53 protein-coding genes and 2 pseudogenes (1 of these 55 running past the window's edge) are annotated in these 56,431 nt (G+C 69.8%); 30 read left to right on the top strand and 25 right to left on the bottom strand.

What is annotated here, in order from left to right; translation table 11 throughout:
* Nucleotides 1–545: pseudogene (locus AC3ENQ_RS12700) on the bottom strand (hypothetical protein); the annotation flags it as partial.
* Nucleotides 533–1,060, bottom strand: a complete 528-nt coding sequence (locus tag AC3ENQ_RS12695) for a hypothetical protein (protein ID WP_431805106.1) — start codon at nucleotides 1,058–1,060, stop codon at nucleotides 533–535. The gene AC3ENQ_RS12695 and the pseudogene AC3ENQ_RS12700, both read right to left, overlap by 13 nt.
* On the opposite strand from AC3ENQ_RS12695, the pseudogene AC3ENQ_RS12690 reads away from it, so the two are divergent.
* From AC3ENQ_RS12690 to uvrB, 5 genes and pseudogenes are all read left to right on the top strand, one after another.
* Nucleotides 1,059–1,583: pseudogene (locus AC3ENQ_RS12690) on the top strand (YchJ family protein). The gene AC3ENQ_RS12695 and the pseudogene AC3ENQ_RS12690 overlap by 2 nt on opposite strands.
* 41 nt (nucleotides 1,584–1,624) lie before the next feature.
* Nucleotides 1,625–2,647, top strand: coding sequence for a cation diffusion facilitator family transporter (locus tag AC3ENQ_RS12685; protein ID WP_431805105.1), 1,023 nt, complete (start codon nucleotides 1,625–1,627; stop codon nucleotides 2,645–2,647).
* Nucleotides 2,648–2,830: 183 nt separating this feature from the next.
* Nucleotides 2,831–4,279 (top strand): 30S ribosomal protein S1, encoded by a 1,449-nt coding sequence (gene rpsA / locus AC3ENQ_RS12680; protein WP_431805104.1) that lies wholly within the window; start codon nucleotides 2,831–2,833, stop codon nucleotides 4,277–4,279.
* A 72-nt stretch (nucleotides 4,280–4,351) separates the two neighbouring features.
* Nucleotides 4,352–4,945, top strand: coding sequence for a dephospho-CoA kinase (gene coaE, locus AC3ENQ_RS12675; protein WP_431805103.1), 594 nt, complete (start codon nucleotides 4,352–4,354; stop codon nucleotides 4,943–4,945).
* Between the two features lie 273 nt (nucleotides 4,946–5,218).
* Entirely contained in the window at nucleotides 5,219–7,300 is a 2,082-nt protein-coding gene (gene uvrB, locus AC3ENQ_RS12670) for an excinuclease ABC subunit UvrB (protein WP_431805102.1), read from the top strand.
* A gap of 45 nt (nucleotides 7,301–7,345) precedes the next feature.
* On the opposite strand, the gene AC3ENQ_RS12665 is transcribed toward uvrB, so the two are convergent.
* The gene (locus tag AC3ENQ_RS12665; RefSeq protein ID WP_431805101.1) at nucleotides 7,346–7,582 is read right to left on the bottom strand and encodes a hypothetical protein; all 237 of its coding nucleotides are present in this window, start codon (nucleotides 7,580–7,582) and stop codon (nucleotides 7,346–7,348) included.
* Nucleotides 7,583–7,692: 110 nt separating this feature from the next.
* Between AC3ENQ_RS12665 and AC3ENQ_RS12660 the strand changes: the two genes are divergently transcribed.
* The 5 genes from AC3ENQ_RS12660 to whiA all read left to right on the top strand — a co-directional run bounded on the left by AC3ENQ_RS12660 (nucleotide 7,693) and on the right by whiA (nucleotide 15,027).
* Nucleotides 7,693–8,112, top strand: coding sequence for a MarR family winged helix-turn-helix transcriptional regulator (locus AC3ENQ_RS12660; RefSeq protein ID WP_431805114.1), 420 nt, complete (start codon nucleotides 7,693–7,695; stop codon nucleotides 8,110–8,112).
* 93 nt (nucleotides 8,113–8,205) lie between these two features.
* On the top strand, nucleotides 8,206–11,088 hold the full coding sequence (uvrA, locus tag AC3ENQ_RS12655; protein WP_431805100.1) for an excinuclease ABC subunit UvrA: 2,883 nt from the start codon (nucleotides 8,206–8,208) through the stop codon (nucleotides 11,086–11,088).
* Between the two features lies 1 nt (nucleotide 11,089).
* Nucleotides 11,090–13,030 carry an excinuclease ABC subunit UvrC gene (gene uvrC, locus AC3ENQ_RS12650; protein WP_431805099.1) on the top strand — a complete coding sequence of 647 codons (1,941 nt, stop codon included), beginning with the start codon at nucleotides 11,090–11,092 and terminating at the stop codon, nucleotides 13,028–13,030.
* Between the two features lie 51 nt (nucleotides 13,031–13,081).
* Nucleotides 13,082–13,957 (top strand): RNase adapter RapZ, encoded by an 876-nt coding sequence (gene rapZ / locus AC3ENQ_RS12645; protein WP_431805098.1) that lies wholly within the window; start codon nucleotides 13,082–13,084, stop codon nucleotides 13,955–13,957.
* A gap of 92 nt (nucleotides 13,958–14,049) precedes the next feature.
* Entirely contained in the window at nucleotides 14,050–15,027 is a 978-nt protein-coding gene (whiA, locus tag AC3ENQ_RS12640; RefSeq protein WP_431805097.1) for a DNA-binding protein WhiA, read from the top strand.
* A gap of 194 nt (nucleotides 15,028–15,221) precedes the next feature.
* On the opposite strand, the gene AC3ENQ_RS12635 is transcribed toward whiA, so the two are convergent.
* Nucleotides 15,222–16,220 carry a hypothetical protein gene (locus AC3ENQ_RS12635; RefSeq protein WP_431805096.1) on the bottom strand — a complete coding sequence of 333 codons (999 nt, stop codon included), beginning with the start codon at nucleotides 16,218–16,220 and terminating at the stop codon, nucleotides 15,222–15,224.
* Nucleotides 16,221–16,610: 390 nt separating this feature from the next.
* Between AC3ENQ_RS12635 and AC3ENQ_RS12630 the strand changes: the two genes are divergently transcribed.
* From AC3ENQ_RS12630 to AC3ENQ_RS12605, 6 genes are all read left to right on the top strand, one after another.
* Entirely contained in the window at nucleotides 16,611–17,237 is a 627-nt protein-coding gene (locus AC3ENQ_RS12630) for a superoxide dismutase (RefSeq protein WP_431805095.1), read from the top strand.
* Nucleotides 17,238–17,376: 139 nt separating this feature from the next.
* A complete protein-coding gene (gene gap / locus AC3ENQ_RS12625; protein ID WP_431805094.1) occupies nucleotides 17,377–18,381 on the top strand; it encodes a type I glyceraldehyde-3-phosphate dehydrogenase in 1,005 nt (334 codons plus the stop codon).
* A 10-nt stretch (nucleotides 18,382–18,391) separates the two neighbouring features.
* Nucleotides 18,392–19,609, top strand: a complete 1,218-nt coding sequence (locus AC3ENQ_RS12620; RefSeq protein WP_431805093.1) for a phosphoglycerate kinase — start codon at nucleotides 18,392–18,394, stop codon at nucleotides 19,607–19,609.
* Complete coding sequence (gene tpiA / locus AC3ENQ_RS12615; protein WP_431805092.1) at nucleotides 19,609–20,391, top strand: triose-phosphate isomerase; 783 nt, start codon at nucleotides 19,609–19,611, stop codon at nucleotides 20,389–20,391. The genes AC3ENQ_RS12620 and tpiA overlap by 1 nt, the downstream gene beginning before the upstream one ends.
* Nucleotides 20,392–20,573: 182 nt before the next feature.
* Entirely contained in the window at nucleotides 20,574–20,822 is a 249-nt protein-coding gene (secG, locus tag AC3ENQ_RS12610) for a preprotein translocase subunit SecG (protein WP_431805091.1), read from the top strand.
* Complete coding sequence (locus tag AC3ENQ_RS12605) at nucleotides 20,822–21,178, top strand: RNA polymerase-binding protein RbpA (RefSeq protein WP_431805090.1); 357 nt, start codon at nucleotides 20,822–20,824, stop codon at nucleotides 21,176–21,178. Before secG ends, AC3ENQ_RS12605 begins: the two co-directional genes overlap by 1 nt.
* A gap of 32 nt (nucleotides 21,179–21,210) precedes the next feature.
* On the opposite strand, the gene pgl is transcribed toward AC3ENQ_RS12605, so the two are convergent.
* Genes pgl through tkt form a run of 6 tightly spaced genes read right to left on the bottom strand, consistent with a single transcriptional unit; the run spans nucleotide 21,211 to nucleotide 29,371 of the window.
* Nucleotides 21,211–21,990, bottom strand: a complete 780-nt coding sequence (pgl, locus tag AC3ENQ_RS12600; protein WP_431805089.1) for a 6-phosphogluconolactonase — start codon at nucleotides 21,988–21,990, stop codon at nucleotides 21,211–21,213.
* Between the two features lie 8 nt (nucleotides 21,991–21,998).
* Nucleotides 21,999–22,958: a glucose-6-phosphate dehydrogenase assembly protein OpcA gene (locus AC3ENQ_RS12595; protein ID WP_431805088.1), complete on the bottom strand. Its 960-nt coding sequence runs from the start codon at nucleotides 22,956–22,958 to the stop codon at nucleotides 21,999–22,001.
* Nucleotides 22,955–24,505 (bottom strand): glucose-6-phosphate dehydrogenase, encoded by a 1,551-nt coding sequence (zwf, locus tag AC3ENQ_RS12590; protein ID WP_431805087.1) that lies wholly within the window; start codon nucleotides 24,503–24,505, stop codon nucleotides 22,955–22,957. The genes AC3ENQ_RS12595 and zwf overlap by 4 nt, the downstream gene beginning before the upstream one ends.
* A 14-nt stretch (nucleotides 24,506–24,519) precedes the next feature.
* The gene (locus tag AC3ENQ_RS12585) at nucleotides 24,520–26,151 is read right to left on the bottom strand and encodes a glucose-6-phosphate isomerase (RefSeq protein WP_431805086.1); all 1,632 of its coding nucleotides are present in this window, start codon (nucleotides 26,149–26,151) and stop codon (nucleotides 24,520–24,522) included.
* Nucleotides 26,148–27,272, bottom strand: a complete 1,125-nt coding sequence (gene tal, locus AC3ENQ_RS12580) for a transaldolase (RefSeq protein WP_431805085.1) — start codon at nucleotides 27,270–27,272, stop codon at nucleotides 26,148–26,150. Before tal ends, AC3ENQ_RS12585 begins: the two co-directional genes overlap by 4 nt.
* A complete protein-coding gene (gene tkt / locus AC3ENQ_RS12575; RefSeq protein WP_431805084.1) occupies nucleotides 27,269–29,371 on the bottom strand; it encodes a transketolase in 2,103 nt (700 codons plus the stop codon). The genes tal and tkt overlap by 4 nt, the downstream gene beginning before the upstream one ends.
* A gap of 305 nt (nucleotides 29,372–29,676) precedes the next feature.
* Between tkt and AC3ENQ_RS12570 the strand changes: the two genes are divergently transcribed.
* The 3 genes from AC3ENQ_RS12570 to AC3ENQ_RS12560 all read left to right on the top strand — a co-directional run bounded on the left by AC3ENQ_RS12570 (nucleotide 29,677) and on the right by AC3ENQ_RS12560 (nucleotide 33,523).
* On the top strand, nucleotides 29,677–30,636 hold the full coding sequence (locus AC3ENQ_RS12570) for a heme o synthase (protein WP_431805083.1): 960 nt from the start codon (nucleotides 29,677–29,679) through the stop codon (nucleotides 30,634–30,636).
* Nucleotides 30,637–30,931: 295 nt separating this feature from the next.
* Nucleotides 30,932–31,810, top strand: a complete 879-nt coding sequence (locus AC3ENQ_RS12565; RefSeq protein WP_431805082.1) for an endonuclease domain-containing protein — start codon at nucleotides 30,932–30,934, stop codon at nucleotides 31,808–31,810.
* A gap of 273 nt (nucleotides 31,811–32,083) precedes the next feature.
* Complete coding sequence (locus AC3ENQ_RS12560) at nucleotides 32,084–33,523, top strand: glycoside hydrolase family 18 protein (protein ID WP_431805081.1); 1,440 nt, start codon at nucleotides 32,084–32,086, stop codon at nucleotides 33,521–33,523.
* 7 nt (nucleotides 33,524–33,530) lie between these two features.
* On the opposite strand, the gene AC3ENQ_RS12555 is transcribed toward AC3ENQ_RS12560, so the two are convergent.
* Nucleotides 33,531–34,010 (bottom strand): dinucleotide-utilizing enzyme, encoded by a 480-nt coding sequence (locus AC3ENQ_RS12555; RefSeq protein WP_431805080.1) that lies wholly within the window; start codon nucleotides 34,008–34,010, stop codon nucleotides 33,531–33,533.
* A gap of 132 nt (nucleotides 34,011–34,142) precedes the next feature.
* On the bottom strand, nucleotides 34,143–35,117 hold the full coding sequence (locus AC3ENQ_RS12550) for a COX15/CtaA family protein (protein WP_431805079.1): 975 nt from the start codon (nucleotides 35,115–35,117) through the stop codon (nucleotides 34,143–34,145).
* Nucleotides 35,118–35,413: 296 nt separating this feature from the next.
* Between AC3ENQ_RS12550 and sufB the strand changes: the two genes are divergently transcribed.
* From sufB to AC3ENQ_RS12515, 7 genes are read left to right on the top strand one after another with little or no spacing between them, the layout of a single operon-like run.
* Nucleotides 35,414–36,832, top strand: coding sequence for a Fe-S cluster assembly protein SufB (gene sufB, locus AC3ENQ_RS12545; protein WP_431805078.1), 1,419 nt, complete (start codon nucleotides 35,414–35,416; stop codon nucleotides 36,830–36,832).
* Complete coding sequence (gene sufD, locus AC3ENQ_RS12540; RefSeq protein WP_431805077.1) at nucleotides 36,832–38,103, top strand: Fe-S cluster assembly protein SufD; 1,272 nt, start codon at nucleotides 36,832–36,834, stop codon at nucleotides 38,101–38,103. Before sufB ends, sufD begins: the two co-directional genes overlap by 1 nt.
* Nucleotides 38,100–38,429, top strand: coding sequence for a non-heme iron oxygenase ferredoxin subunit (locus tag AC3ENQ_RS12535; RefSeq protein WP_431805076.1), 330 nt, complete (start codon nucleotides 38,100–38,102; stop codon nucleotides 38,427–38,429). The genes sufD and AC3ENQ_RS12535 overlap by 4 nt, the downstream gene beginning before the upstream one ends.
* Before the next feature lie 13 nt (nucleotides 38,430–38,442).
* Nucleotides 38,443–39,213 (top strand): Fe-S cluster assembly ATPase SufC, encoded by a 771-nt coding sequence (sufC, locus tag AC3ENQ_RS12530; RefSeq protein WP_431805075.1) that lies wholly within the window; start codon nucleotides 38,443–38,445, stop codon nucleotides 39,211–39,213.
* 9 nt (nucleotides 39,214–39,222) lie between these two features.
* Nucleotides 39,223–39,552, top strand: coding sequence for a metal-sulfur cluster assembly factor (locus AC3ENQ_RS12525; protein WP_431805074.1), 330 nt, complete (start codon nucleotides 39,223–39,225; stop codon nucleotides 39,550–39,552).
* Nucleotides 39,553–39,596: 44 nt separating this feature from the next.
* On the top strand, nucleotides 39,597–40,757 hold the full coding sequence (locus tag AC3ENQ_RS12520; RefSeq protein WP_431805073.1) for a MalY/PatB family protein: 1,161 nt from the start codon (nucleotides 39,597–39,599) through the stop codon (nucleotides 40,755–40,757).
* Nucleotides 40,754–42,193 carry an MFS transporter gene (locus tag AC3ENQ_RS12515; protein WP_431805072.1) on the top strand — a complete coding sequence of 480 codons (1,440 nt, stop codon included), beginning with the start codon at nucleotides 40,754–40,756 and terminating at the stop codon, nucleotides 42,191–42,193. The genes AC3ENQ_RS12520 and AC3ENQ_RS12515 overlap by 4 nt, the downstream gene beginning before the upstream one ends.
* Here the strand turns inward: AC3ENQ_RS12515 and AC3ENQ_RS12510 are convergent.
* From AC3ENQ_RS12510 to AC3ENQ_RS12485, 6 genes are all read right to left on the bottom strand, one after another.
* Nucleotides 42,163–43,080, bottom strand: coding sequence for a siderophore-interacting protein (locus tag AC3ENQ_RS12510; protein ID WP_431805071.1), 918 nt, complete (start codon nucleotides 43,078–43,080; stop codon nucleotides 42,163–42,165). The genes AC3ENQ_RS12515 and AC3ENQ_RS12510 overlap by 31 nt on opposite strands.
* On the bottom strand, nucleotides 43,077–43,940 hold the full coding sequence (locus tag AC3ENQ_RS12505; protein ID WP_431805070.1) for an ABC transporter ATP-binding protein: 864 nt from the start codon (nucleotides 43,938–43,940) through the stop codon (nucleotides 43,077–43,079). The genes AC3ENQ_RS12510 and AC3ENQ_RS12505 overlap by 4 nt, the downstream gene beginning before the upstream one ends.
* The gene (locus tag AC3ENQ_RS12500; RefSeq protein WP_431805068.1) at nucleotides 43,937–45,025 is read right to left on the bottom strand and encodes a FecCD family ABC transporter permease; all 1,089 of its coding nucleotides are present in this window, start codon (nucleotides 45,023–45,025) and stop codon (nucleotides 43,937–43,939) included. Before AC3ENQ_RS12500 ends, AC3ENQ_RS12505 begins: the two co-directional genes overlap by 4 nt.
* Nucleotides 45,025–46,092, bottom strand: a complete 1,068-nt coding sequence (locus AC3ENQ_RS12495) for a FecCD family ABC transporter permease (protein WP_431805066.1) — start codon at nucleotides 46,090–46,092, stop codon at nucleotides 45,025–45,027. Before AC3ENQ_RS12495 ends, AC3ENQ_RS12500 begins: the two co-directional genes overlap by 1 nt.
* Nucleotides 46,089–47,114 (bottom strand): iron-siderophore ABC transporter substrate-binding protein, encoded by a 1,026-nt coding sequence (locus AC3ENQ_RS12490; protein WP_431805064.1) that lies wholly within the window; start codon nucleotides 47,112–47,114, stop codon nucleotides 46,089–46,091. Before AC3ENQ_RS12490 ends, AC3ENQ_RS12495 begins: the two co-directional genes overlap by 4 nt.
* A gap of 154 nt (nucleotides 47,115–47,268) precedes the next feature.
* Nucleotides 47,269–47,901, bottom strand: a complete 633-nt coding sequence (locus AC3ENQ_RS12485) for a biotin transporter BioY (protein WP_431805061.1) — start codon at nucleotides 47,899–47,901, stop codon at nucleotides 47,269–47,271.
* Between the two features lie 277 nt (nucleotides 47,902–48,178).
* On the opposite strand from AC3ENQ_RS12485, the gene AC3ENQ_RS12480 reads away from it, so the two are divergent.
* Together AC3ENQ_RS12480 and AC3ENQ_RS12475 are read left to right on the top strand one after the other, a co-directional pair.
* Entirely contained in the window at nucleotides 48,179–49,777 is a 1,599-nt protein-coding gene (locus AC3ENQ_RS12480) for an ABC-F family ATP-binding cassette domain-containing protein (protein WP_431805060.1), read from the top strand.
* A gap of 19 nt (nucleotides 49,778–49,796) precedes the next feature.
* Nucleotides 49,797–50,174 (top strand): HAD family hydrolase, encoded by a 378-nt coding sequence (locus AC3ENQ_RS12475; RefSeq protein ID WP_431805058.1) that lies wholly within the window; start codon nucleotides 49,797–49,799, stop codon nucleotides 50,172–50,174.
* A gap of 181 nt (nucleotides 50,175–50,355) precedes the next feature.
* Here AC3ENQ_RS12475 and AC3ENQ_RS12470 read toward each other — a convergent pair whose 3' ends face one another.
* The 4 genes from AC3ENQ_RS12470 to AC3ENQ_RS12455 form a co-directional block, all read right to left on the bottom strand.
* Nucleotides 50,356–51,309, bottom strand: coding sequence for an SURF1 family cytochrome oxidase biogenesis protein (locus AC3ENQ_RS12470; RefSeq protein WP_431805056.1), 954 nt, complete (start codon nucleotides 51,307–51,309; stop codon nucleotides 50,356–50,358).
* A complete protein-coding gene (locus AC3ENQ_RS12465; RefSeq protein WP_431805113.1) occupies nucleotides 51,306–51,515 on the bottom strand; it encodes a hypothetical protein in 210 nt (69 codons plus the stop codon). The genes AC3ENQ_RS12470 and AC3ENQ_RS12465 overlap by 4 nt, the downstream gene beginning before the upstream one ends.
* Before the next feature lie 8 nt (nucleotides 51,516–51,523).
* Nucleotides 51,524–51,976 (bottom strand): DUF3099 domain-containing protein, encoded by a 453-nt coding sequence (locus AC3ENQ_RS12460; RefSeq protein ID WP_431805054.1) that lies wholly within the window; start codon nucleotides 51,974–51,976, stop codon nucleotides 51,524–51,526.
* Between the two features lie 65 nt (nucleotides 51,977–52,041).
* Nucleotides 52,042–52,611: a DUF4190 domain-containing protein gene (locus tag AC3ENQ_RS12455; protein WP_431805052.1), complete on the bottom strand. Its 570-nt coding sequence runs from the start codon at nucleotides 52,609–52,611 to the stop codon at nucleotides 52,042–52,044.
* Nucleotides 52,612–52,696: 85 nt separating this feature from the next.
* Here AC3ENQ_RS12455 and AC3ENQ_RS12450 point away from each other — a divergent pair, with 85 nt between their 5' ends.
* Complete coding sequence (locus AC3ENQ_RS12450; RefSeq protein ID WP_431805050.1) at nucleotides 52,697–53,407, top strand: beta-ketoacyl-ACP reductase; 711 nt, start codon at nucleotides 52,697–52,699, stop codon at nucleotides 53,405–53,407.
* Between the two features lie 12 nt (nucleotides 53,408–53,419).
* Here AC3ENQ_RS12450 and AC3ENQ_RS12445 read toward each other — a convergent pair whose 3' ends face one another.
* The 3 genes from AC3ENQ_RS12445 to glgC form a co-directional block, all read right to left on the bottom strand.
* Complete coding sequence (locus AC3ENQ_RS12445) at nucleotides 53,420–54,115, bottom strand: alpha/beta fold hydrolase (RefSeq protein ID WP_431805048.1); 696 nt, start codon at nucleotides 54,113–54,115, stop codon at nucleotides 53,420–53,422.
* An 89-nt stretch (nucleotides 54,116–54,204) separates the two neighbouring features.
* Nucleotides 54,205–54,840, bottom strand: coding sequence for a phosphoserine phosphatase SerB (serB, locus tag AC3ENQ_RS12440; protein WP_431805046.1), 636 nt, complete (start codon nucleotides 54,838–54,840; stop codon nucleotides 54,205–54,207).
* Between the two features lie 55 nt (nucleotides 54,841–54,895).
* The gene (gene glgC, locus AC3ENQ_RS12435) at nucleotides 54,896–56,140 is read right to left on the bottom strand and encodes a glucose-1-phosphate adenylyltransferase (RefSeq protein ID WP_431805044.1); all 1,245 of its coding nucleotides are present in this window, start codon (nucleotides 56,138–56,140) and stop codon (nucleotides 54,896–54,898) included.
* A 47-nt stretch (nucleotides 56,141–56,187) separates the two neighbouring features.
* On the opposite strand from glgC, the gene glgA reads away from it, so the two are divergent.
* Nucleotides 56,188–56,431 carry the beginning of a glycogen synthase gene (gene glgA, locus AC3ENQ_RS12430; RefSeq protein WP_431805042.1) on the top strand. The gene runs 950 nt beyond the window's last position, so only the first 244 of its 1,194 coding nucleotides appear in the window; the start codon lies at nucleotides 56,188–56,190; the stop codon falls past the right edge of the window.

Raw genomic sequence — 56,431 nt, 5'->3', positions numbered from 1 at the left:
CGGTGGAAGATCACCGCGGTGGGGGTGAAGCGGACGGTGAGGGGGGAGCCGAGGAGGGTGCCGTCCTGCTGGTGCGTTGCGGCGTCGACGACGAAGTTCACGGGCATCCCGACGATCCCGACCCCGTCCGGTTCGTCGACGAGCGGGAGGGATGCGGGGGCGAAGGATGCGACGTCGGACAGGGTCGGGGTGATGGTCGCCGGGGTGGGGTCGGTGGGCGGTGCGACGAACTCTTCGCAGAGGTTCGGGTCGTTCGCGGGGCACTCGACCGGGACCGGGTCTCCCGGGCGCGGGACGTAGGGGACGTACGGGTCTGTGATGAGGCCGCCCTGGCCTGAATCAACGAATCCATCTTCCCGGTTCGTATCGCCTCCACCGCCGGGGCGCGTCGCGCTGATCTCGACGGCGGCGCCGTCGTTCGCGACCGCCGGGCAGTCGGTAGACCACCCCAGCCCATCGGCGCAAGGAGGTTTCGTTGCGGGGAGCCCCACCGTGGGCGACAGGCCGAGAACGATCAACGCGGCCGAGACGACTAACGTTTGCATTCTGGGTCGCCGTCTCGGCCAGAGAAGGAGCTGATGGACCAGCTCCCATCATCGTTGTCGACGATTGCAGCCAACGCTTGTTCCTGGGGCCGGTCCTGAACTTGCGAAGCCCCGGTGCTGTCCACCAGCGTTACGCTCCCTACATCCACGCAGATGGATAGTCTGACGCTGTCTTGCCCCAGTCGCTCAGGGACGATTTGCTTCACGACGCTTTGCCCGTCCACGACCCATTCGTCAGCGTGCATCTGAGTGAAGCTCGTCTTTGCCGCATCGAGAGCCTCACCGGACAACGTTGCATACACCGGTTCAAAAGTCGCCGGCTCGCTGAGGTCGACCTGATTCGCGGCATCAACATAAGCCCGATAGGTCGCCTCCGCCGCCTCGAACGCCTCCTCCTCGGACGCGAACCCCGTCGGCGTCGGTGTGGGTGCAGGCTCGGGGGAGCAAGCGGTGGTCAGCGCCGCGGCGAGGAGCAGCGCTCCACCCGTCATCGCCCATCGGTGCTGTCGTCGCATGGTCCATACCGTAGCCAGAGGCATCCGACATCGACCGGGGTTATCCACAGACGCCTACGCTGGTCCCATGTCCTTCGGAGCCGCCGCGCAACGCGGCCGCGCGCTTCCGGCCGACGCCCCGTGCCCGTGCGGCGGCGGAGCCTTCGGGGAATGCTGCGGGCCGCTCCTCGCGGGTGAGCCGGCGGCGACCGCAGAACAGCTCATGCGGTCGCGCTTCACTGCGTTCTCGCTCGGCGACGCGGCGCACCTCCGGGCGACGTGGCATCCGGCGACCGCGCCCGACGACCTCGACCTCGCCGGCTCATCCCTGCGTTGAGATCGGCTGGAGATCATCGACACGCAGAACGGGGGCGTGGGCGACCGACGCGGTGTCGTGGAGTTCGACGCCCACTGGACCGACACCGCTACCCGCGAGAGAGGCTCGCTCCACGAGAGGAGCCGCTTCCGCCACGCGGGCGGGCGCTGGTTCTACCTCGACGGCGACATCCTCGACGGGGCCATCCTCGACCACGGAGATCGCTGACACTGCGGCATCCCGGGCCTGCGCGGGCGTAGCTTGAGCATATGTCGCCCCTCCGTCCCGATCGGTCCACCGCCGTCGCCTCCGCCTCCGAGACCGAAGACACCGAGGACGCCGCCCCGGAGTCGATGCTCACGGTGCTCATCGCGCTCGGCGCGAACCTGCTGATCGCGATCGCCAAGACGGTCGCGGCACTCCTCACCGGCGCGGCATCGATGGTGGCCGAGGCGGCGCACTCGTGGGCGGATGCCGGGAACGAGGTGTTCCTCTACATCGCAGCGCGCCGCAGCGTGAAGCCCGCCGACCCGACGCATCCCGTCGGCTACGGCCGCGAGGCCTACGTGTGGTCGCTGTTCGCCGCGTTCGGACTGTTCGCGGTCGGTGCCGGGGTGTCGATCATGCACGGCATCCAGGAGCTGATCGATCCCGAGCCGGCGGAGCGCTTCGAGATCTCCTACATCGTGCTCGCGGTCGCGTTCGTGCTCGAGGGAATATCGTTCCTGCAGGCGCTCCGACAGTCGCGACGCCAGGCCGCCGAATCGCACCGCGACGTCCTGGACCACGTGATGCGCACGTCCGACCCGACGCTACGCGCGGTGTTCTTCGAGGATGCCGCGGCGCTGATCGGTCTCGTCATCGCTTTCCTCGGCATCCTGCTGCATCAGGTCACCGGCTCGTCGGTGCCGGACGCGATCGGATCGATCCTCGTCGGCGTGCTGCTCGGCATCGTCGCGATCGTGCTCATCCGGCAGAACCGTCGGTTCCTCGTCGGGGTGTCGATCGACCCCGTGCTGCGCGCCGCCGTGCTCCAGAGACTCCTCGACCACCCGTCCGTGGCGCAGGTCACCTACCTCCACATCGAGTACTCGGGCCCTGGCAAGGTGATGATCGTCGCCGCCGTCGATCTCATGGGCGACTTCGCGGAGCACGAGGTCGCGGCGACGCTCAACGCCGTCGAGGACGAGATCGGCGCGAGCAAGAACGTCGCCTGGGTGGTGCTCACGCTGTCGCGGCCGGGGGCGCCGGCGCTCGACCCCGCGCACCCCGCGGACCCGCTCGTCGGCTGATCCTCCGCGCGGCAGAGGCCCGGCGGACTCTGATATCATGAAATGTCATGCGTGTGGCCGCTTCGGCCTGCGTGCACGACATCGAACGAACAATCCACCGCTGCAGCCCCGTGCATCCGTTCGCCTCGCGCGTTCGGACGGGACTCGGCCCGACACCCCGACCACCCAAGGACAACCCACTATATGACTACCGCAACGACCGCCCCGGCCACCAAGCAGGTCGCCATCAACGACATCGGATCTGCTGAAGACTTCCTGGCCGCGGTCGAGAAGACCCTCAAGTTCTTCAACGACGGAGACCTCATCGAAGGCACCGTCGTGAAGATCGACCGCGACGAGGTCCTCCTCGACGTCGGATACAAGACCGAGGGCGTCATCCCCTCGCGCGAGCTCTCCATCAAGCACGACGTCGACCCGAACGAGGTCGTCCAGGTCGGCGACGAGGTCGAAGCCCTCGTTCTCCAGAAGGAGGACAAGGAAGGCCGCCTCATCCTCTCCAAGAAGCGCGCGCAGTACGAGCGCGCGTGGGGCGACGTGGAGAAGATCAAGGAGAACGACGGCGTCGTGACCGGTCAGGTCATCGAGGTCGTCAAGGGTGGTCTCATCGTCGACATCGGCCTCCGCGGCTTCCTGCCCGCGTCGCTGATCGAGCTGCGCCGCGTCCGCGACCTCACGCCGTACCTCGGCCAGGAGATCGAGGCGAAGATCCTCGAGCTCGACAAGAACCGCAACAACGTCGTGCTCTCGCGCCGCGCCCTGCTCGAGCAGACGCAGTCCGAGTCGCGCACCACTTTCCTCAACAACCTGCACAAGGGTCAGGTCCGCAAGGGCGTCGTCTCCTCGATCGTCAACTTCGGTGCGTTCGTCGACCTCGGCGGCGTGGACGGCCTCGTGCACGTCTCCGAGCTCAGCTGGAAGCACATCGAGCACGCCTCCGAGGTCGTCGAGGTGGGCCAGGAGGTCACCGTCGAGATCCTCGAGGTCGACCTCGACCGCGAGCGCGTCTCGCTGTCGCTCAAGGCGACGCAGGAGGACCCGTGGCAGGTCTTCGCCCGCACCCACGCGATCGGTCAGGTCGCGCCGGGCAAGGTCACCAAGCTCGTTCCGTTCGGTGCGTTCGTGCGCGTCGCGGACGGCATCGAGGGCCTCGTGCACATCTCGGAGCTCTCCGGCAAGCACGTCGAACTCGCCGAGCAGGTCGTGTCGGTGGGCGAAGAGGTCTTCGTCAAGATCATCGACATCGACCTCGAGCGTCGCCGCATCTCGCTGTCGCTCAAGCAGGCCAACGAGTCGGTCGACCCCAACGGCACCGAGTTCGACCCGGCGCTGTACGGCATGACGACCGAGTACGACGAGAACGGCGAGTACAAGTACCCCGAGGGCTTCGACGCCGAGTCGGGTGCCTGGCTCGAGGGCTTCGACGCTCAGCGCGAGAAGTGGGAGCAGGAGTACGCCGCCGCCCAGGCTCGCTGGGAGGCACACAAGGTCGCCGTCGCGAAGGCGCTCGAGGCCGAGGCTGCCGCCCCGGTCGAGACCGGCGCGTCGTCGTTCTCCTCGGACAGCGCGTCGAGCGGCACCCTCGCCGACGACGAGGCGCTGGCCGCGCTCCGCGAGAAGCTGTCGGGTCGCTGATCCGCTGATCCATCTGAACGGGGTCGGAGCCTTCGGGTTCCGGCCCCGTTCGGCGTCGGTAGGCTCGCATCCATGCCTCTCGTCGCGCTCACCGGCGGCATCGCCTCCGGAAAGTCCACCATCGCCCGTCGCCTCGCCGATCACGGTGCGGTCATCGTCGACGCCGACGCGATCGTCCGCGACGTGCAGCAGCCGGGCTCGCCCGTCCTCGACGCCATCGCCGCCGAGTTCGGCGCCGATCTGCTCGGCGACACCGGCTCGCTCGATCGCGCCGCGCTCGGAGCGATCGTCTTCGGCGACGACGCCGCGCTGGCGCGGCTGAACGCAATCGTGCATCCCGCCGTCCGCGAAGAGTCCGCGCGCCGGTTCGCCGAGGCGCTCGCGGCGGATGCCGACGCCGTCGTCGTCTACGACGTCCCGCTCCTCGTCGAGGCGCGTGTCGACGACCCGTGGGACCTCATCGTCGTCGCGGACGCCCCGACATCCGAACGCGCCGCGCGGCTGGTGGCGCTCCGCGGGCTGACCGAAGCGGATGCCGCCGCGCGCATCGCCTCACAGGTGAGCGACGAGCAGCGCCGCGCGATCGCCGACGTCGTCATCGACACCTCGGGCACGCTGGACGAGACCCTCGCCCAGGCGGACGCGCTCTGGGAACGCCTGCGCTGACACGGAGGTGTCACCGCGCCGCAACGGTGCGTTCACGCAGCCTCGGTAGCCTGTCGGCATGACCTGAGCGCCATCCGGAGATCGGAGACGACCATGCCCCACCTTCCTGACGCAGCGCAGCGGTCCGACCCCGAGTTCGAATGGGACGACTTCGCCATGGGCGATTTCGAGTCCGGCGACGACGACGAGATCTGAGCGTCCTCGGCATCCCGCCCGAGTGCGCCGACGGTGAACACCCGACCCCGTGTCGGTGGCCCCGCCTACTCTGGAGGGATGCAGACCACGCGATCCGTCCGACCCTTCGAGGTCGTCAGCGAGTACGCCCCGAGCGGCGACCAGCCGCAGGCGATCGCCGACCTCGCCGCGCGCATCAACGCGGGTGAGACCGACGTCGTGCTCCTGGGCGCGACGGGAACCGGAAAGTCGGCGACGACGGCCTGGCTCATCGAGCAGGTGCAGCGGCCGACGCTCGTGATGGCGCACAACAAGACGCTGGCCGCACAGCTCGCGAACGAGTTCCGCGAGCTCATGCCGAACAACGCGATCGAGTACTTCGTCAGCTATTACGACTACTACCAGCCCGAGGCGTACGTCCCGCAGACGGACACCTTCATCGAGAAGGACTCCTCGATCAACGCCGAGGTCGAGCGGCTGCGCCACTCGACGACGAACTCGCTTCTCAGCCGCCGAGACGTCGTCGTGGTGAGCACCGTGTCGTGCATCTACGGCCTCGGCGCGCCGGAGGAGTATCTGCGGGCGATGGTCGCGCTGCAAGTGGGGGAGCGGTACGACCGCGACGCCCTCATCCGCAAGTTCATCGCGATGCAGTACAACCGCAACGACGTCGACTTCTCGCGCGGCAACTTCCGTGTCCGCGGCGACACGATCGAGATCATCCCGGTGTACGAGGAGTACGCCGTGCGCATCGAGCTGTTCGGCGACGAGATCGAGGCGCTCTACATGCTGCACCCGCTGACGGGCGACATCGTGCAGCGCCTCGACAGCGTGCCGATCTTCCCGGCATCCCACTATGTCGCCGGCACCGACACGGTGCATCGCGCGATCGGCACGATCGAACACGAACTCGGCGAGCGGCTGAAGGAGCTCGAGGGCCAGGGCAAGCTCCTCGAGGCGCAGCGCCTCCGCATGCGCACGACATTCGACCTCGAGATGCTGCAGCAGCTCGGCTTCTGCTCGGGCATCGAGAACTACTCGCGTCACCTCGACGGTCGCCAGCCCGGTGAGCCGCCGCACACGCTCCTCGACTTCTTCCCCGACGACTTCCTCCTCGTCATCGACGAGTCGCACGTGACCGTTCCGCAGATCGGCGCGATGTACGAAGGGGATGCCTCCCGCAAGCGCACCCTCGTCGACCACGGGTTCAGGCTGCCGAGCGCGATGGACAACCGCCCGCTGCGCTTCGACGAATTCAAAGAGCGCGTCGGGCAGACCGTGTACCTCTCGGCGACTCCCGGACGCTACGAGATGGGGATCGCCGACGGCGTGGTGGAGCAGATCATCCGCCCGACCGGCCTCGTCGACCCGGAGATCATCGTGAAGCCCTCGAAGGGGCAAATCGACGACCTCCTCGAGGAGATCCGCGTGCGCGTCGACCGCGACGAGCGTGTGCTCGTGACGACTCTCACCAAGAAGATGGCCGAGGAGCTGACCGACTTCCTCGGGGAGCACGGCGTCCGCGTGCGCTATCTGCACTCCGACGTCGACACGCTCCGCCGGGTGGAGCTGCTCACCGAGCTCCGTCAGGGCGTCTACGACGTGCTCGTCGGCATCAACCTCCTGCGCGAGGGCCTCGACTTGCCCGAGGTCTCGCTCGTCGCGATCCTCGATGCCGACAAGGAGGGGTTCCTCCGCAGCGGCACCTCCCTCATCCAGACGATCGGCCGCGCGGCCCGCAACGTCTCGGGTGAGGTGCACATGTACGCCGACAACATGACCGACTCGATGCGCTCGGCGATCGAAGAGACCGACCGGCGCCGCGAGAAGCAGATCGCGTACAACACGGAGCACGGTATCGATCCGCAGCCGCTCCGCAAGAAGATCGCCGACATCACCGACGCGCTCGCGCGTGAGGCCTCCGACACGCAGGCCATGCTGAGCGGCAAGGCGACGGCCAAGAACAAGTCCGGCAAGGGCAAGTCGCCGACGCCGCAGCTGCGGCGTGAGGGACTGGCCGCCGAGGGCGCGAACCAGATCGAGGCGACGATCGAAGACCTCACCGCGCAGATGCTCGCCGCGGCGTCCGAGCTCAAGTTCGAGCTCGCGGGGCGCCTGCGCGACGAGGTGCAGGACCTCAAGAAGGAGCTGCGCGCGATGGAGCGGGCCGGGCACGCCTGATCACCCGACCCGCCTCCCGGCGGCCGGTTTACGGCCGCCCGCTGCTCACGGGCAGTGCAGGAGGGGCTTCGGCCCTGAGCGATCGACGCTGTGGCGCGACATCGCCGCACCGCACAGCGGGCACGCACGCTCGGTGCGCACCGGTTCGGGCTCGGTGTCGTACGGGCCGACCGAGGCGGGGCCGGCGACTCTGATGAGCCGGCTGTTCCAGTAGGAGTACCAGCCGCCCGCCGCGCGCACCCGCTCGCGCAGAGGCGGTCGCTGTCGACCCTTGTCCGTCATGATCGTTAGTGTACTAACGAATCCATAGAATGGATGCCGTGACCTCCGCCACGACCTCCGCCACGACCTCCGCCACGACCTCCGCCACGACCTCCGACCCGCGCGACGATCTGCTGCGCCTGGACAACCAGCTCTGCTTCGCGCTCGTCACGGCAGCCCGGAACGTCGTCGCGATCTACCGGCCGATCCTCGAGCCGCTGGGGCTCACCCACCCGCAGTACCTCGTCATGCTCGCGCTCTGGGAGCGCGCGCCGCGGGCGCTCGGCGAACTCGCCGACGACCTCGCCATGGAATCGGCGACGCTGTCGCCGCTCGTCAAGCGCCTCGAGGCGCAGGGGCTCATCACCCGCTCCCGCCGCGCCGGCGACGAACGGGTGCTCGACCTCGCGCTCACCCGCGCGGGGGAGGCCCTGCGCGAACGTGCGCTCGACGTGCCCGCGGCGGTGATGGCCGCCACCGGGATGATCGAGGCGCAGATCGTCGCCGTCCGCGACGGCCTCGCCCCATTCGCGGGCCGCCGACCGGCCTGACTGCGCGCGCCGACGGCACCCGCCCGGCCCGTGCCCACTTCGCCCTCAGCGCATCCGGGCCGCCGTGTCGGAGCCCCCGCCTAAACTTGAGGGGTGCCTATCGTCCCCGTCGCCTCCTCGAAGCTCAGCGTCCGCGGAGCCCGCGTCCACAACCTCAAGAACGTGGATCTCGACATCCCGCGCGACGCGATGGTCGTGTTCACGGGGCTGTCCGGATCCGGCAAATCGAGCCTCGCGTTCGACACGATCTTCGCCGAGGGACAGCGCCGCTACGTCGAGTCCCTGAGCGCCTACGCGCGCCAGTTCCTCGGCCAGGTCGACCGCCCCGACGTCGACTTCATCGAGGGGCTCTCGCCTGCCGTTTCGATCGATCAGAAGTCGACCAACCGCAACCCGCGCTCCACGGTCGGCACGATCACCGAGATCCACGACTACATGCGCCTCCTCTGGGCGCGCATCGGCGTGCCGCACTGCCCCGAATGCGGTGCGCAGATCCAGCGGCAGACCGTGCAGCAGATCGCCGACCAGCTGATGGAGCTCCCCGAGCGGACGCGCTACCAGGTCGTCGCGCCCGTCGTCACCCAGAAGAAGGGCGAGTTCGTCGACCTCTTCAAGGAGCTGTCGGCCAAGGGTTATGCGCGTGCGGTCGTCGACGGCGAGCTCATCCAGCTGGCCGAGCCGCCCGCACTCAAGAAGAGCTACAAGCACGACATCGCCGTGGTCGTCGACCGTCTCGTCGCCGCCCCCGACATCCTCGGCCGCATCACCGACTCGGTCGAGACGGCCCTCGGCCTCGCCGGCGGCATCATGCAGGTGAACTACGTCGATGAAGAGGGCGACGACGCGTGGCAGAACTTCAGCGAGAAGCTCGCCTGCCCGAACGGTCACCCCCTGCAGCTCACCGAGATCGAGCCGCGGACGTTCTCGTTCAACGCCCCGTTCGGTGCGTGCCCCGCCTGCTCGGGACTCGGCACCCGTATGTCCGTCGATGTCGAGCTCATGCTCGGCGACGACGAGCTCTCCATCAACGAGGGCGTCATCATCCCCTGGACGACGCAGGGCAAGGGGCTGTACCAGTACTACGAGCGGCTCCTCATCGGTCTCGCCGACGATCTCGACTTCTCGCTCGACACCCCGTGGCGAGAGCTGCCCGAGAACGTGCAGGATGCCGTACTCCGCGGTGAGAACTACAAGGTCACGGTCAAGTGGAAGAACCGCTACGGCCGCGAGATGCGCTATTCGTCGGGCTTCGAGGGCGTCGTCCCCTACATCGAACGCCAGTACACCCAGGCCGAGAGCGACTCGCAACGTCAGCGCTGGGCCGAGTACCTGCGCGAGGTACCGTGCCCGGTCTGCCGCGGCGACCGCCTCAAGCCCGAGGTGCTCGCCGTGCTCGTGCACGGCCAGTCGATCGCGGATGCCTCGCGCATGAGCCTCGGCGACGCGCAGGCGTACTTCGACGAGCTCGAACTGACCGAGCGCGAGGCGAAGATCGCGGCAGCGGTGCTCCGCGAGATCCGCGCCCGCCTCGACTTCCTCATCCAGGTCGGCCTCAACTACCTGAGCCTCAGCCGATCCGCCGGCTCGCTTTCCGGTGGCGAAGCCCAGCGCATCCGTCTCGCGACACAGATCGGGTCGGGGCTGACCGGCGTCCTGTACGTCCTCGACGAGCCGTCCATCGGCCTGCACCAGCGCGACAACCGCCGCCTCATCGAGACGCTCGTGCACCTGAAGAATCTCGGGAACACGCTCATCGTCGTCGAGCACGATGAGGAGACCGTCCACGCCGCCGACTGGATCGTCGACATCGGTCCGCGCGCGGGCGTGCACGGGGGAGAGGTCGTCCACTCCGGGCCGCTCGCCTCGCTGCTCACGGAAGACCGCTCGCTGACGGGCGCGTACCTCAGCGGTCGGCGCGCGATCGAGACCCCCGCGAAGCGACGCAAGATCGACAAGAAGCGCATGCTCACTGTCGTCGGCGCGCGCGAGAACAACCTCCGGAACGTCACCGCGGAGTTCCCCCTCGGCGTCCTCACCGCTGTCACGGGAGTGAGCGGGTCGGGCAAGTCGACGCTCGTCAACGGCATCCTGTACGAAGTGCTCGCCACGAAGCTCAACGGGGCGCGCCGCGTCGCCGGCAAGCACACGCGCGTCACGGGCCTCGACAACCTCGATAAGGTCGTGCATGTCGACCAGGCGCCCATCGGCCGCACCCCGCGCTCCAACCCGGCGACGTACACGGGCGTGTTCGACCGCATCCGCACGCTGTTCAGCGAGACGCCCGAGGCGAAGGTGCGCGGCTACCAGCCGGGCCGGTTCAGCTTCAACGTCAAGGGTGGGCGCTGCGAGGCGTGCTCCGGTGACGGCACGATCAAGATCGAGATGAACTTCCTGCCCGACGTCTACGTCGACTGCGAGGTCTGCCACGGCAAGCGGTACAACCGCGACACGCTGAGCGTCCACTACAAGGGCAAGAACATCGCCGAGGTGCTCGAGATGCCGATCTCCGAGGCGGCGGAGTTCTTCGAGCCGATCCAGGCCATCCACCGCTACCTCAAGACGCTCGTCGACGTGGGCCTCGGTTATGTCCGCCTCGGTCAGTCCGCCACGACGCTCTCCGGCGGTGAGGCGCAGCGCGTCAAGCTTGCGACCGAGCTGCAGCGCCGCTCGAACGGGCGCAGCGTCTACGTCCTCGACGAGCCGACGACCGGCCTGCACTTCGAGGATGTCGCGCGCCTGCTCGAAGTGCTCGGCGGACTCGTCGACAAGGGGAACACGGTCATCGTCATCGAGCACAACCTCGACGTCATCAAGTCGGCCGACTGGATCATCGACCTCGGCCCGGAGGGCGGATCGGGCGGCGGCCAGATCGTGGCCACCGGAACGCCGGAAAAGGTGGCGCAGGTCGAAGGCAGCCACACCGGCGCGTTCCTCGCGGAGGTGCTGGCGGTCGAACCGGCGCGCAAGGCGGGCTGACGTGGCCGAGGCGCTGCCCTACAAACCGAAGAAGGGCGAGATCCCCACTCAGCCCGGGGTGTACCGCTTCCGCGACGCCGACGGGCGCGTGCTCTACGTCGGCAAGGCGAAGAACTTGCGCGCCCGGTTGTCCAACTACTTCGCGCCGCTGCACACGCTGCACGAGCGCACGCGCCGCATGGTGACCACGGCGACATCCGTCGAATGGACGGTCGTCGCGAGCGACGTGGAGTCGCTGCAGCTCGAGTACATGTGGATCCAGGAGTTCTCTCCGCCCTTCAACGTCCGCTACAAAGACGACAAGTCGTACCCCTATATGGCGATCACGCTCGCCGACGAGGCGCCCCGCGTCATCGTCACGCGCAACCGCCGCATCCCGGGCGCCCGCTACTTCGGGCCGTACCCGAAGATCTGGGCGGTACACGACACGATCGACCTCATGATCAAGGTGTTCCCGATCCGCACCTGCTCGGACGCCTCGTACAAGAAGGCGATGGCGACCGGCCGGCCCTGCTTCCCCGGCCAGATCGGTCGGTGTGGCGGGCCGTGCTCGATGAAGGTGACCGTCGAAGAGCACCGGGCGATCGTCGACGACTTCGTCGCGTTCATGTCGGGTGGCGACGCCCGGTTCACGCGCGAGCTGACGGCGCGCATGCGTGAGGCATCCGCGGCCATGGACTACGAGTCGGCGGCTGTCTACCGCGACCGGCTGCAGGCGATCGACGCCGTGCTGAGCCGCAGCTCGCTCGTGCTGTCCGACGACACGGATGCCGACCTGTTCGGCATCGCCGAAGACGAGCTGTCCGCGGCCGTGCAGCACTTCGTCGTCCGCGGGGGCCGCGTACGCGGTGTGCGTGCGACGACGATCGACAAGGAGCTCGACATCTCGGGCGCCGACCTCGTCGACCAGGTCATCCAACGGACCTACGGCGGCGCGAGCGCCGGCGACATCCCGCGGCAGGTCCTCGTGCCGACGCTGCCCGACGACGCGGCGGAACTCGAGCAGTGGCTGCAGGAGCGGCGCGGCAAGCGTGTCAGCGTGCAGGTCGCCCAGCGCGGACGCAAGGCCGACCTGCTACGCACCGCGACGCTCAACGCGCAGCAGGCGCTCCTGCTCCACAAGACGCGGCGGACCTCCGACTACACCGCCCGCACGAAGGCACTCACCGACCTGCAGCTCGCCCTCGGCATGGACGAGGCGCCGCTGCGCATCGAGTGCTACGACGTGTCGCACCTCTCCGGCACGAATGTCGTCGCCTCGATGGTCGTCTTCGAAGACGGACTGCCGCGCAAGGACCAGTACCGCTCGTTCTCGGTCGCCGAGACCACGGACGACACCGACTCGCTGTACCAGGTGCTGACGCGCCGCCTCGCGCACGTCGACCGTGACGAGGCGGCGGACGAACGGGATGCAGCGGCACAGGCATCCGTCGAGCACGTCGGAGCAGCCTCGGACGAGGAACCGGTCGTCACCGAGCGGAAGCGTCCGCGGTTCGCATACCGTCCGCAGCTGCTGGTCGTCGACGGCGGCGCGCCGCAGGTCGCCGCCGCCGCGCGGGCGCTGGAGGATGCCGGTCACACCGAGATCGCGCTGTGCGGCATCGCGAAGCGCCTCGAGGAGATCTGGCTGCCGGGGGAGGAGTACCCCGTCATCCTGCCGCGGACCTCCGAGGCGCTCTACCTGTTGCAGCGGCTGCGCGACGAGGCGCATCGCTTCGCCATCACCCACCAGCGCAAGAAGCGCGGCCGCGACATCACGACGGTGCTCGCCGAGGTCCCGGGGCTCGGCGACGCACGGATCAAGGCGCTCCTGAAACACTTCGGGTCCGTCACGGCGCTGCGTCGTGCGAGCGCCGACGAGATCATGGAGCTTCCCGGCATCGGCCCGAAGCTCGCCGCCTCGATCGAACGCACGCTCGCCGGCAGCGAAGCCCGCGTGTGAGCCGTCGCGATCCCGAATCGGTAGGCTGGGGGCGGAGCCTGGGGAGGACACGTGAGCGAGGACCGATCGCCCGGTGAGATCCTGATCGTCACCGGCATGTCCGGTGCCGGCCGCACCACGGCGGCCAATGCCCTCGAAGACCTCGACTGGTACGTCGTCGACAATCTGCCGCCGCAGATGCTGCGCCCCCTCCTCGACCTCACCGAGATGGCGGGCGCCGCGTTGCCGAAGATCGCCGCCGTCGTCGACGTGCGCGGGCGCGACCTGTTCGCGGAGCTGCCCGCGATCGCCAGTTCGCTGCGCGACCGCAGCCAGCTGCGCGTCCTCTTCCTCGACGCGTCCGACGAGGTGCTCGTCCGTCGGTTCGAGTCGGTGCGCCGACCCCATCCGCTGCAGGGCGACGGGACGATCCTCGACGGCATCCACCGCGAACGGGAGCGCGTTACCGCCATCCGCGAGAACGCCGACGTCATCGTCGACACCAGCACGCTCAACATCCACCAGCTCGCGACCCGCATCGTCGAGCTCTTCAGCGACGAGGGCACCGCCCGGCACACCGTCACGGTGATGAGCTTCGGCTTCAAGTACGGCCTTCCGACCGACGTCGACCTCGTCGCCGACATGCGTTTCCTGCCGAACCCGTACTGGATTCCGGAGCTCCGAGGGCTGACGGGCGAAGACGAGCCCGTCCGCGATTTCGTGCTGTCACAGCCGGGAGCGCTCGCCTTCATCGACGCCTACGCCCTCGCACTGCACCCCGTGCTCGAGGGCTACCAGCGCGAGAACAAGCGTCACTCCGTCGTCGCCGTCGGCTGCACGGGCGGCAAGCATCGCTCCGTCGTCACCGCGATCGAGCTCGCCTCACGCCTCGCCGACGTGCCCGGAGTGGCCGTGCGCGTGAAGCATCGCGACCTCGGACGCGAGTAGGCTGGACCCTTGTCCCTGGCTGACGGCCTCGATCGCCGCCTCACCGCAGAGCGCGCCGCCGTTCCCACCCCCACCTCGACCAAAGGACCGCCGTGCCCCCCACTGCAGACGTGAAGACCGAGCTGGCCGCCGTCCGCGACCCTCGTCCCACGGCTCGCGTGGCGGAGCTCACCGCGATCCTCCGCTTCTCCGGTGGCCTCCACTCGATCGCCGGCCGCGTCGCCGTCGAAGCCGAACTCGAGTCCGACCTCCTCGCGCGCCGCGTCGCCCGGGACATCATGGAGCTGTACGGGGTACGCCCCGAGCTGCACCGGGTCCAGGCATCCGGCGGCCGCGCGGGTGGGTCTTTCGCCGTCCGCGTGATCGACGGCGGTGAGACGCTCGCCCGTCAGACGGGACTGCTCGACCAGCGTCGCCGCCCGGTCCGCGGCCTCCCGAACAAGCTCACCACCGGCGCGCGCCCCGACCTCGCCGCGGTGTGGCGCGGTGCGTTCCTCGCCGCCGGCACGCTGTCGGAGCCCGGGCGCTCTGCCGCCCTGGAGATCGCGTGCCCGTCGGGCGAGGCGGCGATGGCGCTCGTCGGCGCCGCGCACCGGCTCGGGATCGCCGCAAAGGCCCGCGAAGTCCGCGGCGTGCCGCGCGTCGTGGTCCGCGACGGCGAAGCCATCCGTGTCGCCCTCGCCGAGATGGGCGCCGTGCAGACGGCCCAGGCGTGGGATGAGATGCGTCAGCGACGTGAGGTGCGCGCGGGCGTGAATCGTCTCGTGAACTTCGACGACGCGAACCTCCGCCGCTCGGCGCAGGCCGCCGTCGCCGCCTGCGCGCGCGTCGAGCGCGCCCTCGAGATCCTCGGCGACGAGGTTCCCGAGCACCTCCAGGAAGCCGGCGAGCTGCGCCTCGCGCATCGCGACGCGAGCCTCGACGAGCTGGGTCACCACGCCGATCCGCCGCTGACGAAGGATGCCGTCGCAGGTCGCATCCGGCGCCTCCTGGCGATGGCCGACAAGAAGGCGACCGCCGAGGGCATTCCCGGCACCGAATCCGCCGTCCCCGAGGGCTTCGAGGACTGACCGCCCCCTCGCCGCGTTCTCCCGCGAGACCCTGCGTTCTCGACGAGGCCGCGTCTTGGGGTGCGTTTATCCCGCGAGACCCTGCGTTCTCGACGAGACCGTGTCTCAGGGGCGTGGGTCTCGTCGAGAACAGGCGGTCTCGGGGTTCCTAGGGCGGGGGCCGGGGCCGGCGACGGGGGCGGCGCGGCGCGGCGCTAGGTCACCGGCAGGACGCCGCGCGCGGGATGGCCGCGGAGGGCGCGCGCCAAGCTGAGGAGCGGTCCGGTCTGCTCCGGGCGGATGATCGGCAGACCTGCGGCGGGGAGGATGGCGCGGACCTGCTCGCACGCCACGAGATCGCGGAGCGCCCAGTGGGCTGTCGCGCGGACGCCTTTGCGCAACAATCGGGCGTCGCGTGCGTTTCGCGCGTTGAGTGCCTCGCGGGCATCGCCCAGCACGCCGCTGTACTTGATGTCGCCGTCCGCCTCGCCGGCGATGCCCCACTGCTCCCACCACAGGTCGACGCGGTCCTCGTCGTGCGGGTCTCGGCCGAGGATCCAGCGTTGCAGTTCGGGAGGCGGGAATCCGAGCCACTCGATGACCGCGATGCTCACGTGTTCCAGCGGCGACTCAGGTACCGGTGACGCGCGTTCGAGTACCCACGGCACCGCCCGCGCGCCGCGCGGAGTCGGCCGCGCGGCGCTGGCGGCGGCCATCATTCCCACGGTGAGGTTCGGGTCCGCACGCAGCGCACTGCCCGCGACGGCCAACGCAATCGCCGGGTGCCGCAGGCGCGCCATGTCGACCGCGACGTCGGCGGCAGAGGCGATCAGGATGCCGCCACGGCACTCGACCGTCGGCATCCGTTCGGTCGTGTGCACCTGGACCCCCGGCAGCCTGCGTGACTTCGCGGGATCGGACACCAGGAGGTGCACGTCGGGCGGCTCGCCGAAGACGGGGAGACCGCGCACCGCCGCGGCGGATTCGAGCACGAGGACCGCGTCGGGATGACTGCGTGCAGCCGCGTGCACGCGGGCGAGGTAGCGGTGCCACGGCGCCAGCGTTCGCCAGGACTCGGCGGGCGCGTAGGTTCCTCGCCCGACTCGGACGAGTTCGCCCGCGCGGACGGCGCGCGCCGCGTTCGCGACATCGGCGCGGCGGAAGAGCGGGACGGGCGGGGGCGGCACGGTGGCTGAGTCGGCGACGAGAGTCATCCGCCCACCCAAACCCATTCGGCTCCGCCTCGGCATCCGATCTGCGGGATCTGTGGACGATCCCGCACATTGGCGTGCTGTGGAGAGGACGATGCCGCCCCCCGCCGTCGTCCGTCCCGCCCCGAGACCCGGTGTTCTCGACGAGACCCGGGGTTCGTGCGGCGGGTCTCGTCGAGAACGCGCGGTCTCGGGGAGAAGGGGCGCGGGAGGAAGGGCGGGGCGCGGGAGGAAGGCGGTCGGAGGGGAGGGGAGCAGGGGAGGGGAGCAGGGGAGGCGCGTGTACAACGGCGTCACACGGGGAACAACCCCCTGACGCAGGCGTTGGACGTCAATAGGATGAAACACGTCCCCTCGCCGCGTGCGACGCGGCGCGAACAGGAAGAAGAGAAGATGGCGAAGTACACACTCCCGGACCTCCCGTACGACTTCGCGGCCCTCGAGCCGCACATCAGCGGTAAAATCATGGAGCTCCACCACGACAAGCACCATCAGGCGTACGTCACCGGAGCCAACACCGCCCTCGAGCAGCTCGCGGAGGCCCGCGAGAGCGGCAACCTCGCGAACGTCAACAAGCTCGAGAAGGACCTCGCCTTTAACCTGGGCGGGCACGTCAACCACTCGATCTTCTGGACCAACCTGGCCCCCGCCTCGGCGGGCGGCGGCGAGCAGCCCGAGGGCGAGCTGAAGTCCGCGATCGACGAATTCTTCGGCGGCTTCGACAAGTTCCAGGCGCACTTCACCGCGGCCGCGACCGGCATCCAGGGCTCCGGCTGGGCCGTCCTCAGCTGGGACCCGATCGGCGAGCAGCTGATCATCCAGCAGCTCTTCGACCAGCAGTCGAACACGGCGCAGGGCACCATCCCGATCTTCCAGGTCGACATGTGGGAGCACGCCTTCTACCTCGACTACCTCAACGTCAAGGCCGACTACGTCAAGGCCATCTGGAACATCGCCAACTGGCAGAACGTCGTCGAGCGCTTTTCGACGGCGAAGGACAAGACGGCCGGCCTGCTCTAGTAGTAGTGTCATGACCAGGTGAGGATGCCGGGTCCCTCCCGGCGACGGGGGAGACCCGGCATCCTTTTCTCACATCAGCGATCGCGTCCCAGGGTCGCCGAGAACGGCGACCACGGCGCGACAGGAACCGGGAGACAACGTGTCTGTCAAGATCGGAATCAACGGCTTCGGCCGCATCGGACGCAACTTCCTCCGCGCGGCTCTCGCGCAGGGAGCTGACCTCGACATCGTGGCGGTGAACGACCTCACCGACAACAAGACCCTCGCCCACCTGCTGAAGTACGACTCGATCCTGGGCCGTCTCGACCAGGAGGTCAGCTACACGGGCGACTCGATCACTGTCGGCGACAAGACCATCAAGGTCTTCGAGGAGCGCGACCCGGCAGCGCTGCCGTGGGGCGAGCTCGGCGTCGACATCGTCATCGAGTCGACGGGCCGCTTCACGAACGCCGCCGACGCCAAGAAGCACATCGAAGGCGGTGCCAAGAAGGTCATCATCTCGGCTCCCGCGTCGGGCGAGGACGGCACGTTCGTCATCGGTGCGAACGAGGGCGAGTACGACAACGCCGTGCACAACATCATCTCCAACGCGTCGTGCACGACGAACTGCCTCGCGCCGCTCGCGAAGGTGCTCGAGGACAACTTCGGCATCGTCAAGGGCCTCATGACGACGGTCCACGCCTACACGGCTGACCAGAACCTGCAGGACGGCCCGCACAAGGATCTCCGCCGTGCCCGCGCCGCCGCGATCAACATCGTCCCGACGTCGACCGGTGCCGCCAAGGCGATCGGCCTCGTCCTGCCCGAGCTCAAGGGCAAGCTCGACGGCTTCGCGATGCGCGTCCCCGTCCCCACCGGCTCGGCGACCGACCTCACGGTCGAGCTCCGCAAGGACGTGACCGTCGACGAGATCAAGGCTGCGTACAAGGCCGCCGCCGAGGGTCCGCTCAAGGGCATCCTCAAGTACACCGAAGACGAGATCGTCTCGAGCGACATCGTCACCGACGAGCACTCCTGCATCTTCGACGCGGGGCTCACGCGTGTCATCGGCAACCAGGTGAAGGTCGTCGGCTGGTACGACAACGAGTGGGGTTACTCCAACCGTCTCGTCGACCTGACCGAGCTCGTCGCCGAGAAGCTCTGAGGTAGACCCCATGGCTCTGCGTACCCTCGCATCGTTGGGTTCGCTGGCCGGTAAGCGTGTCATCGTCCGTGTTGACTTCAACGTCCCTCTCAAAGAGGGCGTCATCACGGACGATGGCCGTATCCGGGCGGCACTTCCGACGCTGAACTACCTCATCAACCAGGGCGCACGCATCATCGCGTGCTCGCACCTGGGCCGCCCCGACGGCGCCCCCGACCCGAAGTACAGCCTCGAGCCGGTCGCGCAGCGCCTGTCCGAACTCCTCGGCAAGCGCGTCGCCTTCGCGGGCGACACGGTCGGTGACGCGGCGCAGTCGACCGCCGCCGGCCTCGCCGACGGCGAGGTCGCCGTCATCGAGAACCTCCGCTTCGACCCGGGCGAGACCGCGAAGGACGAAGGCGAGCGTCGCGCGTTCGCCGAACAGCTCGCGGCCCTCGGCGAGGCGCTCGTCTCCGACGGCTTCGGGGTCGTGCACCGCAAGCAGGCATCCGTCTACGAGCTGGCGGAGATCCTGCCGTCGGCCGCCGGCTTCCTCATCGAGAAGGAGGTCGACGTCCTCGACCGCCTCACCGAGAACCCGGAGCGGCCCTACGCGGTCGTCCTGGGCGGCTCGAAGGTGAGCGACAAACTCGGCGTCATCGAGCACCTCCTCCCGCGCGCGAACAAGATCCTCGTCGGCGGCGGCATGGCCTACACGTTCCTCGCCGCGCAGGGCTTCAAGGTCGGCAAGAGCCTGCTCGAAGCCGACCAGTTCGACACCGTCAAGGGCTACATCGCGAAGGCCGACGAGCTGGGCGTCGAGCTCATCCTCCCCGTCGACTCCGTCATGGCCTCCGCGTTCTCCGCCGACGCCGACCACGTGGTCGCCCAGGCGGACGCGCTCGAGGACACGCCCTACGGCCCCGAGGGCATGGGACTCGACATCGGCCCCGCCACCGAGCGCATCTTCGCCGACGCCATCACGTCGTCGCGGACGGTGTTCTGGAACGGCCCGATGGGCGTGTTCGAGATGCCCGCCTTCGCGAGCGGTACGAAGGCCGTCGCGCAGGCGCTCACCGAGGTGAACGGTCTGTCGGTCGTCGGCGGCGGCGACTCCGCCGCGGCGGTGCGTCAGCTCGGGTTCACCGACGACCAGTTCGGTCACATCTCGACCGGCGGCGGCGCGAGCCTGGAATTCCTGGAGGGCAAGAAGCTCCCGGGTCTCGAGGTCCTGGGATGGGAGGGCTGATGGCGCGGCAACCGCTCATCGCCGGCAACTGGAAGATGAATCTCGACCACCTGCAGGCGGTCGCGTTCGTGCAGAAGCTGCACTGGACGCTGAAGGATGCCGGACACGACGACGCCTCGGTCGAGGTCGGGCTCTTCCCGCCGTTCACCGATCTCCGCACCGTGCAGACGCTGCTGGATGCCGACAAGATCCCGTTCGCCCTCGGCGCGCAGGACCTGTCGACGAAGGATTCGGGCGCATACACCGGCGAGGTGTCGGGCGTCTTCCTGTCGAAGCTCTCCTGCGCGTACGTGATCATCGGGCACTCCGAGCGTCGCGACTACCACCACGAAACCGACGAGATCGTCGCGGAGAAGGTGCAGGCCGCGCTTCGCAACGGTCTCGTGCCGGTCATCTGCGTCGGCGAGACGCTCGAGCAGCGGGAGGAGTCCGGCCCCACCGCCGTCTCCGTCGGACAGCTCGAAGTCGCCCTCGAGGGCGTGCCGGCGGATGCCGACATCGTGGTCGCCTACGAGCCCGTCTGGGCGATCGGCACCGGTCAGGTCGCTTCGCCCGAGCAGGCGCAGGAGGTGTGCGCCGCGCTTCGCGCCGTCATCGCCGCGAAGCTCGGCGACGACGCCGCGGCGCGCACCCGCATCCTCTACGGCGGATCGGTCAAGTCGGGCAACATCGCGAGCTTCATGCGCGAGCCCGACGTGGACGGCGCCCTGGTCGGCGGGGCGAGTCTCGTGGTCGACGAGTTCGCTGCGATCATCCGCTACCAGAAGCACGTCGGGGTCTGAGGGCTCTCGACGCGGCGCTCCGCTGCGCGCTCGACGACCGGACGGGGACACCCGTACCCGGTCGTCGAGCGGGCGAAGCGGGTGCGAACGCGACGACCGGTATACTCGATCCTTGTGCGCCCCGAAGCGGGTGCCGAAAACCTGTGCGCCCGAGCCGGGCGCCGCGAAAGGCTTCAACGACGGTGGACATCCTCGAGTTCGTCCTGCAGGTGGTGCTCGGCATCACGAGCCTGCTGCTGACCCTGCTGATCCTGCTGCACAAGGGCCGCGGTGGCGGCCTGTCCGACATGTTCGGCGGTGGAATGAGTTCTGCAATGGGCTCGTCGGGCCTCGCGGAGCGTAACCTCAATCGATTCACCGTCGTGCTCGCACTGATCTGGTTCCTGGCGATCGTCGCTCTCGGCCTGATCACGAAATTCCAGGGGATCTGATGGCTACCGGAGGAAACGCGATCCGCGGCACCCGTGTCGGTGCCGGTCCGATGGGCGAACAGGACCACGGACACCACGCCGACCGCATCGCCGTGTCGTACTGGGACGGACTCGGCAACGAAACGGTCCGCTACTTCGCGGCCGGCATCGCCGAGGAGGAGATCCCCGAGGTCATCGACTCGCCGCACTCGGGCCTTCCCGCCGGGCGCGATAAGGACAACCCGCCGGCGGTCGCGAAGACCGAGCCGTACAAGACGCATCTCGCCTATGTGAAGGAGCGTCGCACCGAGGAAGAGGCCGATGCCCTCCTCGACGACGCACTGCACCAGTTGCGCGAGCGGCGCGGCCAGGCCTGAGCGCGCCTGCGGCGGCAGTGATCCGCCGCGCGTCAGAACTCCTGGTCGATGAGCTCCGGCGGAACGTTCGCCGCGGCATCCTGATCGACGAAGAAGAGCGTGCGCTTGCGTCCCTTGGCGCCCGCGGCGGGCACCGTCTCGTAGCTCGCGCCGGCCAGGGCGAGTCCGAGCGCCGCCGCCTTGTCGACGCCCGAGAGCACGAGCCAGACGCACCGCGCCGAATTGATGACCGGTCGCGTCACGGTGAGGCGGTCGGCCGGCGGCTTGGGTGCGTCGTGCACCGCGACGACCGTGCGGTCGGTGATCTGGATCTCGCCGCGGTCGGGGAAGAGCGAGGCGATGTGGCCGTCGGGTCCGACGCCGAGGAAGCACAGGTAGAACGACGGCCACGGGTGCTCGTCGGTGCCGTACCGGGCGAGGTCGGCGGCGTAGGCATCCGCAGCCGCGTCCATGTCGGACACGTCGTCGGATGTCGCCAGCGGGTGCACGTTGTCGGCCGGGATGTCGATGTGGTCGATGAACGCGCGGCGTGCCCCGACGTCGTTGCGCTCCGGGTCGTCGGCGGCGAGGAAGCGCTCGTCGCCCCACCACAGGTGCACGAGCGACCAGTCCACCTCGCCGCGGCGCTCGTGCGCCCCGGCGGCGCGCAGCACCTCGGTGCCGATCGCCCCGCCCGTGAGCAGCAGGTGCGAGGTCTTTCCGGCGAGGGAGCGGCGGATGAGCCGCACGATCAGACGGTCGGCGACGGCGGAGGCGAGCTGCGGCGCGTCCTCGCTGATCACCACGCGCTTCTCGGTCCACATCTGCGCCATCGAGACTCCTAAGATTCCGACGCGTTCGCCGAGTCCGCCTGCTCCGGCGGGCCGATGAGCGACCAGCCCTCCGTGATCACTCGACCATACAGGACGTCCGGGTCCAGGCGACGGAGCTCCTCGGCCAGGCACTCGCGGAGCGTCCGGCGGGGGAGGACGATGTCATGCGCGGGCTGGCCGGGCTGGGTGAGCGTCGCATCGATGTCGTTGCTGCGCTCGAGCACGATGTCGCCACTGGCACGGGTCAGTCGAACGCTCCGGATGCCGTGCTCCCACTCGGCGGCCGGGGCGTAGCGCCACGCCACGGGGACGTCGAGCTTGAGGCGCAGCCACGCGGCGAGCAACCCCGTCGACGGCGAGCTGCCGGCACCGACGACCTCGACGGCGGTGACCGTCTCGTACGGGGGCTGGTCGAGGACGGCGGCGAGCTGCTCGCGCCAGTGCGTGAGGCGCGTCCAGGCGAGGTCGGTGTCGCCCGGAGCGTAGGAGGCGCCGAGCTGGGAGAGCCGATCCTTGGTGAAGGGCTTCGTCGAGGCATCCGTGATGCGCCGCTGCGCCATGCGTCCGACATCCGACGTCGACGGGACGGCGGGCGGGTAGTCGGGCCACCACGCGACGACGGGCGCATCGGGAAGGAGCAGGCCGGTGATCAAGCCCTCTTGGCTCTCGGCGGCGGGGCCGTGGGCACGGAGGATGATGACCTCGCTCGCGCCCGCGTCTCCGCCCACGCGGATCTGGGCGTCCAGGCGCGCCTCGCCGTCGGGGTCGGCGATCAGCACGATGACGCGCATCGGGTGCTCGCGGGAGGCGTCGTTGGCGGCCTCGATGGCCTCCTCCTGCACGCCGTGGGTCGTCACGATCACGAGCGTCAGCACGCGGCCGAGCGCGACGGCGCCGCCCTCCTCGCGGACGCTCACGAGCGAGCGGGCGATCTTCGACACCGTGGTGTCGGGCAGGTCGACGATCATGGACGCCTCCAGACGCGGCCGTCGCGGGCCAAGAGCTCATCGGCGGACGGCGGTCCCCAGGACCCCGGGGCGTACTGCTCGAGCGGCCCTCCCTCGGAAGCCCAGTACTGCTCGACGGGGTCGAGGATCTTCCACGACAGCTCGACCTCCTCGTGACGGGGGAAGAGCGGCGGGTCGCCGAGGAGCACGTCGAGGATGAGGCGCTCGTACGCCTCGGGGCTCGACTCGGTGAAGGCGTGGCCGTACCCGAAGTCCATCGTGACGTCGCGCACCTCGTTCGCGGCCCCGGGTACCTTCGAGCCGAACCGGATCGTCACGCCTTCGTCGGGCTGCACGCGGATGACGAGCGCGTTCTGACCGAGTTCGAGTGTCTGGTTCCGCTGGAACAGGTGCTGCGGCGCCCGCTTGAAGACGACGGCGATCTCGGTCACGCGGCGCCCCAGACGCTTTCCGGTACGCAGATAGAAGGGCACGCCCGCCCAGCGGCGCGTGGCGATCTCGAGCTTGACGGCCGCGTAGGTCTCGGTCGTCGACTGCGGGTCCATGCCGTCCTCGTCGAGGAACGCCGTGACCTCCTCGCCGCCCTGCCAGCCGCCGCCGTACTGCCCGCGCGCGGCGGCGGTGGAGAGGTCTGCGGGCAGCCGCACGGCGGCGAGCACCTTCTCCTTCTCGGCGCGGAGGTCCTTGGCCTCCATCGAGTTCGGCTCCTCCATGGCGGTGAGGGCCATGAGCTGCAGGAGGTGGTTCTGGATGACGTCGCGCGCGGCTCCGATGCCGTCGTAGTATCCGGCGCGGCCGCCGACGCCGATGTCCTCGGCCATCGTGATCTGGACGTGGTCGACGTAGTTCGCGTTCCAGATGGGCTCGTACAGCTCGTTCGCGAAGCGCAGCGCCAGGATGTTCTGGACCGTCTCCTTGCCGAGGTAGTGGTCGATTCGGAAGATCGAATCGGCGGGGAACGCGACCTCGAGTGCCGCGTTGAGCTCGCGCGCCGTCTGCAGGTCGGATCCGAACGGCTTCTCGATGACGACGCGGCGCCAGGCATCCGCCCCCGTCGACTTGTCGTCGACGAGACCGGACTCCTTCAGCTGCTTCGCCACGATCGGGAAGTCGCGCGGCGGGATCGACAGGTAGAACGCGTGGTTCCCCATCGTTCCGCGTTCGACGTCGAGCTTCTCGACGGTCTCACGCAGCCGCCGGAACGCGTCGGCGTCGCCGAACTCGCCCGAGACGAACCGGATGCCCTGCAGCAGCTGCTTCCACGTCTCCTCGCGGAACGGGGTGCGGGCGTACTGCCTCACCGAGTCGTGGACGACCTTCGCGAAGTCCTGGTCCTCCCAGTCGCGCCGGGCGAAGCCGACGAGGGCGAACCCGGGCGGCAAGAGCCCGCGGTTGGCGAGGTCGTACACGGCGGGCATGAGCTTCTTGCGCGACAGGTCTCCCGTCACGCCGAAGATGACCAGCGCGCTCGGCCCCGCGATGCGGTTGAGGCGTCGATCATCCGGGTCGCGCAGGGGGTTGTTCCCGCGCGAGATCTCGACAGTCATCGGATCGGTTACTCCTACTGCGCTGCTTCGTAAATGGCGAGGACGTCGGCCTGGGCGTCGGTGAGCGTCAGGGTGACGACGGGGCGCCCGTGCGACATGAGCACGGCGGCGTCTCCCGCGGCCTGCGCCGCGATCAATTGCCCGAAAGTGAACGGCCGACCGGGGATTTCGAGGTCGACCTCTCCCGGGCCGATGATCTGCAGGAAGACGCCCTCGGCGGGGCCGCCCTTGTGGTACTGCCCGGTCGAGTGGAGGAAGCGGGGGCCCCAGCCGAACGTGGTCGGACGGCGGCTGTCGGCCGCGATCATCTCGCGGAGGCCGGCGAGCTGTGGCATCTCGTTCCGGTCGACGTATGCCTGGATCGACACATATCCGGTCGGGCCGAGCCGTGCCCACAGCGCGTCGAAGACGCCGGCGAGCGTGTTGGATGCCGTCAGCGAGATGTCCGACACGCGCACATCGATGCCGTCGACGCTGAAAGCTGCGGCACCGACTTCGGGGCGCGCGTTGAGGAGACCGCGCGCGGCCTCCTTGGCGGACTCCACATCGGGCTGGTCGAACGGGTTGATGCCGAGCATGCGTCCGGCGATCGCGGTCGCGAACTCCCAGACGATGAACTGCGCACCCAGCGACCCGCTCACGAGGATCTCGCCCGGGTGCTTCTCGAGCAGGCGGGGATGCTCCGCGTCGTCGACGAGACGGACGATCTGCATGTCGTCCGGCGTCTGCACGTCGACCTCGGGCGAGAGGGGGACGAGCACGACCGGGAGGATGCCGGTGCCGTTCTTGCCGGTCGACTCGGCGATGAGCTGCTCGATCCAGTCGGGCAGCCCCTCGATGTGGGTGCCGTCGGTCACGAGGCCGAGCTTGTCGCGGCGCGGCGCACCGCCGGCGGTGCCGGCGATCGCCGCGGCGAGGACGAGGGCGGGGTTCCGCGGATCGTCGATCGCGACCTCGAGCAGCGTCGCGTCGGCCTCATCCAGCAGTTCCCCGACGTCGACGCCGGCCAGCCCCGAGGGCACGAGGCCGAAGGCGGTGAGCGCCGAGTAGCGGCCGCCGACGTTCGGGTCGGCGTTGAAGACACGGTAGCCGGCCTCGCGGGCCGAGACGTCGAGCGGCGAGCCCGGATCGGTGACGACGACGATGTGCTCGGCGGGGTCGATGCCGAGGTCGCGCCAGGCGGCCTCGAAGGCGCGCCGCGCGGAGTCGGTCTCGACCGTCGATCCTGACTTCGACGACACGACGAGGACGGTCTCGGCCAGGCCGCCCGTCTCGCTGTCGCCGTCGATCGCGGCGAGCACCTGACTCGGAGCGGTCGAATCGAGGATGACCAGCGGCAGGCGCGCCGTCGCGGTGATCACCTCGGGGGCGAGCGAGGACCCGCCCATGCCGGCGAGGACGATGCGCGTGATGCCGCGACCGGCCAGTTCGGCGCGCAGGGCCTCGATCTCGGGGACGAGCGGACGGGAGACACCGACGGCGTTCACCCAGCCGAGACGGCGGGATGCCTCGTCGGTCGCCTCGGGTCCCCACAGCTCCGGGTCGCCGGCGGTGAGGCCGCTCGCGACGAGCGAGTCGACGAGGCCCGGAAGGGTCTCGTCGACGACGTCCTTGACGTGACCCGAGACGTGGATCTCGAAGCTCACCGCGCTGCCTCCGCCGTCGCCGCCAGCGCGGTGGCGACGGTCTGCTGGAGGTCGTGCCAGGAGGCGATGAACTTCTCGACGCCTTCGTCTTCGAGCACCTGGACGACGTCGCTCATGTCGACGCCGACCTCGGCGAGGGCGGTGAAGGTGCGGTGGGCGTCGGCGTAGCCGCCGGTGACGGTGTCGCCCGTGATGACGCCGTGGTCGAACGTCGCCTCGAGGGTCTTCTCCGGCATGGTGTTGACGGTGCCGGGCGCGACGAGCTCGGTGACGTAGAGCGTGTCGGGGAGTGCAGGGTCCTTCACACCGGTCGAGGCCCACAGGGGCCGCTGCACGGTGCCGCCGGCGGCGACGAGCTCCTGCGCACGCGGGGTCGCGAAGGTCTGCTCGAACAGCTCGTAGGCCAGCCGCGCGTTGGCAAGGCCGGCCTGCGACTTCAGCGCGGCGGCTTCGTCGGTGCCGAGCGCGGCGAGGCGCTTGTCGACCTCGGTGTCCACGCGGGAGACGAAGAACGAGGCGACGGAGTGGATGCCGGAGAGGTCGTGCCCGTTCTCCTTCGCCTGCGTGAGGCCGGTGAGGTAGGCATCCATCACCTCCGCGTAGCGGTCGAGGGAGAAGATCAGGGTGACGTTGACCGAGATCCCCTCCGCGATGACCGCGGTGATCGCGGGGAGGCCGGCCTTGGTCGCGGGGATCTTGATGAGCGCGTTGGGGCGGTCGACCTTGGCCCACAGCTTCTTCGCCTCGGCGACGGTCGCGTCGGTGTCGTGCGCGAGGTCGGGGGAGACCTCGATCGACACCCGCCCGTCGACGCCGCCGGTCGCGTCGTACATGCCGCGGAAGATGTCGGCCGCGTCACGCACGTCGGTCGTGGTGAGCTCGAAGATCGCTGTGTCGACGTCCGCGCCCGCGGCGGCGAGCGCAGCGAGCGGCGCGTCGTAGGAGTCGTCGTTCCGGTTGCCGATGGCCGCTTGGAAGATCGACGGGTTCGTGGTGACGCCCGAGACGTTCCGGCTCGTGATCAGCTCGGCGAGGGTGCCCGAGTCGATGCGGGTGCGGGAGAGGTCGTCGAGCCAGATGCTGACGCCCTGTGCGACGAGGTCTTCGGTGGGGGTGCTCATGCGTTGTTCTCCTTGACGGTCTCGCGCGCCGCCTGGACGACGTGGTCGGCGGTGATGCCGAACTTCTCGAACAGGGTCTTGTAGTCGGCGGATGCGCCGAAGTGGTCGATGCCGACGGTGCGGCCGGCGTCGCCGACGATGCCGCGCCACAGGGGGGTAGAGCCGGCCTCGACCGAGACGCGCGCCTTCACTGCGGCGGGCAGGACCTGCTCGCGGTAGTCGGCATCCTGCTCTGCGAACCACTCGAGCGACGGCGCCGACACGACGCGGGCACGGATGCCTTCGCCGGCGAGCGTCTCACGCGCCTGGACGGCGAGCTGCACTTCGGAGCCGGTCGCGATGAGGATGACGTCCGGCGTGCCTTCGGTGTCGAGGAGCGTGTATGCGCCCTTCGCGACACCCTCGACCCCGGCGAAGCCGTCTTCGCCGCGCGGGAAGACCGGGATGTTCTGTCGCGTGAGCGCGATGCCGACCGGGCCACCCGAGGTGCGGCGGACGATCTCGAGCCACGCGGCGGAGGTCTCGTTCGCGTCGGCGGGGCGGACGACGGTGAAGTTGGGGATGAGGCGCAGCGTCGAGAGCTGCTCGACCGGCTGGTGCGTCGGTCCGTCCTCGCCGAGCGCGACCGAGTCGTGCGTCCATACGAAGATCGACGGGATGTCCATGAGCGCCGCGAGGCGCACCGGGGGGCGCATGTAGTCGCTGAAGATCAGGAACGTGCCCCCGAACGGGCGGGTCGGTCCGTGCAGCTTGATGCCGTTGACGATCGCGCCCATGGCGTGCTCGCGGATGCCGAAGTGGAGCACGCGCCCGTACGGGTCACCCGACCACTCGTGCGTCGACCACTCCGCCGGGATGAAGCTCTTCGCGTCCTTGATGGTCGTGAGGTTCGACTCGGCGAGGTCGGCCGAGCCGCCCCACAGCTCCGGGAGCTGCGCGGCGAGCGCGTTGATGACCTGGCCCGACGCGGCGCGCGTCGAGACGTCCTTTCCGGCCGTGAACGTCGGCACGTCGAGGTCCGCGGGGAGCTCGCCCGCTTCGAGGCGGTCGAGGAGTGCCTTCCGCTCCGGGTTCGCCGCCGCCCACGCGTCGAACGACGTCTGCCAGGAGGCGCGTGCCTCGGCGGCGCGCTCACCCAGCTCGCGCGTGTGCGCGATGACATCGTCTGCGACGACGAAGGTCTTCTCCGGGTCGAAGCCCAGCACCTTCTTCGTCGCGGCGAGTTCGTCGGCGCCGAGCGCGGAGCCGTGAATCTTGCCGGAGTTCTGCTTGCCCGGGGAGGGCCAGCCGATGATCGTCTTCAGGATGATGAGCGAGGGCTTCGCCGACTCGCCCTGCGCCGCCTGGATCGCGGCGTACAGCTCGGCGACGTCTTCGACGTACTCGCCGGTCTTCTTCCAGTCCACCGTCTGCACGTGCCAGCCGTAGGCCTCGTACCGCTTGGCGACGTCCTCGGTGAACGCGACGTTCGTGTCGTCCTCGATGGAGATCTGGTTCGAGTCGTAGATCGCGATGAGGTTGCCGAGCTCCTGATGACCGGCGAGGCTCGACGCTTCGCTCGTGACGCCCTCCTGCAGGTCGCCGTCGCCGGCGATCACGTACACGAAGTGGTCGAACGGGCTCTCACCCGCCGGGGCCTCCGGGTCGAACAGTCCCCGCTCGTAGCGGGCGGCGTACGCGAAGCCCACCGCCGACGACAGACCCTGACCCAGCGGCCCGGTCGTGATCTCGACGCCCTTCGTGTGCCCGTACTCCGGGTGACCGGGGGTGAGCGAGCCCCACGTGCGGAGCGCCTCGAGGTCCTTCAGCTCCAGGCCGAACCCGCCGAGGTAGAGCTGCACGTACTGCGTGAGCGAGGAGTGGCCCGCCGACAGGATGAAGCGGTCGCGACCGATCCAGTGGGTATCGGCCGGGTCGTGGCGCAGGACGCGCTGATACAACAGGTACGCGGCGGGGGCCAGGCTCATCGCCGTCCCGGGGTGGCCGTTGCCCACCTTCTCGACGGCATCCGCCGCCAGCACCCGCGCGGTGTCCACCGCGCGCCGATCGATCTCATCCCACGTCAGCTCGGTGGTGGTCTCACTGGCCAGCTCGGACACCCGGTCGCCTTTCTGCAGAAGCGCCCTGTGGTTCCACCTGTCCGGTGTCTCCACCTGTCTCCACCTGTGTCTCCAGGGGGACAGCGGCCGGTCCGCGGCCTCCGGACAGGGTGTGCGGGGAGGTGTGATGGGATCGGCGCTCGGGCGCGCGTATGTGGTTCCAGCATATCGAAGCGGGTGTCGTGGGGGGCCGTTGTGACGGGGTGGGACAGAGCCGTCCGCCGGACGTTTTGACAGAGGTGCCGAAGAGCGGGCTGAGCGGATGCCGTAGACTTGCTGCGACTTTTCGGACTGCGGCGGGGGCGATGGACATCACGACGACCATGCAGGGCGGGGCGACCCGGAAGGGCGCGGCATCCGCAGAGGTGCGCACCGCTTCCCGCCCCGGCTTCGGTCGGACCCTGAAGGCATACGTCGCGCTCACGAAACCCCGGGTGCTCGAGCTCCTCCTCGTGACGACCGTGCCGGTCATGATCCTCGCCCAGGGCGGCATGCCGAGCCTCTGGCTCGTCGTCGCGACCGTCATCGGCGGCGCTATGAGCGCCGGGTCGGCCGCGGCGTTCAACATGTACCTCGACCGCGACATCGACGCCCATATGCACCGCACCGAGAACCGTCCGATCGTGACGGGAGAGGTCTCTCCGCGTGCGGCGCTGATCTTCGCGTGGACCCTCGCGGTGCTCTCGACCGTGTGGCTGGCTCTCACGACGAATCTGCTCGCGGCATCCCTCAGCGCCGTCGCGATCTTCTTCTACGTCGTGATCTACACGATGATCCTCAAGCGTCGCACCGAGCAGAACATCGTCTGGGGCGGCATTGCCGGATGCTTCCCGGTCCTCATCGGCTGGACCGCCGTGACCGGGTCGCTCGCGTGGCCCCCGTTCATCCTGTTCCTCCTCGTCTTCCTGTGGACGCCGCCGCACTACTGGCCGCTGTCGATGAAGTACAAGGACGACTACCAGGACGTCGACGTGCCGATGCTCGGTGCGACGCGTGATGGGCTGCAGGTCGGGCTCCAGGTGATCCTGTACGCGTGGGCGACGGTGGCCTCCTCGCTCCTGCTCGTGCCGGTCGCGAGTATGGGCCTCGTGTACACGGTGTCGGCGGTCGTGTTCGGCGGCTGGTTCATCGTCGAGGCGCACGTGCTGTATAACCGCGCCGCGCGCGGCGAGCAGATCAAGCCGATGCGCGTGTTCCACGCCTCCATCACCTACCTGACGCTCCTCTTCCTCGCGATCGCGATCGACCCGCTCCTGCCCTTCTGACCCTCTTGTCCTTCTGACCCCCTGCCCTTCTGACCCCCTGCCCTTGTGACCTAGGGTTCCGCGCGGTGCGCGTCCTTCGGAGATCGAGCGTTCTTCGGAGGTTTCGGCGCGGATCGGTCCGGAGAACGCCCGATCTCCGCAGAACGGAGGCACCCGGCGCGGCGCCGGTGCGCGGGATGCCGGCGACGCGTGCGCGTCGGCATCCGCTCCTCCACAGGGGCGATCTCGCGGGAGTTGTCCACCGATCGGGTCCTCGGGGCCGCGCGACGCGCTGCGCCCCGGCATCCTGGCGGGCATGATCCCGACGACACCCGCCGTCTGTCCCTCTCTCGCGCTGTCGGCTCGCGGCCACGCGCTCGTCGCGTCCGTCGCCGCCGCGGGAGGGGTCGCGCGCGCGTCGCGGCTCCGAGCGGAGGGGCACAGCCCCCACCACATCGCGCGAGCCGTCGCCGCCGGCGCGCTCGAGCGCGTGCGACGCGACTGGGTCGCCCTGCCCGGGGCCGACGCCGAGCTCGTCTCCGCGGCGAGAGCCGGCGTCGTCCTCTCGTGCATCAGCCTCGCGCGGCGTCTCGGGCTGTGGGTCGCCACCGAGGACAGATGTCATGTCGCCGCGGACCCGGGCGCGGCCGGCGGCAAGCCGGAGCGCGCCGCCGTGCACTGGGCGCGCCCGGTGGTGCCGCGCGAGCCGGATGCCCTCGTCGACAGGATCGAGAACGCGCTCCTCCTCGTGGCCGCCTGCCAGCCGGTCGCTGCGGCCGTCGCGGTCTGGGACAGTGCCGTGCACCGCCGACTGATTACCGTCGCCGAACTGTCGCGGCTGCGCTTGCCGCCCGCGGCGCGCTCGGTGCTTGCCCGGGTCGACCCGCTGTCGGAGTCGGGGCTCGAGACGCTGTTCCGCACGGCGCTCCGGTGGCTGCGGCTCCGCATCCTGACGCAGGTCTTCATCGGCGGGCATCGGGTGGATTTCCTCATCGGCGACCGGCTCGTCGTGCAGATCGACGGCGGTCACCACGTCGGTGCGCAGCGCGCGAGCGACGTCGCACACGATGCCGCCCTCACGCTGATGGGTTACCACGTGCTGCGGTTCACCTACACGCAGATCGTCGATGACTGGCCGGCGGTGCAGGATGCGATCCAGCGGGCCGTGGCGCAGGGTCTGCACCTTTCTCGGTGAGCCCGCCGGGGCGCGCGTTCTTCGGAGATCCGGGCTCCTTCGGACCTTTCGGCGCGAATCTCTCCGAAGAACGCGCGATCTCCGGAGAACGCGCGACCCTCGCGCGGTGGGGGAGGCGTGGAGAGGAGGCGGCGCGGGGAGGCTCGGGGAGGCGCGGCTCGGAGAGGCGCGGCTCGGGGCGGGGGATGCCGGGAGTACGGGGTTTCCCCGATGTGGAGACCCCTCGCCGAAGCGGAGAGTGGGGCCGATACCGCTCCCCAGGAAGGAATCCGCATGCCCGCTCTTCCCCTCGCCCGGCGTCGCGCCGCGGTCGGCATCACCGCCGCTACCGTCGTCGCCGCCGGCTCCATCGGCGCCGCCCCCGCACAAGCGTCGACCACCCCCGCCGTCCCTGACGTCCCCGAGAATGTCGTGACCGCGTACTTCACGAGCTGGAGCGTCTACGACCGTCAGTTCTTCGTGAAGGACATCCCCGCCGACAAGATGAACGTCATCCAGTACGCCTTCGGCGACGCGACCTACGACCCCGCGACGGGCGCGGTGGGATGCGACAGCCTCGACCCGTGGGCCGACTACCAGATGGTCTACTGGGGCGGCGAGAACTCCGTCGACGGCCAGGCCGACACGGTCGGCGACAACGGCAACCTCTACGGCAACTTCAACCAGCTGAAGAAGCTCAAGGCGCAGAACCCCCACCTCAAGGTGCAGATCTCCCTGGGTGGCTGGACGAAGTCGAAGTGGTTCTCGACGCTCGCGTCGACGCCCGAGCTGCGGAGCGCCTTCGCCGCGGCCTGCATCGACACGTTCATCAAGGGCAACCTGCCCACCGGCGGGTGGCCCGAGGATGCCGGGGGAGAGGGCGCCGCGGCCGGCATCTTCGACGGCATCGACCTCGACTGGGAGTACCCGACCGCCGTCGCAGACGGCAACTACAACCCGAGTCCCGCCGACCGCGCCAACGCGACGGCGCTCGCGAAGGAGTTCCGCACGCAGCTGGATGCCTATGGCGCGACGACGGGCACGCACTACCTGCTGACGGCCGCGCTTCCCGCCGCGAAGAGCTCGACGAAGTACTACGAGCTGGCGAAGTTCGCGAAGCACCTCGACTGGGTGAACGTCATGTCGTACGACTACAACGTCGCCTCGAGCAAGGTCGCCGCGCACAACTCGCTGTTCGGGTACGACCCGCGCGACCCGAACGCGAAGGACCCGACATGGAACACGGTCGGCACCGTCGGGTATTACCTGTTGCAGGGCGTGCCGCGCTCGAAGATCGTCGTGGGCATGGGGTTCTACGGCCAGCAGTGGCTCCGCACCGGAACGAAGAACAACGGCCTCTACACCGCCTACGACAACCGCGGCTTGAGCGCCGACTCGCTGCTTGCCGACAGCGCCTTCCAGCCGAGCTTCCGTGCGCTCGTCGACGCGGGCTACGTGAGCGCCGACGGCACGACGGGCGGGGCGGGGTACACGGTCGGGTGGAACATCCTCGCGGGTGAGCCGTACTTGTACTCCGCGGCGGCGGACCACCCGAACCTGACGACGGGGCCCGAGACCGTCCGCACCGTCATCACGTTCACGAACCCCCGGTCGATCGCGCAGCGCGTGAAGCTCATCGAGAAGCTGGGTCTGCGCGGCGCGATGGTGTGGGAGCTCAGCCAAGACACGGACGACCACGCCCTGATGGGCGTGGTCGCACCGTTGCTCGACTGACGGCAGGTCAGGCGCGGGGCGTCTCGGTTTCGGCCGGGGCGCCCTTCGCCGTGTCCGTACCCTCGGCCTCCGACGCGGCGGCATCGGCGATCACGTCGTCGGCGATCACGTCCTCGGCGACGGCATCGACGGGCTCATCGACGACGACCACGACGGTGTCGTCCTCGACCGGGGTGCTGTAAAGCGGCTCGTTGGAGAGCGCGACGACGTCCACGGCTTCCGGCGCGGCGGGGATCAGGGCGCTGAGGGCCGCGAGGGTGAGCGCGAGCGCGAGACCGATGAGGCCGATGCCGCCCAGCAGTGCGCCGGCGACGGCCCACACCTGACCGGCGTACACCTCGACGCCGGTCGCGGTCTGGTTGTTGAGAGCGGTCGTCATCACGTCGAGCTTCGAGATGAGCAGATACGCGCCGACGGCGATCGCGACGACGGAACCGCCCACGAGCACCCAGAACGGGACGCTGCGGATCAGGCGGGAGGTGGACATGAGGACTCCTTCGGGTCGTGTCGGCGCACACGCGGCGACTCATCGACTATCTGCGCAGCGCCCGAGTGCGAGCGATGTTCTCCCTATGATCCTCCTGTGGAACGGATTTCGCCCAGGAGTCGGTGATCGGACTCAGGTGGTCGATCCGCCGTCGAAGGTGAGCACCGCCCGCGGAGCCTTGAGATGCATGAGCACCGCGGTCATGGCAGCGACGAGCGACACCGCGAGCACCATGTGGATGTTCACGAGCGCGATCGGCAGACCGGTGCGCGCCTGCCAGATCCCGACGATGATCTGGACGACCTCGACGGCGAGGAGGAGACCGGTCCACAGCGGCAGGCGGAGGATCTCCGGCATCCGGAACGATCCGGCGAAGACGATCAGGGTGAGCGCGAACAGCACGTAGGCCGGCCAGCTGTGCACGTGCTGCCAGAGGATCGGGTCGAGTCCGTTGCGCGCCGCGGCGTCGTCGCCCGCGTGCGGGCCGGAGCCGGTGAGCAGGATGCCGATCAGGACGGTGACGAGGAGGACGACGCTCGTCACGTGCACGAGCACCGCATAGCGCTTCGGCACGGCGGTGCGTTGCGGCCCGGGTGTCGCGTAGACGCGGACGACGTACGCCGTGGCGATGGCGACGAGGGCGGCGGAGACGAGGTAGTGGAGCCCCACGACCGCAGGGTGCAGGTGCAGCAGCACCGTGACGCCGCCGATGACCGCCTGCAGGATGATGCCGATGCCGACCGCGAGGGTCAGGCTCGGGAGCTCGGGCCGCGTCTTCCAGAGGCGGACGACGGAGAGGAAGGCGAGAAGGGCGATGACGACGAGGACGCCGGTGAGAGTCCGGTTGCCGAACTCGATGAGGCCGTGCATGCCGAGCTCTTCGGTCGGGACGAGCGACTCGGACGTGCAGTACGGCCAGGTCTCGCAGCCCATGCCCGATCCGGTCAAGCGCACGAGCCCGCCGGTGCCGACGATCACGATGTTGCTGATGAGGAGCAGCCACGCCAGCACGCGCGTGTAACGGGTCACGTGATCGGGCAGCAGCGCATCGCGGAGCGACGTGCGTGATGTCGCGCGATCTGCGTCGCTGACAGGGGCCTGGGACATGGACGTCGCCTCCGGAGGGGGCGCCTCGGGCGGGCGCCGGGCACGCCCCTCGCCGGAGCGTTGCCTGTAGACTTGAACGGTGGGAGCGACGGCGATCCAGATCGCATCGGTCCCACTGTCAGTCTAGGCGCGCACCCCGTGCGCCCTATCCCGAGCGCGACGGCCGACAGGCCGGAGCGCGCAGAGCGGCCCTGAAAGCGGCATCCGGCTCTCCGTCCACGACCCTCCACCGTGAGAACGACGAAGAACCCGGAATGCCGGAGCGGATGACACCGCGGGCACGAAGGAGGCAAGCCATGTCGGATGTGCTCATCGACCGACCCGAGCTCGACGGGCTCGGTGTCTACGAGTTCGGCTGGCACGACCCTGACGCCGCCGGCGCGAGCGCCAAGCGCGGACTGTCGGAAGCGGTCGTGCGTGACATCTCGGCGCTGAAGGCCGAGCCCGAATGGATGCTGAAGACGCGCCTCAAGGGCCACCAGCTGTTCGGCCGAAAGCCCATGCCCACGTGGGGTGCGGACCTGTCGGAGATCGACTTCGACAACATCAAGTACTTCGTCCGCTCCACCGAGAAGCAGGCGCAGTCGTGGGAGGACCTCCCCGAAGACATCCGCAACACGTACGAGAAGCTCGGCATCCCCGAGGCCGAGCGTGCGCGCCTGGTCGCCGGCGTCGCCGCGCAGTACGAGTCCGAGGTCGTCTACCACCAGATCAACGAAGAGCTCGAGCGCCAGGGCGTCATCTTCATGGACACCGACACGGCCCTCCGTGAGCACCCCGAGTTCTTCGAGGAGTACTTCGGCACCGTGATCCCTGCGGGCGACAACAAGTTCGCCGCGCTGAACACAGCCGTCTGGTCGGGCGGATCGTTCGTCTACGTGCCTCCGGGCGTGCACGTCGAGATCCCGCTGCAGGCCTACTTCCGCATCAACACCGAGAACATGGGCCAGTTCGAGCGCACCCTCATCATCGCCGACGAAGGCTCGTACGTGCACTACATCGAAGGTTGCACCGCGCCGATCTACAAGTCCGACTCGCTGCACTCCGCGGTCGTCGAGATCATCGTCAAGAAGAACGCCCGCGTGCGCTACACGACCATCCAGAACTGGTCGAACAACGTCTACAACCTCGTCACCAAGCGCGCCGTCGCCCACGAGGGCGCGACGATGGAGTGGATCGACGGCAACATCGGCTCCAAGGTGACGATGAAGTACCCGTCGATCTACCTCATGGGCGAGCACGCGAAGGGCGAGACTTTGTCGGTCGCCTTCGCCGGCCCCGGCCAGCACCAGGATGCCGGCGCGAAGATGATCCACATGGCGCCCTACACCCAGTCGTCGATCGTCTCGAAGTCGATCGCCCGCGGCGGCGGACGCGCGGGATACCGGGGCGAGGTCCGCGTCGATGCGAACGCGCACCACTCCGCGAACACCGTGCGCTGCGACGCGCTGCTCGTCGACACGCAGTCGCGGTCGGACACGTATCCCGCGATCGACATCCGCGTCGACGACGTGCAGCTCGGGCACGAGGCGACTGTGTCGAAGGTCAGCGAAGAGCAGCTGTTCTATCTCATGAGCCGCGGGATGCCGGAGGACGAGGCGATGGCCATGATCGTCCGCGGCTTCATCGAGCCGATCGCCCGCGAGCTCCCGATGGAGTACGCCCTCGAACTCAACAAGCTCATCGAGATGGGCATGGAAGGATCCGTCGGCTGATGACGACACCCACCCAGGCCCCCGCCTCCGAGAACACGGCGGAGGGTCACATCGACCCTGCCGCGCGCCTCGCCGACCGTCGTCAGCCCGGCATCCCCGAGAGCGACTCGTTCGTCCCGGTGCAGACGCGCTCCGAGCGCCCCACGTCGTTCGACCCGGGAGACTTCGGAACGCCGACCGGCACCGAGGTCAACTGGAAGCACACGCCGCTGAAGAAGCTGGCCGCGCTCTTCGTGGACGAGCCCGCCCCGCACGGCGTGATCGACGTCGCCGTCCGCGCCCCCGAGGACGTCGAGCAGAGCCGGCTCGCCGTCGGCGAGGCTCCGCGCGGCGAGGTCTTCCGGCCCGAAGACCTGCCGAGCGCGATCGCGTGGGCGCAGGAGGCGGAGGCGCCGCTCGTGCGCATTCCCGCGGATGTCGAGCTCGACGAGCCGATCGTCGTCCACCTCACCGGGCGCGGCGGCGTCGCGCACGCGCACGTCGTGATCGAGGCGCAGCCGCACTCCCGCGGCACCGTGATCCTCCGCCACGAAGGCACGGCGCAGCAGGCGCAGAACGTCGAGATCATCGTGCGCGACGGCGCGTCGCTCACCGTCGTCAGCGTGCAGCGCTGGGACGACGACGCGATTCACCTCGCCTCCCACCAGGCGCGTGTCGACCGCGACGCGTCGCTCACCCACGTCGTCGTCAGCCTCGGCGGCGGTATCGTGCGCGTGAACCCGTCGGTCGAGCTCGCCGGTGCGGGCGCGGACGGCAAGCTCTACGGCCTCGCCTTCTCCGACTCCGGGCAGCACCTCGAGAGCCAGGTGTACCTGCACCACAAGGGACCGCACACCGTCGGCGACGTGCTCTACAAGGGCGCCCTGCAGGGTGCCGGAGCGCGCACCGTGTGGATCGGTGACGTGCTGATCGGACCGGATGCCACGGGAACCGACTCCTACGAGGCGAACCGCAACCTCGTGCTCACCGAGGGTGCGCGCGCCGACTCGATCCCCAACCTCGAAATCGAGACGGGCGACATCGTCGGCGCCGGCCACGCGAGCGCGACCGGCCGCTTCGACGACGAGCAGCTCTTCTACCTGCAGGCTCGCGGCATCGCCGAAGACGAGGCCCGGCGCCTCGTCGTCCTCGGCTTCCTCGCCGAGATCGTGCAGAAGCTCGATATCCCCGATCTGCAGGACGAACTCATCGCGGCCATCGAAGCGGAACTCGCCCTCACCGACAGCATCACCGCGGACGCGGCCGAGGCATCCACCGAGGCATCGGCGTGAGCGCCCAGAAGGTCCTGAACCTCAGCGACCTGGCCCAGGACACCGCCGTGCGGGTCGAGGTGGACGGCGTTCCGATCGCCGTCGTCCTCGACTCCGAGGGCGAGGTCCACGCGATCGGCGACACCTGCACGCACGGTGACATCTCGCTGGCCGACGGCTTCGTCGAAGGCGAGACGCTCGAATGCTGGGCGCACGGCTCGGCGTTCTCGCTGCGCACCGGCCGCCCCCTGAACCTGCCGGCGTACGAGCCGGTGCCCGTCTACGAGGTCGTGATCGACGGGGACGACGTCCTCATCGACCCCACCGTCCTCAAAGAAGTGAACTGACAAGGAACCTGACATGGCTGTTCTCGAGATCCGCGACCTCCACGTGACCGTCGAGACCGAGGCGGGGCAGACCCCGATCCTCAACGGTGTGAACCTCACCGTCTCGACCGGCGAGACCCACGCGATCATGGGCCCCAATGGCTCGGGCAAGTCGACGCTCGCCTACACGATCGCCGGACACCCCAAGTACACCGTCACCTCGGGCACCATCACGCTCGACGGTGAGGACGTCCTGGCGATGTCCGTCGACGAGCGCGCCCGCGCGGGGCTCTTCCTCGCGATGCAGTACCCGGTGGAGATCCCCGGTGTCACCGTGACCAACTTCCTCCGGACGGCCAAGACCGCCGTCGACGGCGAGGCGCCCGCGATCCGCGCGTGGACGAAGGATGTCAAGGAGGCGATGAAGAACCTCCGCATGGACCCGAAGTTCGCCGGCCGCAACGTCAACGAGGGCTTCTCCGGCGGCGAGAAGAAGCGTCACGAGATCCTGCAGCTCGAGCTGCTGAAGCCGAAGATCGCCGTGCTCGACGAGACCGACTCGGGCCTGGACGTCGACGCGCTGAAGATCGTGTCGGAGGGCGTCAACCGTGCCAAGGCCGAGACCGACCTCGGAGTGCTGCTCATCACGCACTACACGCGCATCCTCCGCTACATCACGCCCGACTTCGTGCACGTGATGGTCGCCGGCCGCATCGTCGAAGAGGGCGGCCCGGAGCTCGCGGCGCGGCTGGAGGACGAAGGCTACGACAGATTCCTCGACCCTGCTGCTCCGATCGAAGCCTAGGATCGATCTATGACCGCGACTCTCAGCCCCGAGAAGTACGACGACGTCACCGAGGCGCTCAAGGACGTCATGGATCCCGAGCTCGGGATCAACGTCGTCGACCTCGGCCTCATCTACGACCTCTCCTGGGACGAGGAGAACGACGCGCTCGTCATCCACATGACGCTGACCTCCGCCGGGTGCCCGCTCACCGACGTACTCGAGGAGCAGACCGCGCAGGCGCTGGACGAGGTCGTCGACCGGTTCCGCATCAACTGGGTGTGGATGCCGCCGTGGGGACCCGAGCGGATCACCGACGACGGGCGCGACATGATGCGCGCGCTCGGTTTCGCGATCTGACGGCGCCCCGCCCCGAGGCCGCGCACCGTCGGTAGGCTCGATGGGTGAGCATCACCCCCCTTCAGGCGCTTCCGATCGATGTGCTACGCCGTCGCACGAGTACGAAATGGCGCACCTACCCGGCAGACGTGATCCCGATGTTCGTCGCCGAGACGGACTTCCCGCTCGCGCCGCGGATCACCGAGGTGCTCGCCGAGGCCGTGGCGATCGGTGACACCGGGTACACGCCGCCCGATCCCGGTATCCGTGCGGCGTTCGCCGGCTTCGCCGGGCGCCGATTCGGATGGCAGGTCGACCCGGCGCGCATCCGCACGACCGCCGACGTCATGATGGGAGTCGTCGAGATCCTCCGTGCGGTGACCACCCCCGGCGACCGCGTCGTCACGACGCCTCCCGTCTACCCGCCGTTCGCGATGTGCACGGCAGAGGCCGGATGCCTCGTCGAGCCCGTCCCGCTGACCGACACCGGGTCGGGGTGGGAGCTCGATCTCGCAGGGATCGAGGCAGCCCTCGCGGGCGGCGCGCGCGCCGTACTGCTGTGCAACCCGCACAACCCCACCGGCACGGTGCACTCCGCGGCATCCCTCGCCGCCCTCGCGGAGATCGCGGCGCGTCACGGCGCGGTCGTCATCAGCGATGAGATCCACGCGCCGCTCGTCCACGGCGACGGCGTCTACACGCCGTTCCTCGCCGCCTCGCCGGCCGCGGCCGAGGTCGGGTACGCCGTCACGAGCGCCTCCAAGGCGTACAACCTCGCGGGCCTGAAGTGCGCCCTCATGGTGACCGCCGCGGATGGCCCGGCCGCCGTGCTTCGCGGTCTCAGCGACGAGGTCGAGTGGCGCACGGGGCTGTTCGGCGCGAACGCCGGAGTCGCCGCGTTCGATCCGGCATCCGATGCCTGGCTGGACTCGCTCCGCGTGACGCTCGACGGCAACCGCAGGCTCCTCGCCGACCTCCTCGCCGCGCACCTGCCGGAGGCCGTCTATCGGGTTCCGGATGCCGGCTACCTGGCGTGGATCGACCTGTCGGCCTACGGGTGGGGCGACGACGCTGCGTCGTATCTGCGTCGCGCGGCCAAGGTCGCGCTTCACCACGGGCCACTGTTCGGCCCGCAGGGAGTCGGGTTCGCGCGCCTGAACTTCGGGTGCGCGCCCGAGCTCCTCACGGAGGCGATCGAGCGCATCGGCGCCGTCGCGCGGGCGTGAGCGCCTCGCCGCCGGTGGGCGCGGCGCCGGAGGTCGTCGAGGGCATCTGGCATCCGCGCTGGGTGTGGGTGACGGCCGGCGCCGTCGCGATGATCTTCCTCGCCGCGACGCAGTCGCTCGCGGTCACGACCGTCATGCCGCTCGTGAGCGACGATCTCGGGGGTGCGGAGCTGTACGCCGTCGCCTTCTCGGGGACGCTCGCCACGAGCGTCATCGGGATGGTCGCCGTCGGCGCCTGGTGCGACCGTCGCGACCCGGTGCTGCCGCTCGCGACGTCGGTCGCGCTCTTCGTCGCGGGGCTCCTGATCGCCGGGTTCGCGACCTCCATGCCGATGCTCGTCGTCGGGCGTCTGCTGCAGGGTCTCGGCACGGGCGGGCAGACCGTCGCCCTCTACGTCGTCGTGGCACGTGTCTACCCCGTGGCCCTCCACGGGCGGGTGTTCGCAGCGTTCTCCGCCGCATGGGTGATCCCCTCGATCGTGGGGCCCTCGCTCGCGGGGCTCGTCGCCGAGCACGCGCACTGGCGCTGGGTGTTCTGGGGTGTCGCGGCGCTCACGCTGGTGGCATTCGCGGTCGTGTTCGCGCGGCTCCACGGCATCGACCTGCGCACCGCAACCCCGTCACGCGAGCCGGTCGCGCGGCGGCTCGCGCTCGCCACCGTCGTCGCCGCGGGCGCCCTCGCGCTGAGCCTCGCGGGAGAGGCGGGGCCGTGGATGCTGCTCGTCGTCGTCGCCGCGCTCGTCGCGATCGTCCTGTCGATCCGGCCGCTCGTGCCGCGCGGCACCCTCGTCGCCCGACGCGGCCTGCCGAGCGTCATCCTCATGCGGGCGTTGATTGCGGGGGCTCTGTTCGGCGCGGAGATCTACGTGCCCTACCTGCTCATCGTGGACTACGGGTTCTCGGCGACGGCGGCCGGTTTCGGCCTCACCGCCGCGGCGCTCTCGTGGGCGGCCGCCGCCGACGTGCAGGGCCGCTTCGGCGATCGCATCGGTGATGCACGCATCGCGCTCCTGGGTTGCGCGCTGCTCGCCGCGGCGACGCTCCTCGCGGCGGCGACGGCCGCATGGCACCTGGCGCCGTGGGTGATCATCGCCGGGTGGGCGCTCGCGGGAGCGGGCATGGGGCTCATGTACCCCCGGCTGTCGGTGCTGACACTGTCGTACTCGACGCCGCAGAACCAGGGATTCAACTCGGCGGCGCTGTCGATCTCCGATTCGGTGGGAGCGTCGGCATCCATCGCCGTCATGGGGCTCACGTTCGTCGCACTCGCGGCGACGGATGCCGGATTCCCCGCCGTCTTCCTCATCGCCGCGGCCCTCGCGGTGCTGGCGGTCGTCCCGGGCCTGCGAATGGGGCGAGGTGCCGTGACCGAGGCGGGTGCGACCGGTGCCGCGGCCGCGGAGGCTCACACCTCCGAGCGGCCGAGCCGCCAGTAGCCCATGAAGGCGACGGCGCGCCGATCGACGCCACGCGCCGTGACGAGCTGGCGTCGCAGCGTCTTGATCGCTCCCGCCTCGCCGGCGAGCCAGGCGTACAGCGGCGCGCTTTTCAGGGCGGCGCCGCCCTTCGCCGTGCGCGGCACCTCCCAGAGGATGTCGCGGTCGATGTCGACCTCTTCGACCTCGGCGCCGCGACCGGCCGGGGCGAGACGGTCCGCGGCATCCGTCACCGCGTCGATGAGGAACGCGTGCCTCTCGCCGCCCGCGCGGGAGGCGACCCGCACCTCGAAGCCCGGGTGGTGGGGGAGGTAGGCGGCGTCCGTGTCGTCGGGGACCTCCAGCACGACGACGCCTGTCGCGTCGGGCGGGAGCTGCTCGAGGATGACGGCGATCGCGGGCGCGGCGGTCTCGTCACCCGCGAGGAGCAGCTGCTCGGTGTGCGCCGGGGGAACGAAGTCGATGCCGTAGCTGACGCCCTCGTGGGCGGTCGTGGGTGCGAAGATGAGGAGTTCGTCGCCGACCTGCGCGTTCGCGATCCACGCGGAGGCGGGGCCCTCGACCGCGTGCGAGACCATGTCGATGTCGACCTCGCGTGCCTCGCGGCGGACGTACCGCGTCGTGTAGGTGCGGAACGGCGGCCGCGCGTCGTCGTCCATCTCGCGCCACGCCGTCCACCAGTCCTCGCCCGTCGGCATGTCGTCGATCGACGTCGTCGCGGTCGGGAAGACGACCTTGATGCGCTGATCGAACCCGGGGTCGCCGTAGTCGGCGAGGTCGTCGCCCTGGAGTGTGAAGCGCCGGAAGCTCGGGCTGAGGTCGGTGATCGCGCTCACCCGGGCGCGGAAAAAGCGGCTCGTCGGGCGGGTGGTGGTCGCGGTCGTCATCGGTGTTCTCCGGTCTGGACGGGCGTGTGGGCGGGGGCGGCGGTCTGAACAGGGGCGGCGGGCAGGACGCGGTGGCGCCCGCGGGGAAGGACGAGCGGCGTTCCCGACGCCGGGTCGTCGATGACGAGCGCGTCGAGGTCGAAGACGCCGCGGACGAGGTCGGCGTCGACGACGTCGCGGGGCGCACCCGACGCGATGAGCTTTCCGGCGCGGACGGCGAACAGGTGGTCGGCGTAGCGCGCGGCGAGGTTGATGTCGTGGAGCACCATGACGACGGTCGTGCCGCGCGTCGCGTTGAGGTCGGCGAGGAGGTCGAGCACGTCGATCTGGTGCGACACGTCGAGGAACGTGGTCGGCTCGTCGAGGAGCAGGATGTCGGTCTGCTGCGCGAGCGCCATCGCGATCCAGACGCGCTGACGCTGGCCGCCCGACAGCTCGTCGACGGCGCGGTCGGCCAGCTTCAGCGTTCCGGTCGCGGCGAGCGCTTCAGTGACGGCGCGATCGTCCTCGGTGCTCCAGCTGCGGAAGAGCTTCTGGTGCGGGTGCCGGCCGCGCCCGACGAGGTCGGCCACGGCGATGCCCTCCGGCGCGACGGGCTGCTGGGGGAGGAGGCCGACGGTCCGTGCGAGCTCCTTCGTCGGCACCTGGTCGATCGCGCGGCCGTCGAGGATCACCGACCCGGACTGCGCCGGAAGGAGGCGCGCGATGGTCTTGAGCAGCGTCGACTTGCCCGAGGCGTTCGCGCCGACGATGACGCTCACCTCTCCGTCGGGGATCTCGAGGTCGACGCCGTCGACGACGACCGTGCGGCCGTAGCCCGAGACGAGCGCCTCGGTCCTGAGCGAGTGCGGCATGGTCATGAGGATCCTCCCCGGCGGCTGGTGCGGATGAGCAGGTAGAGCAGGTACGGTGCGCCGAGGATGCCGGTGATGACGCCCACGGGGAACTTCGTGTCGAACGCGAACTGTCCGAGGAGGTCGGCGCCCATCACCAGGCACGCGCCGGTGAGGGCGGCGGGAAGCACGAGGGGAATGCCGGGCCCGACGATCCGGGCGGCGATGGGACCGGCGAGGAACGCGACGAACGCGATCGGGCCGGTCGTCGCGGTCGCGACGCAGGCGAGGGCGACGGCGGCGAGGACGAGGAGGAGCCGTGTGCGGTCGACGCGCACGCCGAGGGCGGTCGCGGTCGCATCTCCCAGCTCCAGCGCCCCGAGGTTCCGCGCGAGCAGGAGCACGACGGGCACGAGCACGACGACCGCGATCGCGAGCGGCGGCACCTCTTCCATGCGCGAGCCGTTGAGGCTGCCGGTCATCCAGCGCGCCGCTGCCGGGAGGTCCCAGACTGCCGCGCGGAGGAGGAGATAGGCGACGACGGCATCCAACATCGCGCCCACGCCGATGCCGATGAGGATGAGGCGACCACCGGTCGACTCGCCGCCGCGCGCAGCGAGGGAGATGAGCGCGGCGGTCGCGAGCCCTGCGCCGAGAGCCAGGGCCATCGTTACGCCCGCCGACCAGTGCAGGATGACGAGGGAGAGGATCGCGGCGGCACTCGCGCCCGACGTGATGCCGATGACGTCGGGGCTTGCGAGGGGATTCCGGAGCATCGTCTGGAAGGTCGATCCGGCGACCCCGAACGCGACGCCCGCGAGGACCGCTGTGATCGCGCGGGGGAGGCGGAGCGTGCCGACGGTGAACGAGGCGCCCGGGACCTGCTGCCCGAGGAGCACCGCGATGACGTCGGAAACCGGGTAGATCGTGTTCCCGAGCATGAGCATCGCGGCGAAGAGGACGACGATGAGGATGCCCATCGCGATGAGCGCGATCGTGCGGCGGCGGGTGCGGCGCGCGCGCCCGGCGCGGACGCGCGCGATGTCGGCGTCGAGGTCGGCATCGAGGCCGGCGCCGAGTCCGAGGAGCGCGGAGGCGGTGACCGTGGCCATCAGAGGGCCTTCATCCGAGTGCGGCGGGCGATGACGATGAGGACGGGAGCCCCGAGGAAGGCGGTGATGATGCCCGCCTCGACCTCGCCGGGGGATCCGATGACGCGGCCGAGCGTGTCGGCGAGGGTGAGGAGAACGGCGCCGCCCACCGCCGAGATCGGCAGCAGCCAGCGCTGGTCGGGTCCCGTGAGGGCGCGGACGGCGTGCGGCACCATGAGGCCGACGAACCCGATGGGCCCGGCGATCGCGGTGACGGCCGCGCAGAGGGCGACACCGGCGACGGCGGCCACGATGCGGACGCGCCCGACGCGCACGCCGAGGCCGACCGCGACATCGTCGCCGAGCGCGAGGGCGTTGAGCGACGACGCGCACAGCAGCGCAATCAGGCCGCCGATGATGAGGACCGGAACGATGACGGTCAGCGTCTCGAAATCGGCGCGGGCGACGTTGCCCACCTGCCAGTAGCGGAACTCGTCCATGACCGCTTTCCGCGGCAGCAGGATCGCGGAGACGAGCGACGACAGCGCCGCGGTCGTCGCCGCGCCTGCCAGTGCGAGCTTGATGGGGGTCGTGCCGCCCGGCCCGACCGACCCCACGATGTACACGAAGACGGCCGTCACGAATGCGCCGACGAGCGCGAAGCCGAGATAGCCCCAGGCGCTGGAGAGACCGAAGAATGCGATGCCCGAAACGACCGCGAGCGCGGCGCCGGTGTTGACCCCCAGGATGCCGGGATCGGCGAGCGGATTCCGGGTGATCGCCTGCATGAGCGCACCTGACAGGGCGAGGGCGGCGCCGGCGAGGAGTGCGACCGCGGTGCGGGGGATGCGGCTCTGCACCGCCAGCGCGCCGATGTCGGTCGGGGTCTCCCCGCGAAGCCACGACCCGATGCCGTCGAGCACCTGCCCGGCATCCACGGGCCGTGAGCCGAAGGCCAGGGAGAGCGCGACCGACAGCACGATCGCGAGCGCGCCGACGACGAGGGCGACGACGCGACGCCGCGCGCCCACCTGCGGGGTGGACGCGCGGCGCGCGCTCGGCGTCGGGGTCGCGGAGGTCGAGGTCACTGCACCTTCGCCGCGGCGTCGGAGAGCTTCGCGACGTAGTCGGTCAGCACCCACGGGATCGACAGGGCGGTGGGGGAGACGGCGGCGCTGAAGGCATTCCCTTCGCCGACGGCGACGACCGCGCCGTTCTTGACGGCGGGAAGCGTGCTCCACAGCGGGTCGGCCTGCAGAGCCGGCAAGAGCGTCTCGTCGCCGTACGTGACGATGACGTCGACGTCCTTCAGCTGGTCGGCGTTCTCGGCGCTGAAGTCGAGGTAGAACGAGCCCTTCGCGGCGGCGTCCGCAGCGACCTTCGGCTCGGTGAACCCGAGGTCGGTGAGGAACGCGGTGCGCGAGTCGCCGCCCGTGTAGAGCGAGACCGAGGAGAGGTCGGACGAGCTCATGTAGAAGAACGCGGCGGTCTTTCCGTCGAAGCCGGCGCCGTCCGTGGCGTCCGCGATTTGGGCGTCGAGATCGGCGACGAGCGCCTCGCCCTCGGTCTTCATCCCCAGGGCCTCGGCGTTCATCGTGATCTGCGTGCGCCACGGCGTGAACCACGGGATGTCGGGGTAGGCGACGACGGGCGCGATGTCGCTGAGGGTGCCGTACTCCTCCTCGGTGAGGCCCGACTGGGCGGCGAGGATGACGTCCGGCGTCGTGTCGGCGATGGCCTCGAAGTCGATGCCGTCGGTGACGTCGAAGAGGGTGGGCTCGTCGCCACCGAGCTCGGCGAGCTTGTCGCTCGTCCACTCGTAGACGCCCGGGTCGGCGTTGCCGGTCCACGACCAGACCTGCGCGTCCATGCCGACGGGGACGACACCGAGCGCGAGGGCGACATCCTGGTTGCCCCACGAGATCGTCGCGACGCGCTCGGGCTGGGCGGGGATCGTCGTCTCGCCGAGCGCGTGCGTGATCGTGACGGGGAACGCGTCGGAGTCGGCGGCGCCGTCCGTCGAGGACGGGGCGGAGCCGGAGCTCGCGCAGCCGGTGAGCAGGAGCGCGGCGGCGGCCGTCAGGGCGGCGGCGGTGCGGATGCGGGGCACGGGCGATCCTTCGTTCGGATGCGGTAAGGGCACCCTTACCTTACTTCCGCGAGCACCGTGATGCGAAACCGCTCCCGTGATGGGGCGGGGGGAAGCGGGAGAACGACGATGCCCCCACCGTGCGGGACGGCGGGGGCATCGGTCGATCAAGGGGTCAGGACGACTTTGTACGGTCGAGACGTCGCACGCCCGCCCACGCCGCGGGGATGATGAGCGCGGCGAGTGCGGCCTTGACCAGTCCGCCGACGATGAAGGGCCACAGCCCGAACTTGAGGATCTCGCCGATACCGAACGAGCCGCCGCCCACGACGTTGAGGATGAGGGCCATGTAGGGGATGCCGAAGACGAACGGGATCGCGCTCGCGAGCACGAAACCGGCGAAGGCGAGGAGGGGCTTGCGGTCCCACGCGCGCTCGGCGAACCACCCGGCGACGAAGGCCGCGAAGACGAAACCGATGATGAAGCCGAAGCTGGGCTTCGCGACGGCGGCGATCGTTCCGGTGAAGCCGGCGAAGACGGGGAGCCCCGCGAGGCCCGCGACGAGGTAGGTCAGCAGCGCCGCGGCGCCGCGCCGCGCCCCGAGGGCTGCGCCGACGACGACGACCGCGAGGGTCTGACCCGTGATCGGCACGGGCCACAGCGGCACCTCGACCTGTGCGAGCAGGGCGACCACCGCGGCGCCCGCCACGACGAGCACGGCATCGAGCGCGAACGCGCGCGCGCGGTCGGACGGACGGGCGATGAGGTCCGCCAGGACCGGACGGCGGGCGGGAAGGGCGAGGGACATGCGGGCTCCTCATTGTTGAGCGGGTGTCGTGCGGTGTCGTGTGGCGCGGGCGGGAGCGCGGGCGCGAGACTCAGCCTAGGGGCGCGACGCGCCGTCCTGTTGGACGCCGTCCACCAAAGAAACGTGGCCTCCCTATCCGACATGGACAACGCCGTGGGCGGGGCGACGGCGGCGAGGAGCGGGCCGCGGTCGGCGGGAGCCCCGGTAGACTGGAGGTTCGGCCTCTCGGCCGGCCCACCCACCCCCTCTTTCCACCTCAGAAGAACGGACGTCCGCTGTGCTCGCCGTGCACGATCTCGAGATCCGCGTGGGCGCGCGCACCCTCATGTCGGACGTGTCCTTCCGTGTCTCCGACGGCGACAAGATCGGTCTCGTCGGCCGGAACGGTGCCGGCAAGACGACGCTGACGAAGGTCCTCGCCGGCGACCTCATCCCCGCCGACGGCAAGGTCGAGCGCTCCGGCGAACTCGGCTACCTCCCGCAGGACCCGCGGTCGGGCGACCCCGAGATGCTCGCCCGCACCCGCATCCTCGACGCTCGGGGCCTCGGCAGTCTCGCGCTGCAGATGCACGAGGCGTCGCTCGAGATGGGGGATGCCGACGAGAAGGTCGCCGCCAAGGCGATGCGCCGCTACGGAAACCTCATGGAGCGCTTCGAGGCCCTGGGCGGTTACGCGGCGGAGGCCGAAGCGGCATCCATCGCCCACAACCTGTCGCTGCCCGACCGCATTCTCGACCAGCCGCTGAAGACCCTCTCCGGTGGTCAGCGGCGGCGTATCGAGCTCGCACGGATCCTCTTCTCCGACGCGCAGACGATGATCCTCGACGAGCCCACGAACCACCTCGATGCGGACAGCGTCGTGTGGCTTCGTGAGTTCCTCAAGAACTACAAGGGCGGGCTCATCGTCATCAGCCACGACGTCGAACTCGTGGGCGAGACCGTCAACCGCGTCTTCTACCTCGACGCCATGCGTCAGGTCATCGACGTCTACAACATGAACTGGAAGAACTACCTGCGCCAGCGGGTGGCCGATGAGGAGCGCCGCAAGAAGGAGCGCGTCAACATCGAGAAGAAGGCGACCCAGCTGCAGCTGCAGGCCGCCCGATTCGGGGCGAAGGCGTCGAAGGCGGCCGCCGCGCACCAGATGGTCGCGCGCGCCGAGAAGATGCTCTCCGGCCTCGAAGAGGTGCGCCAGGAAGACCGCGTCGCGAAGCTCCGGTTCCCGAAGCCCGCGCCGTGCGGCAAGACGCCGCTCATGGCGAAGAACCTCTCGAAGTCCTACGGATCGCTCGAGATCTTCACCGACGTCGACCTCGCGATCGACCGCGGTTCGAAGGTCGTCGTCCTCGGCCTCAACGGGGCCGGCAAGACGACGCTCCTCCGCATTCTCGCAGGGGTCGACGAGCCGGACACAGGTGTCCTCGAACCCGGCCACGGTCTCAAGATCGGCTACTACGCGCAGGAGCACGAGAACCTCGACGTGAACCGCTCGGTGCTCGAGAACATGATGTCCGCCGCGCCCGACATCACGGCGACCGAGGCGCGGAAGGTGCTCGGCTCGTTCCTGTTCACCGGTGACGACGTGCTGAAGCCCGCGGGCGTCCTCTCCGGTGGGGAGAAGACCCGACTCTCGCTCGCGACCCTCGTCGTCTCGAGCGCCAACATGCTGCTCCTCGACGAGCCGACCAACAACCTCGACCCCGCCTCGCGCGAGGAGATCCTCGGTGCGCTCGCGCACTATGAGGGCGCCGTCGTGCTCGTCTCGCACGACTCGGGCGCCGTCCAGGCGCTGAACCCCGAGCGGGTGCTGATCCTGCCCGACGGCGTCGAGGACATCTGGGGTCGCGACTACGTCGACCTGATTGAGTTGGCGTGACGCGGTCGGGCGAGTAGGCGTGACGCGGTCGGGTTCGACGATCCGCGCGGTGTGCTGGGACTGGAACGGCACGCTCCTCGATGACGTCGAGCGCTGCATGCGCATCATGAACGACACGCTCGCCGCTTTCGACCGCGCCCCCTTGGCATCCACCTCGCACTACCGGAGCATCTTCCGGTTTCCGCTGAGCGATTTCTACGCGGATGCCGGCATCCCCAGCGACCTGTATCGCGATGCCGCCTGGCTGGATGCCTCGGGTTACGCGCCGGGTGAAGTGCTGATGATCGGCGACACGGCGCACGACCGCGAGTTCGCCGCCGACCTCGGCGCGCGCTTCGTCCACTTCACCCAGGGGGCACCAGGTGGTGGACGACGCCGGGGTCACCGGCATCCATGAGCTCTCGGAGCTCGTCGGTATCGTCACCGGGCAGTGACTTCGCGGCCGGTGCGCCGCGCGCGCATCACGGAGCCAGGAGATGTCACCGAGGCAGGACGCGGGAGCGCTCACGCGTCCTGTGGCCATGAGATCCCCTGCGTCGCTGACGCGGCGTGCGGGCACGGGCTCGCGGCGAGGGGGCTCAGCGCGACGAGTCGAGGAGCGCGTCCTCTTCCTCCATGTCACGGTCGCGGCGGCGGGCGCCCGACCGGCGGGTGCGGCGCGGCGCGGCGCGGGATGCCTCGGCATCCGCGCCGATGGGCGATGACGCGTCGGCCTCCGCCGGCTCGCTCTCCGCACCGGCGGCGGTCGGGGGCTCGTCGCCCCCGCGGGCCCCGGCCGCCTCGAGGGCGGCGTCCTCGGCATCCTCACGGCGATGGCGCAGCTCGGTGCGGATCATGTACCAGATGAAGACGAAGCCCATGACCGCGAAGAGGATCCACTGGATCGCGTAGGACAGATGCGGGCCCGGGTCTTCCGAGGGGGACTCGAGCGCGTGCGGACGGGTCTCGGGCGCGGGGTCCTCGGAGGCCATCAGGCCGTACGCGCTCGTGATGAGGTTCTCGAGCCCCGTCTCCTCCGCGACGAGCGGAAGGTTGATCGTCGGCACCTGTCCTTCGGGAGCCGACTGATTCGTGTTGCGCAGCTGCTCGCCCGGCATGAGGCGGGCGATGAGCGTCACCTCGCCGGCGGGCGGTGCCGGGATGTGGTCGGGGTCGGGCTGGTCGTCGCCCGGCGGCACCCAGCCGCGGTCGATGAGGAACACGTCGCCCTCGGTCGTCTCGAAGGGGACGAGCACCTCGAATGCCGCCGTCCCGCCGTGCGCCCGGTTGCGCGCGAGCACGGTGTCCTCCGCGAGGTAAGTACCGGTGAGCGTCACGGGCTGCCACTGGTCGCTCCGGTCGAACGATCCGTCCGCCCCCAGAGCATCGCGAAGCGCCACGGGATCGCTGTCGTAGTTCGCGGCGATGAGGGTGAGCTGACGCTCGCGCTCCTCGTTGCGGCTGAACTGCCAGTGCGACAGGTACGCGCACGCGATCGCGAAGACGACCGCGATGGCGACGTATCCGGTCCAGCGCAGAGCGGTGCGGTTCACGATGCCGCCTCCGCGCGCTCGACGCTCGGAGCCGGCATCGGCTCCACCGCCACCGGGAAGTCCCGCGCGGCCAGGTAGTCGCGCAGGTAGCCCACGTGCGCGTCGCACGCGGCCCAGATCTTGCGGCGGTCGGCCGTGTGGATGCGCGGGTTCCGCCATACCACCTGCCAGCGTGCGTCGTCTCGGCATCCTGCGCGGGAGCACATCGCGGCGCTCACGCGTCGTCACCCGTCGATGGCGAGGTCGATGCCGGGGGCGGTGTCTGCGCGGAGCGGGGGGATGCCGCAGAGCGGGGGGATGTCGCAGGCCGGGGCGACTCCTGAATACGGATGACGCCGCTTTGCCCGGCACCGTTCACGATGCCGTTCGCGGCGGCGGCGGGCGCCGGCGCGGGTGCGGGGCCGGCGGTGAGCGCCCGCTCAGGTGCGATGGCGTTCTCGGCGCTACCGCTCGCGACGTTCGCCACGACGACTGCGACGTACGGCAGGAAGATCGCCCCGATCGCGAAGAGCCACGTGTACCAGCTGTAGGGCTGGATGAAGAGCATCAGCATGAAGCAGGCCACGCGGACGACCATCATGATGAGGTACTTGCCCATGCGGCTGTTCGCGTCGTCACGGGGTGCGCGCGGAAGGGAGGTCGCCGACTGGGTGGAGGAGTTTCTCACGGTCCGACAAGCCTACGCCGCGCCGGGCGCGACTGCGGCGGGGCAACCCGTGCCGGGCGGAGGGCTCAGGCGCCGTAACTCGAGCCCGATGACGCGGCGATGCCGATGAAGAACAGCAGCAGGAGGCCGATGAACACCCACAGTGCGACCCCGGCCCACCCCACGATGACGCCGGCGAGCGCCATGCCGCGGCCGCCCTCGCCCGTGCGCTTGATCTGACCGAGCGAGATGTGCCCCATGATCGCGCCCGCGAGCGACCCGACGAAGGGCAGCACGCCGATGATGCCGAGGATGGAGGCGATGAGCGACGCGATCGACAGCCCGTTGGTCTTCTGTGCCGGCGCGTGCGCGCCGTAACCGTAGGCGGGCGCTGCCGCGTAATTCGGGGCGCCGTAGGCGGGTGCTGCCGCGGGGCTGCCGGGAGCCGCACCGTAGGGCCCGGTCGGCGCTGAGCCGTACGGCGCGGCGGCGGGAGGAGGAGTGGGTGCGCCGTAGGCGGGGGCGGCGCCATACGGAGAAGCTGCGGGCGGCGGCGTGACAGGAGCGGCAGCACCGGGGGCCGGATACACGGGCGGCACCGGCGGGACATTCGTTGCGCCGTCGCCGTAGGGCGGGGTGTCGTTCGTGTCGGTCATGGTGGCTCCTTTCGCCGGTGCGCCCAGCCTAGCGCGACGACAGGCGCCGCTAGGCTGGTCCGGGTCCTCGCGCGAATGGAGCAGCATGTCCACTGACAGAGTCGTCCTCGTCACCGGCGGAAACCGCGGCATCGGTCGCGCGATCGCCGAGCGGTTCGTCGCAGCCGGCTACAAGACGGCCGTCACCGCGCGCTCGGGCGAAGGCCCCGAGGGCACCCTCACGGTGCGCGCCGACGTGACCGACGCCGCATCGCTGGATGCCGCCTTCACCGAGGTCGAGAAGACGCTCGGCGCCGTCGAGATCGTCGTCGCGAACGCCGGAATCACCAAGGACACGCTGCTGCTGCGGATGACGGAGGACGACTTCGACTCGGTCGTCTCGACGAACCTCGGGGGCACGTTCCGCGTCGTCAAGCGCGCCTCGAAGGGAATGCTCCGCGCCAAGTGGGGCCGCGTCATCCTCATCTCCAGCGTCGTGGGCCTCTACGGCTCGGCCGGGCAGATCAACTACTCGTCGTCGAAGGCGGCGCTCGTCGGGTTCGCCCGCTCGCTCACCCGCGAGCTGGGCGGGCGCGGCATCACGGCCAACGTCGTCGCGCCGGGCTTCATCGAGACCGACATGACCGCCGACCTGCCCGAAGACACCCAGGCCGAGTACAAACGCAACATTCCGGCGGGGCGCTTCGCGACCCCCGACGAGGTCGCAGGCGTCGTGACCTGGCTCGCGTCGGATGACGCCGCCTACATCTCAGGCGCCGTGATCCCCGTCGATGGCGGCCTCGGCATGGGGCACTGACACCCCGTCGGATCAGCGCTCGACCGCGGCGACGATCGCCTCACCAAGCCTCTGAGGCTGCGAGAACTGCGGCCAGTGGCCGGTGCCCAGCCGCACGACCTCGGTGTTGGCGATCGCGTCGAACTCGTCGGCGTACGGACCCCATTGCGCGAGGAACGCGCGGAACGCCGCGTCGTCGAGCCCGCCCGACAGGACGGTCACCGGGACGTCGCGGCGACGCTCGTCGCCGAGTGCGATCGCGTCGGTCGGCACCTTCGCCGGAACGCTGAGGGCGCGTGGCGCGGTCGCGGCGCGCGTCGGCTGGTCGAGGTCGGCGACGTCGTCGGCGTCGAAGAAGTCCCAGCCGGGGAACGGGATGACACCGTCGATCTCCTCGAACTCGGAGATCATCCCGCCCTCGAACGGGACGGCGGTGTCGACGAGGATCACGCGCGCCACGCGGTCAGGGCGCGCGCCGGCGGCCGCCCACGCGACGTTGCCGCCGCCGGAGTGCCCGACGACCACGACATCGCCGTCGGCCTCGTCGATGCGGCGGACCACGGCATCCACCCAGTCGGCGATGCGGATGTCGGAACTGGCGGATGCCGGTTCGCCGACCCCCGGCATCGTCAGCGGTACGGGGGTGAGCCCCGCGTCGCGGAGCGTGGGCAGCACGTCGTCCCACGAGGAGGCGTCGAGCCAGAGGCCGGGGATGAGGATGATGTCCATGCCTGGCACGCTACGCGGCGGGTCGGACATCGGGGAGGGGGTGCGGTGTTTCGACTCGCTGCGCTCGCTCAGCGGTCGCGACGCGGACGTCAGGGGAGCAGGGGGATCAGTTCGCGGAGGTCGACCGGACCCACCACGAGGTCGGCGCGCGCGCGGACGGCGGGCTTCGCGTTGAACGCGATTCCGAGACCCGCCTGCGCCATCATGAGGAGGTCGTTCGCGCCGTCGCCGACGGTGATCGTGCGACGGAGGGGAACGCCGAACTCCGCCGCCCACGCGCCGAGCGCGGTCGCCTTGCCGGCGGCATCCACGATCTCTCCCTCGACCGTCCCGGCGAGGGCGTCTCCCACGACCGTCAGTCGGTTCGCGCGCCAACGGTCGAGCCCGAGGGCCGGCGCGACCGCGTCGAGGATCTCGTGGAACCCTCCCGACACGACGGCGGCGACACCCCCGCGCTCATGGATCGCGGTGATCAGCTCCACCGCACCCGGGGTCGGCTCGACGCGCGCGAGGACCCGCTCGAACGCCGCCACCGGCACGCCCGCGAGCGCCTCCACGCGCGAGCGCAGGCTCGTGGCGAAGTCGACCTCGCCGCGCATCGCGGCTTCTGTCGCCGCGGCGACCTCCGGTCCGCGCCCCGCTTCGGCGGCGATGAGCTCGATGACCTCGTTGCGGAGGAGGGTCGAATCGGCGTCGAAAACCACGAGGAAGCGGGCGTCAGGCACCCGACCAACCTACCCGCCCGTGCCTACCGGTCCGTGCCTACCGATCCGTGCGTGTTCACCGCGCGACGCGCGTGTTCTTCCCGACGACCGTGATGCCGCTGTCGGTGACTGTGAAGCCGCGCGCGACGTCGAGGGCGCGGTCGACGCCGACCGTCGCGCCCGCTTCGAGCACGACGTTCTTGTCGAGGATCGCGCGGTGGACGCGCGCGCCGGCGCCGACGTCGACGTGGTCGAACAGCACCGAGTCGGTGATGGTCGATCCGCCCGCCGAGAGGGTCCAGGGGCCCACGACGGAGCGCTCGAGGTGCGTGCCCGACAGCACCGAGCCGAGGGAGACGATCGAATCGATCGCGTTCCCCATGCGCCCGACGCTGTCGCGGACGAACTTCGCCGGCGGCGAGTTGATCGCCTGCGAGTGGATCGGCCAGTCGACGTTGTAGAGGTTGAAGATCGGCAGCGTCGAGATGAGATCCATGTGGGCGTCGAAGAACGAGTCCAGCGTTCCCACGTCGCGCCAGTAGTCGCGGTCGCGATCGGTCGACCCCGGCACGTCGTTGCGCTTGAAGTCGTACACGACGGCATCCCCGCGTCCGACGAAGTAGGGGATGATGTCGCCACCCATGTCGTGGTCGGAGGTCGGGAGCTCGCCGTCGGCCTCGACCGCCTCGATCAGCGCGTCGGCGTCGAAGATGTAGTTGCCCATCGAGGCGAGCACCTCTCCCGGGCTGTCGGGGAGACCTTCCGGATCCTGCGGCTTCTCGAGGAAGTCGCGGATCGTGATTCCGTCGGCGGGGTCGACGTCGATGACGCCGAACTGGTTCGCCTGCGAGATCGGCTGTCGGATGCCGGCGACACTCGCCTTCGCGCCGGATTCGATGTGCGCCGCGAGCATCTGACGGAAGTCCATGCGGTAGACGTGGTCGGCGCCGATGACGACGACGATGTCGGGATTCTCGTCCTGAATGAGGTTGAGCGACTGCAGGATCGCGTCGGCGGAGCCCGAGAACCACCGCTTGCCGAGGCGCTGCTGCGCGGGCACGGACGCGACGTAGGAGTCGAGGAGGGCGGACATCCGCCAGGTCTGCGAGATGTGCCGGTCGAGGCTGTGCGACTTGTACTGCGTCAGCACGACGATCTGGCGCAGCCCCGAGTTGATCAGGTTGGAGATGGCGAAGTCGATCAGCCGGTACTGCCCCCCGAAGGGCACGGCCGGTTTCGCCCTGTCCTCCGTCAGAGGCATGAGGCGCTTGCCCTCGCCGCCGGCGAGGATGATTCCGAAGACCTTCGGCGCTGCAGGCATGTGCCCACACTATGCCCCCCGTCTGCGCTTGTACTACCGTTCGAGGCATGCGCGTCGACATCGTCACGAAGGAATATCCACCGGAGATCTACGGAGGCGCAGGCGTCCACGTGACCGAGCTCGTCCGGGCGTTGCGGCGGAGCATCGAGGTGCAGGTGCGCGCCTTCGGCGCGCCTCGCGATGAGGTCGACACGACCGCGTATCCCGTGCCGGTGGAGCTCGACACGGCGAACCCCGCCGTTCAGACGCTCGGTGTTGACTTGGAGATCGTCGGGGACGTCGCCGGGGCCG

Source organism: Microbacterium sp. bgisy203, assembly GCF_057706945.1.
This window is presented reverse-complemented; position numbering and strand designations above follow the sequence as displayed.

Bases quoted from the DNA above. Each gene is read 5' to 3' on its own strand.
- AC3ENQ_RS12695 (WP_431805106.1), bottom strand. From the start codon at position 1,060: ATGCGACGACAGCACCGATGGGCGATGACGGGTGGAGCGCTGCTCCTC.
- AC3ENQ_RS12685 (WP_431805105.1), top strand. From the start codon at position 1,625: ATGTCGCCCCTCCGTCCCGATCGGTCCACCGCCGTCGCCTCCGCCTCC.
- rpsA (WP_431805104.1), top strand. From the start codon at position 2,831: ATGACTACCGCAACGACCGCCCCGGCCACCAAGCAGGTCGCCATCAAC.
- coaE (WP_431805103.1), top strand. From the start codon at position 4,352: ATGCCTCTCGTCGCGCTCACCGGCGGCATCGCCTCCGGAAAGTCCACC.
- uvrB (WP_431805102.1), top strand. From the start codon at position 5,219: ATGCAGACCACGCGATCCGTCCGACCCTTCGAGGTCGTCAGCGAGTAC.
- AC3ENQ_RS12665 (WP_431805101.1), bottom strand. From the start codon at position 7,582: ATGACGGACAAGGGTCGACAGCGACCGCCTCTGCGCGAGCGGGTGCGC.
- AC3ENQ_RS12635 (WP_431805096.1), bottom strand. From the start codon at position 16,220: ATGACTCTCGTCGCCGACTCAGCCACCGTGCCGCCCCCGCCCGTCCCG.
- AC3ENQ_RS12630 (WP_431805095.1), top strand. From the start codon at position 16,611: ATGGCGAAGTACACACTCCCGGACCTCCCGTACGACTTCGCGGCCCTC.
- AC3ENQ_RS12620 (WP_431805093.1), top strand. From the start codon at position 18,392: ATGGCTCTGCGTACCCTCGCATCGTTGGGTTCGCTGGCCGGTAAGCGT.
- tpiA (WP_431805092.1), top strand. From the start codon at position 19,609: ATGGCGCGGCAACCGCTCATCGCCGGCAACTGGAAGATGAATCTCGAC.
- AC3ENQ_RS12605 (WP_431805090.1), top strand. From the start codon at position 20,822: ATGGCTACCGGAGGAAACGCGATCCGCGGCACCCGTGTCGGTGCCGGT.
- pgl (WP_431805089.1), bottom strand. From the start codon at position 21,990: ATGGCGCAGATGTGGACCGAGAAGCGCGTGGTGATCAGCGAGGACGCG.
- AC3ENQ_RS12595 (WP_431805088.1), bottom strand. From the start codon at position 22,958: ATGATCGTCGACCTGCCCGACACCACGGTGTCGAAGATCGCCCGCTCG.
- zwf (WP_431805087.1), bottom strand. From the start codon at position 24,505: ATGACTGTCGAGATCTCGCGCGGGAACAACCCCCTGCGCGACCCGGAT.
- tal (WP_431805085.1), bottom strand. From the start codon at position 27,272: ATGAGCACCCCCACCGAAGACCTCGTCGCACAGGGCGTCAGCATCTGG.
- AC3ENQ_RS12570 (WP_431805083.1), top strand. From the start codon at position 29,677: ATGGACATCACGACGACCATGCAGGGCGGGGCGACCCGGAAGGGCGCG.
- AC3ENQ_RS12565 (WP_431805082.1), top strand. From the start codon at position 30,932: ATGATCCCGACGACACCCGCCGTCTGTCCCTCTCTCGCGCTGTCGGCT.
- AC3ENQ_RS12560 (WP_431805081.1), top strand. From the start codon at position 32,084: ATGCCCGCTCTTCCCCTCGCCCGGCGTCGCGCCGCGGTCGGCATCACC.
- AC3ENQ_RS12555 (WP_431805080.1), bottom strand. From the start codon at position 34,010: ATGTCCACCTCCCGCCTGATCCGCAGCGTCCCGTTCTGGGTGCTCGTG.
- AC3ENQ_RS12550 (WP_431805079.1), bottom strand. From the start codon at position 35,117: ATGTCCCAGGCCCCTGTCAGCGACGCAGATCGCGCGACATCACGCACG.
- sufB (WP_431805078.1), top strand. From the start codon at position 35,414: ATGTCGGATGTGCTCATCGACCGACCCGAGCTCGACGGGCTCGGTGTC.
- sufD (WP_431805077.1), top strand. From the start codon at position 36,832: ATGACGACACCCACCCAGGCCCCCGCCTCCGAGAACACGGCGGAGGGT.
- sufC (WP_431805075.1), top strand. From the start codon at position 38,443: ATGGCTGTTCTCGAGATCCGCGACCTCCACGTGACCGTCGAGACCGAG.
- AC3ENQ_RS12525 (WP_431805074.1), top strand. From the start codon at position 39,223: ATGACCGCGACTCTCAGCCCCGAGAAGTACGACGACGTCACCGAGGCG.
- AC3ENQ_RS12510 (WP_431805071.1), bottom strand. From the start codon at position 43,080: ATGACGACCGCGACCACCACCCGCCCGACGAGCCGCTTTTTCCGCGCC.
- AC3ENQ_RS12505 (WP_431805070.1), bottom strand. From the start codon at position 43,940: ATGACCATGCCGCACTCGCTCAGGACCGAGGCGCTCGTCTCGGGCTAC.
- AC3ENQ_RS12500 (WP_431805068.1), bottom strand. From the start codon at position 45,025: ATGGCCACGGTCACCGCCTCCGCGCTCCTCGGACTCGGCGCCGGCCTC.
- AC3ENQ_RS12485 (WP_431805061.1), bottom strand. From the start codon at position 47,901: ATGTCCCTCGCCCTTCCCGCCCGCCGTCCGGTCCTGGCGGACCTCATC.
- AC3ENQ_RS12465 (WP_431805113.1), bottom strand. From the start codon at position 51,515: ATGTGCTCCCGCGCAGGATGCCGAGACGACGCACGCTGGCAGGTGGTA.
- AC3ENQ_RS12455 (WP_431805052.1), bottom strand. From the start codon at position 52,611: ATGACCGACACGAACGACACCCCGCCCTACGGCGACGGCGCAACGAAT.
- AC3ENQ_RS12450 (WP_431805050.1), top strand. From the start codon at position 52,697: ATGTCCACTGACAGAGTCGTCCTCGTCACCGGCGGAAACCGCGGCATC.
- AC3ENQ_RS12445 (WP_431805048.1), bottom strand. From the start codon at position 54,115: ATGGACATCATCCTCATCCCCGGCCTCTGGCTCGACGCCTCCTCGTGG.
- glgC (WP_431805044.1), bottom strand. From the start codon at position 56,140: ATGCCTGCAGCGCCGAAGGTCTTCGGAATCATCCTCGCCGGCGGCGAG.